At 33.7% G+C, this 57671-nt stretch carries 60 protein-coding genes (1 of these 60 running past the window's edge); 9 read left to right on the forward strand and 51 right to left on the reverse strand.

What is annotated here, in order from left to right; translation table 11 throughout:
* Positions 1-50 precede the first annotated feature (50 nt).
* The 5 genes from N3C_RS06900 to N3C_RS06920 form a co-directional block, all read right to left on the reverse strand.
* A complete protein-coding gene (locus N3C_RS06900; RefSeq protein WP_074365325.1) occupies positions 51-1310 on the reverse strand; it encodes a hypothetical protein in 1260 nt (419 codons plus the stop codon).
* Positions 1311-1397: 87 nt separating this feature from the next.
* The gene (locus N3C_RS06905) at positions 1398-3284 is read right to left on the reverse strand and encodes a TnsD family Tn7-like transposition protein (RefSeq protein ID WP_074365326.1); all 1887 of its coding nucleotides are present in this window, start codon (positions 3282-3284) and stop codon (positions 1398-1400) included.
* Positions 3285-3289: 5 nt separating this feature from the next.
* Entirely contained in the window at positions 3290-4945 is a 1656-nt protein-coding gene (locus tag N3C_RS06910; protein WP_074365327.1) for an ATP-binding protein, read from the reverse strand.
* On the reverse strand, positions 4938-7103 hold the full coding sequence (locus tag N3C_RS06915) for a Mu transposase C-terminal domain-containing protein (protein WP_074365328.1): 2166 nt from the start codon (positions 7101-7103) through the stop codon (positions 4938-4940). Before N3C_RS06915 ends, N3C_RS06910 begins: the two co-directional genes overlap by 8 nt.
* On the reverse strand, positions 7100-7945 hold the full coding sequence (locus N3C_RS06920; RefSeq protein ID WP_074365329.1) for a heteromeric transposase endonuclease subunit TnsA: 846 nt from the start codon (positions 7943-7945) through the stop codon (positions 7100-7102). The genes N3C_RS06915 and N3C_RS06920 overlap by 4 nt, the downstream gene beginning before the upstream one ends.
* 358 nt (positions 7946-8303) lie before the next feature.
* On the opposite strand from N3C_RS06920, the gene N3C_RS06925 reads away from it, so the two are divergent.
* The gene (locus N3C_RS06925; protein WP_074365330.1) at positions 8304-8495 is read left to right on the forward strand and encodes a ribonuclease BN; all 192 of its coding nucleotides are present in this window, start codon (positions 8304-8306) and stop codon (positions 8493-8495) included.
* 67 nt (positions 8496-8562) lie between these two features.
* On the opposite strand, the gene N3C_RS06930 is transcribed toward N3C_RS06925, so the two are convergent.
* From N3C_RS06930 to istA, 8 genes are all read right to left on the reverse strand, one after another.
* Complete coding sequence (locus N3C_RS06930) at positions 8563-9432, reverse strand: hypothetical protein (RefSeq protein ID WP_074365331.1); 870 nt, start codon at positions 9430-9432, stop codon at positions 8563-8565.
* The gene (locus N3C_RS06935; RefSeq protein WP_074365332.1) at positions 9429-10223 is read right to left on the reverse strand and encodes an ImmA/IrrE family metallo-endopeptidase; all 795 of its coding nucleotides are present in this window, start codon (positions 10221-10223) and stop codon (positions 9429-9431) included. The genes N3C_RS06930 and N3C_RS06935 overlap by 4 nt, the downstream gene beginning before the upstream one ends.
* A gap of 13 nt (positions 10224-10236) precedes the next feature.
* Positions 10237-10611 (reverse strand): helix-turn-helix domain-containing protein, encoded by a 375-nt coding sequence (locus N3C_RS06940; protein WP_011837977.1) that lies wholly within the window; start codon positions 10609-10611, stop codon positions 10237-10239.
* Positions 10612-10775: 164 nt separating this feature from the next.
* The gene (locus tag N3C_RS15020) at positions 10776-11237 is read right to left on the reverse strand and encodes a hypothetical protein (protein ID WP_178377788.1); all 462 of its coding nucleotides are present in this window, start codon (positions 11235-11237) and stop codon (positions 10776-10778) included.
* A 139-nt stretch (positions 11238-11376) separates the two neighbouring features.
* A complete protein-coding gene (locus N3C_RS15025) occupies positions 11377-11547 on the reverse strand; it encodes a hypothetical protein (RefSeq protein WP_178377789.1) in 171 nt (56 codons plus the stop codon).
* A 30-nt stretch (positions 11548-11577) separates the two neighbouring features.
* Positions 11578-12833, reverse strand: a protein-coding gene (locus N3C_RS14695) for an IS3 family transposase (protein WP_143312621.1) whose coding sequence is annotated in 2 segments (ribosomal slippage) — positions 11578-12512 and positions 12512-12833 — 1257 coding nt in all. Because the reading frame shifts where the segments join, the coding sequence is not laid out codon by codon here.
* Positions 12834-12991: 158 nt separating this feature from the next.
* Positions 12992-13711: an IS21-like element helper ATPase IstB gene (gene istB, locus N3C_RS06960; protein WP_074365334.1), complete on the reverse strand. Its 720-nt coding sequence runs from the start codon at positions 13709-13711 to the stop codon at positions 12992-12994.
* Complete coding sequence (istA, locus tag N3C_RS06965) at positions 13711-15204, reverse strand: IS21 family transposase (RefSeq protein WP_083604459.1); 1494 nt, start codon at positions 15202-15204, stop codon at positions 13711-13713. Before istA ends, istB begins: the two co-directional genes overlap by 1 nt.
* Before the next feature lie 499 nt (positions 15205-15703).
* Between istA and N3C_RS06975 the strand changes: the two genes are divergently transcribed.
* Together N3C_RS06975 and N3C_RS06980 are read left to right on the forward strand one after the other, a co-directional pair.
* Complete coding sequence (locus tag N3C_RS06975; protein ID WP_074365337.1) at positions 15704-16249, forward strand: hypothetical protein; 546 nt, start codon at positions 15704-15706, stop codon at positions 16247-16249.
* An 85-nt stretch (positions 16250-16334) separates the two neighbouring features.
* Entirely contained in the window at positions 16335-17156 is an 822-nt protein-coding gene (locus N3C_RS06980; RefSeq protein WP_074365338.1) for a hypothetical protein, read from the forward strand.
* Positions 17157-17268: 112 nt separating this feature from the next.
* On the opposite strand, the gene N3C_RS06985 is transcribed toward N3C_RS06980, so the two are convergent.
* The 25 genes from N3C_RS06985 to N3C_RS07105 form a co-directional block, all read right to left on the reverse strand.
* A complete protein-coding gene (locus N3C_RS06985; protein WP_074365339.1) occupies positions 17269-18147 on the reverse strand; it encodes an ADP-ribosylglycohydrolase family protein in 879 nt (292 codons plus the stop codon).
* A 20-nt stretch (positions 18148-18167) separates the two neighbouring features.
* Entirely contained in the window at positions 18168-18623 is a 456-nt protein-coding gene (locus tag N3C_RS06990; RefSeq protein WP_074365340.1) for a DUF3908 family protein, read from the reverse strand.
* Between the two features lie 25 nt (positions 18624-18648).
* On the reverse strand, positions 18649-19623 hold the full coding sequence (locus N3C_RS06995) for a toll/interleukin-1 receptor domain-containing protein (RefSeq protein WP_074365341.1): 975 nt from the start codon (positions 19621-19623) through the stop codon (positions 18649-18651).
* Between the two features lie 152 nt (positions 19624-19775).
* Positions 19776-20378, reverse strand: coding sequence for a hypothetical protein (locus N3C_RS07000; protein ID WP_074365342.1), 603 nt, complete (start codon positions 20376-20378; stop codon positions 19776-19778).
* A 115-nt stretch (positions 20379-20493) separates the two neighbouring features.
* A complete protein-coding gene (locus tag N3C_RS07005; RefSeq protein ID WP_074365343.1) occupies positions 20494-21159 on the reverse strand; it encodes a hypothetical protein in 666 nt (221 codons plus the stop codon).
* Positions 21160-21268: 109 nt separating this feature from the next.
* Complete coding sequence (locus tag N3C_RS07010) at positions 21269-22729, reverse strand: serine/threonine-protein kinase (RefSeq protein WP_074365344.1); 1461 nt, start codon at positions 22727-22729, stop codon at positions 21269-21271.
* A gap of 2 nt (positions 22730-22731) precedes the next feature.
* Positions 22732-23373, reverse strand: a complete 642-nt coding sequence (locus N3C_RS07015) for a hypothetical protein (protein ID WP_069195192.1) — start codon at positions 23371-23373, stop codon at positions 22732-22734.
* Positions 23366-25051 carry a helicase HerA domain-containing protein gene (locus tag N3C_RS07020; protein ID WP_074365345.1) on the reverse strand — a complete coding sequence of 562 codons (1686 nt, stop codon included), beginning with the start codon at positions 25049-25051 and terminating at the stop codon, positions 23366-23368. The genes N3C_RS07015 and N3C_RS07020 overlap by 8 nt, the downstream gene beginning before the upstream one ends.
* 10 nt (positions 25052-25061) lie before the next feature.
* Positions 25062-25790: a macro domain-containing protein gene (locus N3C_RS07025; RefSeq protein ID WP_074365346.1), complete on the reverse strand. Its 729-nt coding sequence runs from the start codon at positions 25788-25790 to the stop codon at positions 25062-25064.
* A gap of 168 nt (positions 25791-25958) precedes the next feature.
* A complete protein-coding gene (locus N3C_RS07030; RefSeq protein ID WP_074365347.1) occupies positions 25959-27128 on the reverse strand; it encodes a DarT ssDNA thymidine ADP-ribosyltransferase family protein in 1170 nt (389 codons plus the stop codon).
* 18 nt (positions 27129-27146) lie between these two features.
* A complete protein-coding gene (locus tag N3C_RS07035; RefSeq protein ID WP_074365348.1) occupies positions 27147-28307 on the reverse strand; it encodes a hypothetical protein in 1161 nt (386 codons plus the stop codon).
* A complete protein-coding gene (locus N3C_RS07040; protein ID WP_074365349.1) occupies positions 28294-29094 on the reverse strand; it encodes a hypothetical protein in 801 nt (266 codons plus the stop codon). Before N3C_RS07040 ends, N3C_RS07035 begins: the two co-directional genes overlap by 14 nt.
* On the reverse strand, positions 29094-33155 hold the full coding sequence (locus N3C_RS07045; RefSeq protein ID WP_074365350.1) for a hypothetical protein: 4062 nt from the start codon (positions 33153-33155) through the stop codon (positions 29094-29096). Before N3C_RS07045 ends, N3C_RS07040 begins: the two co-directional genes overlap by 1 nt.
* A gap of 11 nt (positions 33156-33166) precedes the next feature.
* On the reverse strand, positions 33167-34222 hold the full coding sequence (locus N3C_RS07050) for a hypothetical protein (protein ID WP_074365351.1): 1056 nt from the start codon (positions 34220-34222) through the stop codon (positions 33167-33169).
* Positions 34219-35274, reverse strand: coding sequence for a hypothetical protein (locus N3C_RS07055; RefSeq protein ID WP_074365352.1), 1056 nt, complete (start codon positions 35272-35274; stop codon positions 34219-34221). Before N3C_RS07055 ends, N3C_RS07050 begins: the two co-directional genes overlap by 4 nt.
* Positions 35275-35302: 28 nt before the next feature.
* Entirely contained in the window at positions 35303-36727 is a 1425-nt protein-coding gene (locus tag N3C_RS07060; RefSeq protein WP_074365353.1) for a restriction endonuclease subunit S, read from the reverse strand.
* 13 nt (positions 36728-36740) lie between these two features.
* Positions 36741-38627: an N-6 DNA methylase gene (locus N3C_RS07065; RefSeq protein WP_074365354.1), complete on the reverse strand. Its 1887-nt coding sequence runs from the start codon at positions 38625-38627 to the stop codon at positions 36741-36743.
* Between the two features lie 13 nt (positions 38628-38640).
* Positions 38641-39003 (reverse strand): hypothetical protein, encoded by a 363-nt coding sequence (locus N3C_RS07070; RefSeq protein WP_074365355.1) that lies wholly within the window; start codon positions 39001-39003, stop codon positions 38641-38643.
* A gap of 15 nt (positions 39004-39018) precedes the next feature.
* Positions 39019-39249, reverse strand: coding sequence for a DUF2188 domain-containing protein (locus N3C_RS07075; RefSeq protein WP_034835528.1), 231 nt, complete (start codon positions 39247-39249; stop codon positions 39019-39021).
* Between the two features lie 14 nt (positions 39250-39263).
* Entirely contained in the window at positions 39264-40547 is a 1284-nt protein-coding gene (locus N3C_RS07080) for a restriction endonuclease subunit S domain-containing protein (RefSeq protein ID WP_074365356.1), read from the reverse strand.
* Positions 40548-40721: 174 nt separating this feature from the next.
* The gene (locus N3C_RS07085; protein WP_074365357.1) at positions 40722-41573 is read right to left on the reverse strand and encodes an HNH endonuclease; all 852 of its coding nucleotides are present in this window, start codon (positions 41571-41573) and stop codon (positions 40722-40724) included.
* 460 nt (positions 41574-42033) lie between these two features.
* Positions 42034-42288: a hypothetical protein gene (locus N3C_RS07090; protein ID WP_074365358.1), complete on the reverse strand. Its 255-nt coding sequence runs from the start codon at positions 42286-42288 to the stop codon at positions 42034-42036.
* Positions 42289-42650: 362 nt separating this feature from the next.
* A complete protein-coding gene (locus N3C_RS07095) occupies positions 42651-42863 on the reverse strand; it encodes an aspartyl-phosphate phosphatase Spo0E family protein (protein WP_034835510.1) in 213 nt (70 codons plus the stop codon).
* A 166-nt stretch (positions 42864-43029) separates the two neighbouring features.
* Positions 43030-43314 (reverse strand): stage V sporulation protein S, encoded by a 285-nt coding sequence (locus tag N3C_RS07100; RefSeq protein ID WP_034835505.1) that lies wholly within the window; start codon positions 43312-43314, stop codon positions 43030-43032.
* Between the two features lie 191 nt (positions 43315-43505).
* Complete coding sequence (locus N3C_RS07105; RefSeq protein WP_074365359.1) at positions 43506-44390, reverse strand: GGDEF domain-containing protein; 885 nt, start codon at positions 44388-44390, stop codon at positions 43506-43508.
* Between the two features lie 104 nt (positions 44391-44494).
* Here N3C_RS07105 and N3C_RS07110 point away from each other — a divergent pair, with 104 nt between their 5' ends.
* Positions 44495-44740, forward strand: coding sequence for a helix-turn-helix domain-containing protein (locus tag N3C_RS07110; protein WP_034835500.1), 246 nt, complete (start codon positions 44495-44497; stop codon positions 44738-44740).
* A 234-nt stretch (positions 44741-44974) separates the two neighbouring features.
* Here the strand turns inward: N3C_RS07110 and N3C_RS07115 are convergent, their stop codons facing one another.
* Positions 44975-45262, reverse strand: coding sequence for a stage V sporulation protein S (locus N3C_RS07115; protein ID WP_074365360.1), 288 nt, complete (start codon positions 45260-45262; stop codon positions 44975-44977).
* A 372-nt stretch (positions 45263-45634) separates the two neighbouring features.
* Between N3C_RS07115 and N3C_RS07120 the strand changes: the two genes are divergently transcribed.
* Positions 45635-47701, forward strand: a complete 2067-nt coding sequence (locus N3C_RS07120; protein WP_074365361.1) for a CHC2 zinc finger domain-containing protein — start codon at positions 45635-45637, stop codon at positions 47699-47701.
* A gap of 97 nt (positions 47702-47798) precedes the next feature.
* Entirely contained in the window at positions 47799-48086 is a 288-nt protein-coding gene (locus N3C_RS07125) for a hypothetical protein (RefSeq protein WP_052221639.1), read from the forward strand.
* Between the two features lie 120 nt (positions 48087-48206).
* On the opposite strand, the gene N3C_RS07130 is transcribed toward N3C_RS07125, so the two are convergent.
* From N3C_RS07130 to N3C_RS07145, 5 genes are all read right to left on the reverse strand, one after another.
* Entirely contained in the window at positions 48207-48500 is a 294-nt protein-coding gene (locus tag N3C_RS07130; protein ID WP_074365362.1) for a sodium ion-translocating decarboxylase subunit beta, read from the reverse strand.
* A gap of 53 nt (positions 48501-48553) precedes the next feature.
* Positions 48554-49060: a hypothetical protein gene (locus N3C_RS07135; protein WP_074365363.1), complete on the reverse strand. Its 507-nt coding sequence runs from the start codon at positions 49058-49060 to the stop codon at positions 48554-48556.
* Between the two features lie 727 nt (positions 49061-49787).
* Positions 49788-50072, reverse strand: a complete 285-nt coding sequence (locus N3C_RS07140; protein WP_034837666.1) for a hypothetical protein — start codon at positions 50070-50072, stop codon at positions 49788-49790.
* 5 nt (positions 50073-50077) lie between these two features.
* Positions 50078-50206, reverse strand: a complete 129-nt coding sequence (locus N3C_RS15420) for a hypothetical protein (RefSeq protein WP_278281047.1) — start codon at positions 50204-50206, stop codon at positions 50078-50080.
* A 60-nt stretch (positions 50207-50266) separates the two neighbouring features.
* Complete coding sequence (locus N3C_RS07145; RefSeq protein ID WP_074365364.1) at positions 50267-51004, reverse strand: ParM/StbA family protein; 738 nt, start codon at positions 51002-51004, stop codon at positions 50267-50269.
* 533 nt (positions 51005-51537) lie between these two features.
* On the opposite strand from N3C_RS07145, the gene N3C_RS07150 reads away from it, so the two are divergent.
* Positions 51538-51945 carry a four helix bundle protein gene (locus N3C_RS07150; protein WP_074365365.1) on the forward strand — a complete coding sequence of 136 codons (408 nt, stop codon included), beginning with the start codon at positions 51538-51540 and terminating at the stop codon, positions 51943-51945.
* A gap of 108 nt (positions 51946-52053) precedes the next feature.
* A complete protein-coding gene (locus tag N3C_RS07155) occupies positions 52054-52605 on the forward strand; it encodes a Uma2 family endonuclease (RefSeq protein WP_074365366.1) in 552 nt (183 codons plus the stop codon).
* A gap of 187 nt (positions 52606-52792) precedes the next feature.
* Here N3C_RS07155 and N3C_RS07160 read toward each other — a convergent pair whose 3' ends face one another.
* From N3C_RS07160 to N3C_RS07190, 7 genes are all read right to left on the reverse strand, one after another.
* Complete coding sequence (locus N3C_RS07160; RefSeq protein WP_074365367.1) at positions 52793-53398, reverse strand: DUF6438 domain-containing protein; 606 nt, start codon at positions 53396-53398, stop codon at positions 52793-52795.
* A gap of 59 nt (positions 53399-53457) precedes the next feature.
* A complete protein-coding gene (locus tag N3C_RS07165) occupies positions 53458-53949 on the reverse strand; it encodes a Csac_0668 family 2Fe-2S cluster-binding (seleno)protein (protein ID WP_068557332.1) in 492 nt (163 codons plus the stop codon).
* Positions 53950-54005: 56 nt separating this feature from the next.
* Positions 54006-54557, reverse strand: coding sequence for a flavodoxin domain-containing protein (locus tag N3C_RS07170; protein ID WP_074365368.1), 552 nt, complete (start codon positions 54555-54557; stop codon positions 54006-54008).
* Between the two features lie 66 nt (positions 54558-54623).
* Entirely contained in the window at positions 54624-55178 is a 555-nt protein-coding gene (locus N3C_RS07175) for a plasmid pRiA4b ORF-3 family protein (protein ID WP_023062414.1), read from the reverse strand.
* A 325-nt stretch (positions 55179-55503) separates the two neighbouring features.
* Positions 55504-56223, reverse strand: coding sequence for a permease (locus N3C_RS07180; protein WP_074365369.1), 720 nt, complete (start codon positions 56221-56223; stop codon positions 55504-55506).
* Between the two features lies 1 nt (position 56224).
* Positions 56225-56707: a permease gene (locus tag N3C_RS07185; protein WP_074365370.1), complete on the reverse strand. Its 483-nt coding sequence runs from the start codon at positions 56705-56707 to the stop codon at positions 56225-56227.
* 6 nt (positions 56708-56713) lie between these two features.
* On the reverse strand, positions 56714-57043 hold the full coding sequence (locus N3C_RS07190; RefSeq protein WP_074365371.1) for a cupin domain-containing protein: 330 nt from the start codon (positions 57041-57043) through the stop codon (positions 56714-56716).
* A 390-nt stretch (positions 57044-57433) separates the two neighbouring features.
* Between N3C_RS07190 and N3C_RS07195 the strand changes: the two genes are divergently transcribed.
* Positions 57434-57671 carry the 5' end (the start) of a Crp/Fnr family transcriptional regulator gene (locus tag N3C_RS07195; RefSeq protein ID WP_074365372.1) on the forward strand. 440 nt of this gene lie beyond the right edge of the window, so 238 of the gene's 678 nt are visible here — the first part of the coding sequence; the start codon lies at positions 57434-57436; its stop codon lies beyond the right edge, outside the window.

Consider the following 57671-nt stretch of genomic DNA (forward strand, 5'->3'; position numbering starts at 1 on the left):
TAGTTAGGTTCACGTTTCAAGGATTAAGTATCAAGGCTATATACTAAAACTCAACAATTTAGTTTCTCAATATCTTTAAAAACTTTTTTATACTTTCTTCCATCATAATAATATACATTCATACTATCATGAACATATGTAACATCTTCTTTATTAAATAGAACTAAATTTTTTCCTTTTAACCCTATCTTATTCATCCGTGTACTTCTATATAATATTCCTGAATAACCTTTACTGATTAAATAATTTGCTAGATAATGAAATGGTACATATGCTTTAAGTTCTGGGTCTTCTTTTATATCAACAGGTAAGAAAACCGCTTCATCAATACTTTTCATAATTAAATTTGCCAAATAAATCTCCGTTTCTTTCCTAATTATAGACCTTACCTGTTTCTCTTTAAACTCTTTCTCTATAATTTTCTTGATTACTTCTTCTTTTTTCATGCTATTTATTATTTCTTCGTGATATTTTTTGTTAGTAAGAAGTTCATTTATTTCAACTTTAGTTATCATATTCATGAATTCCTCTGATTTCCTTTCTATCTCCTCATAACTTATATCTTCATAACACAAATTAATAATTTTACCCTCGCTTTTTACAGGTTTGAATTCACAAATACTTACATATTCACCCTTTTTTAATCTTAACTCTTCAAAACAAGTTTTTTCTATAAAATTAATAACTTCATCGTACTGCTTAATTTCTTCATCAAATCCTAGATACATAAAAGCAACACCTTCAGGATTCCACCTATTTTTATTTTTCACATATTCTTCTTTTGGAATCATTCTTTCGTAATTATCAAAGTGTTTCCCTCTTTGTGCTCTATATAAATTTTTTAAATCCCCTAACCTTTTTACAAAGATACTTTCATATTTAGAAATACAACTTTCATGTATATCATCAAACACTTCGAGAAAATTTTTCTCCAAAACAGTATCACTTTTCTTTTCAACCATGCTGCTCCAATGATTAAATATTTGACATTGAAGATTCTTTCTATAAGTATCTTTAAATATAGAATCAACATCACCAATAAAATAACTATAACGTTGCAAATATTTTAAATATAGTTCAAAAAAATTATCTATCATTAGTGCTTTCTGGCTTTCACTAAAATCATTGCAAATATCAAGTATTGCTTTACATATATCATTTAAAGCATGTACTAATATATATATTAATTGTTTCTTATTTTCATCATTAATGCTTTCTAAAGCATTTCTTAAAATAGTGAATTTATATTCATTTTCATAAATATCGACCATTCTGTTTAACTCAAATGTTAATTGCCATTTATAAAACATTAACCATACCCCTCCAATATGAAAATTTTAGAAAATTTATGTGCATAATCAAATACAATTATTAGATAGTTTTAATCTATATTCAACCTATTCTACCAGTAAATTTGTAACTACTTCCATTAATTTTGCTTGATATTCTTCCCTAATACCAGCCTTCCTCATTATCTTCCACATTTGCAGTTCTTCTCCTTCTTTTTTTAATTTCTTAACTGCCCAGCGAATCCTCCTTAACCTGAAGTCGTGATTAGTCTCTTTAACAGAATCCAGGTATGCTTTTGTCTTTGGAAGTTTATCTAAATGCTTTTCAAGCAAGCCTCTTATGCCCAATTTACTACCAATTGAACTTATGCTAATTCTTTCAGGCTTTCCATCCGAATTCAGCATCTTGGCAACAACTTCTTTTACCTGTATCAATATCTCATTATCCCTTTGGTCCCAATCAACTCTGCTGTTGATAATATTAGTCGTCTTTTTAAGAGGCGAGTTCTGGTTCAACCATTCCCTGTCATTTCTATAAAGCCAGGAAAATAAAGCCTTATCAATCTGCCGTAATTGCGTTTTCCCCATATCTGGATATTGTTTTCTTAATTCATTCCACTTTTCTCTGTAGTAATCCTTGTCCAAATTCATTGAAGAATAACTGTTCCCTTCATTATCATATACACCATCGGCCTCACTCCGTTTTTTCCAGTAAGTAGTTAATCCAAGTTTCTTAGCATACTTCTTAACTGTATTAGGGTCTACACCTAATAACCTTGCTGTTTCTCTTAAACTCAACTTTCGGTCTACTAATTCTTTGAGCCTCTCCTCCCATAATTGCCCAAACCTTTTTATCCTTCCAAATCTATATCTTGCATCCTCAGACTCATCTGGTCCACTTCTGGTATAAACAAAACCGCAAGTACAAGAAAAAGTCCCAACAGGATATTTTGAATCTGTACTGTATGAAACTTTTAAATCATAGACAACAGGTTTTAGGTAGTGGTCTGACGCTGCATTCAGACAAGGCCACGGTCCATCTCCAAAAGGCTTATATTCCATCTTTTTATAAAATAAATCATGAAGTGAAATTCCAAGAAAACGGGAAAGAAGCAAATGTCTGATAGGATGAGCAGTCTTGTTTTTCTTTCTTACCATATCCATTAGCCAGTTTGAATCGTTATCTGCATCAACACCCGACTGCACAATATCTAAAAATACTTCACCATAATAATCAATAAACTCTTTTATAAACTCCTTTTGATGCACTTTTCCGTTTGAAGTTGCAAATCCCATTTCTATCATCTTTGCAAGATACTGCTCTTTATACCATTCTATATTTCTCTTTTCAAAATCACTGTTAAGTAAAACCTGAACATCCTCTGCAAGCCTAATCAGTTTTTCAAAAACATCATCAGCGTATATCACATTAATACCTGGTTTTACACAGTTCTCTTCGCTAGCAGCCCTATATTGGCATTTATTATATCCCCTGACCGATACCTGGCTATTATATAATGGAACATAATGTTTTGGGCATACCAGTACCCCAGGAATTTGATGAACTCTATGCCAGTATAACTCTCCGTACTGCAACTTATCTTCTTTAGCACAGACAGGGCAGAACTTAAAATATTGGTTTAATGTAACGGAACTGGCCATGATTCCAGTCCGGCTATATACGCTTCCTCCATTTTCCCCTTTCATTGATTCTAGAACTTTTTCTGCACGCTCAGGAGGTAAAAAGGCAGAATAGAACGGGAAAAGTGTATGGTTTTTAATAAGATATTCTTCAGTATACCTGGAATTAAGGGGCATATTATTAACAAGGTTCTGTATATTGGAAGGCAAGTCCATCACTGCTGTTACGGAAGTTGCACCGAAAAGGTCTCTCATTGTCGCCTTATAACTTATATTTCCACTCCTCACATGGTATCTTGCAAGGACGCTGTATAATACTTCATCCTCATATGGCACAGGAAAAAACGTCATCATATGCGCTACACCGCCTTGAAAAAGTCTTTTTCTACCTGCTTAATAAGCCCTTTTTCTTTTAATGATTCATAGGCTGATTTTTTATTTCTCCTGCCCTCTTCCACAATAAACCTTATATCATTTTCATCCATCTTATTTGGTTTACTCTTTTCTTTTCGCTTTGGTTTATCATTGGTTGATAACATCTGTACTGCTTTTATTACAATCTCCGAAACTTCAAGACTCTCTTCACTATCTAAAACCTGCTCTACTGCTTTTTGAGCCTTTTTTGCATCAATATTTAAGTCTAATAATTTTATAATCGCCTGTTCCTTCCTGGAAAGGTTGGCTTCCTTTTCTTTTTCCTTCTGCTGCCTTTGGAGCATCTTCATTCTCATATCCCAGTCTAATGATTGCTTGCTTTTGTCCATAAATCCCAGAAAATCAATGTCTACAGTACATATATCCTCATACTTGGCGATTTCTTTAATGTTTCCTGATTTTAATGCTTCCAGCATGGGGCGGACCAATTTCAAATTATCTTTTGCAACCTGCCTAATCAGATTTGCAGTGATATCCTCTCTCCCTGAAAGAATAGCCCGTATTTGTGACATCGCATAAAGTTTTACTGCAATGTCTATGATGCCTTGTGACTCCTCATAGAGAACATCATTTAATTCCGGTGTTAATGGTACTTCCTTTTTGGTCCACTGATAGTCCCAAAGTGCATTGATTAGCAAATCCCAACTTTTATCTTTGCTCAACCTCTCCCAAACCATATCTCCCTGACCGCTGCCGCGCCTTGCCTGACGAAATTCCGATTGTAAAACCGATAATGCTTTTGTGGTACCGATAAGTAAGACAGGTACACCAATGGTATTGACAAGGGTGACAAAAAAGTTAAGCATCTTCTCATCCCCACCGCTTTTTGCCCCATTTAAATGCTGAATCTCATCTATGACCAATACGCCTAAGGCTGTATTCCTGGCTATCTGGGATATAATAGAGAGCATATTGTCTACGGTTTTCCTCCCTACCCCGAACTTCTTATAATAATCCGTACCCAACAGGTCGTCTACCTTATGGAAAAACTCTATGCAGAGACCCTTCAAGGAACCGTCAAATGGGCAGTCTAACTTAAGCCAAACCAGTTGGTACATACTAAAATTGGTATTATTATATTCTGAATGTACAATTATCTGGGGATAAAGAGATAATACACGGTTGATAGCAGTTGTTTTACCCATTCCACTTACACCTATAATAGTAAATCCCGATGCAGTAGTCCTGAAGGATGCGTTACTGCTTATCTCCCATTTCATGCTTTGTATCGCCTTATATCCGTTTTGTAGACTTTCAGCATAGGAAGGTTTAAATGGGTTACGTGCCAGGTATCCCTGCCTTATGACTCTGCTTATCCTGCTTTCAAGGTCAATATGAATACTCAACGGCTGAAAACACTGAAACAACCGCTGCACCATATGAATACGGTAGTGGCCTTCCAATCGTCTTTCCTCTGGATTATAGTGGGGATATAGAGACAGTTTCTCCACTACCTCTTCCTTAGAATAAACCGGTGGCAGTGCTTCAATAAATGGATTCCCGCTATATTCAGGTATCAACTGTTCCTTGTATTCTGCAACTACAGCATTAGCACCGTTAGGTATTATTACTTTATTCATGGATTTTCTTTAAAGCCTCCTTTTGTTTTCTTATCAAAAGGCTTATCGTATCATTCTCGTCCACCTCTTCCTCCTGCTCTGCCCTGCTAAACGGTATAACTTCTGCATTACTTCCTGTTTCTTTTTTATCCAGTTCGAAGGCTTCCTTCTCCCTGTTTAACATCTTTTCTAATCTCCTGTTGTTTCTAATCCCTTTTTTGCGCTTCGAATCGCTTTCATTTGATTTTTCTTCTTTAAAAGATTTTTCTGCCTCTTTTGCAATACTTTCGATTTCAGTAATTAAATCAACCTTTGCCTGCAGTTCCTTATCTTCTGCAATTTTTATTTGAAGTTTCTCCTCTTCAAGAAGGTATTGAATTTCCTCAAGATTTTTATCTTTATACCTATCCTGGTGTTCCAGGAGAAAACATTTCTCGAAGTCCATGCCATTTTGCTCCTTGATATAAATAAAGTTCATATTGCGGGGGTCATAGGAAACATCAATCTTCCATGTTCCTTTATTTCTCGCCTTTTCAAACCATCTCTCCTTAAGAGTTTTTGGTGAAGCATAATACAAGCCTTTGAATTTTATCCCCTTTGCCGTTACAGTTGCTGCATCTGAGGGCATAAGATTTAGTTTAACGATATCCTCTGGTACACTCCGCAATTTTCCCGCACAGTTTGCAATCCCCCAGTTCCATATTTCCCGTGGAATACATTCTACTTCATCAGCAACCATCATCTCTTCCCTGTCATAGTTTTTAAGATGGTACTGGTTATTATGGTACAGGGCACATTTTATGATTATCTGTGTAAACTGGTATATATCCAATTTGGCATCCAACCTGTAATCCCTGTCGCCACGCTCTCTCACATCAGGGTCAACAGTACCAGGCAAAAGCGGTTTTACCCTTATATTAGTAATTCTGAAATGCTGTTCAATAACTGCTTTCCAGTCTGCCCGATATGGGGGAGTATTCTGTATCTTTACATGTAGAGAATTAATAAGGTTTTCAACATTCTTGCCTTCAAGTTCCCCTCTGTCCGCCAGAATAGCCTCTGGCAAGTGATGGACAAGCCAGTCCTTTTCTTCAATATCTATTCCATACTCCTTGCAAAAGGCAACTTTGTCGGACGCTGCATTTGCAAGAGCCATCATAGCCCCTATCCAACTTGGCCCCTCTAAGCCAACATAAATACCAACAACCATCCTGCTGAAAACATCTAAAACTGCGTAAATTACCGGTCTTCCAATTATCCAGTTCCTGTTATAACGGCTCACAAGATAAATGTCACCTACAGTTGCATCAATCTGATAGATACTTCCTGGCGCAATTGCTTCCGAAGTTGTATTGCCTAAAAGTGGTCTATACTGCTGCTCATATTTTTTACTGCTTTGTCTGGATGAAATTTGCTTTTTTAAATTGATATTCTTATAATACCAGTAACGGAATTGGGCATATGTAGGCACCTCTCCTATGGGTTTTATTACAGGAACTCTTATGCCGTTTTCTATCCTGAATTCATCGCTGAAGAATTCTTTTCTCATCAGTTCATATGCAAGTTTAAGGGAATTTTTGGCGCCTGTATGATAGTATTTATTGATAGCGATATTAAATATCTTTTTTACTTCTTCATCTACATTGATTCCCTCACCCACCAGTTCCGCATTTTTTCGTCTGCGCCCACGCTTTTTGTCTCCTGCCCGTCTTTCTTTACCCGGACCTCCACATAAATAGTAGTCCGGAAGCAAAGCGTTCTTTATTTTCCCTCTCTTCCAGAATCGTTTAAGGTAGTTTGAAACAGTTTTTTCATGTAAGTTATAAATAGACGATGCTTTTAAAACAAGTTCTCTCCGTTCTTTCTTATAAAAAATCACAGGCTCAAGCGTAACCAGTTCCTTAATTACTTCCCATGCTCTATCCCGTATTTCTTTTGATTTCTCTGATAATTCTCCTTCATCAACAACCTTAACAAATGGGTCGCTATCCAATAAACCTGCAATCCCCTGCTTAATGCATTCCTCAATATCAGATATACATCTTGGGAAAGGACTTTCATTTGAATATATGTTTATAACATATGCAAGGTTTTGCTGCCTATCAAGCCACAAAATCCTTTCTACACTTTCTTTATCATTATCCTGTCCCCATTTGATTAGTGTATTTACTGCTATCATAGTATTCTCACCCTTTCTGGTAAACTCTGCTTTATAATTTCTATACTTTGGGTCGAATCATTAAGGTCGATTTTTTTATTCATGTCCACCATTATCCTTTTAAGGGCAATTAAACGCTTGAATATGTACACCCCTGACCCTGTATCTAAATTAAACAACCTGTCAAATTGGGTAGTGAAATTTCTAATCGAAGTACTGTTCCCTGCCAATTTTTCAACAAAAGCATTGCAGTAATAGTCAACCTCTTCATCTGTAAATCCTCTTTCATCAGCAGGATATAAGGATGAGTGAACCCATTCTATATTCTTTGCTTTAACCACTGGAATCTCTTTTTGCGTTACTATTCCCCAATCAATATTTTGGCTCTGCCAGTATCTCCTCTCTATTTCCAGCCTTTCTAATGCTATTTTGCGCTCAAGTTCATAATCTGCTTTAAGACTTCTGGCAACATATGCTATTTTGCCATTTGGTTTTTTCAAAGTGATTAAAAATGATGTGGATAAAATATAAGGCGTTCCTGTATCTTTGTCTTTAAATAAATCAAAATTTAAACCAGCCTTATTTTGTATTACTTCTTCACAGTTAAATAAAGGGTAGTGCTCCCTGATATCCAATACATCATCTTCCCATTCAAGCAAATAAAAATATCTTGTCTCTGTATCCGTGAAAAAGTGATGTGTTCTTTTTGTTTTCCATCCAAATACACGTGTAACCCTGCCTTTGCTGGGGAAGTCCTGTACAGTAAGCCAGGGCTTGTAATCCTTGCCTTCCCCCTGTCCTCTGCCTTCCTGTATCCATTTTTTTAATTTATTTTCATCCCAATCTATTTTCCGTTTAGCCATGCAGATACCTCCTGAGTTAGGAATTAAGTATAAAGGATTACGGAACAAAGGAGAATGATATTGCAATGTAATTCATCCACCACTTCCTTAAGTCCCTTACCCCTTGCCTCTAAAACCTTTTTTATAATAAAACTCTTATCCCTTTTCCCTTATTCGTCTATTCCCTGAAAAACAAAAATGCCACTGACTACAGTTGGACACCTTTATTAGGTGACTGTGTCAATGGCACTTAGTTCATTTCCCTTGAACCTATTTCCATTATATCATGGACCGACTTTATTTTAAACGTAAAATCTGACTTGAAATAATATGCAGTAGTCGGATAAAATTCTGTGTAACCAACATAAGGAGGTATTTTATGAGGCATAGTGTTTTTTTGACTATAAAACTGGTAATTCTCATGAGCATGTTTTTGTTACCATTTACCATTATTACAGAAAATATATTTATCCGCTTTATTGCAGGCTCCCTGCAAGGTATATTCCTTATTATGTTTCTTTCTTTTACCGTAAAGGTTCAATCATACTTTAAAAAAGATAAGAAAAATTAAAGCAATAAGAAAAAGGTTTTGGTAGGCTTAAAATCTACTAAAACCTTTTTACTATAGTCCAGTATATTCAAAAGATTAAATGTATCGTGCTGTCCTTTAACATTTCTAAAAATGCTGCATTATCTATCAATTTGTCTTGCTCCTCAATAGAATTATCCCGCTTTTTTCTCGTGAATTTTATTCTTCTCGTCTGCCTGTAACTGTCCACAAAGGCATCAATATTATTTTCGTTTATATATCCAAGCCTTGTCCATTCATAAATCAGAAAATCATTTGACTTAAATGTTATGGAAGTATTACTTCTATTTTTAAATCGCTCATCCCCATAAAGCATTTCCTTGGCCTTAGAAACAAATTCATAGGTATCCCTGTCACTGCTGAAGATAGTTATAATATCAATGCTTCCACTGTAATAATAGGAAAGGATATAACTTAAAACGGCAATAGATAACTCTCCTGCATTCTTCTTCTGAATTCTTCCGTTTGAAAGTTTTCTTTGGTCTAGTCCCTCTTCATAAAATATATTTAGCCATTCTTCATAGGGGTCCAGGTCTTCTACAGGTCTGTTCTTTAAGATGTTTTTCTTGATAAAACTAACAAGCCTGCTCACATTGTAGCAGCAATACAAAAACAGATAGTATAATTCTGCTTCTTTGTAATCCACCAATGTTAAATAATCAACTTCATCTATAATTTGGACCTTCGAATAATGTTTTAAATCATTTATGTAACTTTTTCTATTATCACTATCACAGACCTCAACCCATACCCATTTGGGGATAAGAATCATATCATACTGGCTAAATATCTTTTCAGGGCTGACGCTCTTACGTATCCATGTCAAAAATTCAACAGAGTTATTATCCAGGATGCAAACTTTGAGAGACATGCCCGTGGAAAGGTATTTTTTTAATTCTTTTATGCCTTCTCCTTTCATTTGGCAAGTCCCTCCACTCCTTTTTTAATTTTATTCTTTAGCGTGAGCAGAAACTGATAATTATCTTTATGATGGGAGACATCTGGGTTTTCTTTCATAACAATTTGTATTTTCTTCTCCAACCCACCTAAACTTACAACATATGAGGGTTTCACTAACTCTGCATCCAATTCCAAATCTATAAATTTTTGCACTAAGTTCTCAGGTTTATTATCAAAATGCTCAAGAATTTTTTCTTTTAAATCCAAATCATTATATTTTGTAACGGCTTCTTCAAACAGTTCTATCAGTACTGCCTTATATGGTGCCTTATATACATCCATGCATTTTATGACTCTGTCGATAAAATCTTCATCATCTAATGAATAGTAGTAATCGTACACATTGCCAAAAATCATTTTTGCAGCAAAATAATCTGCTTTTCTTTCATTTAAATCCATATCAACGGCAATGTTATGGGTCTCATCCCTTAAACTGAGGTCATAGAACAAATGATATATTTCATGCCATGCCACAAAATATTGATAGAAACGGGGCTGGGCTGTATTGATAACTGGTATTTTAATATTTCCCTTTGTAATAATAGCCCCGCCCCAATACTCATCATCAATGGGAATCTGGATTAAATGCTTCTCTTTTAATACCGAAAAAGACAGTTTATCCTGCCCCGTTACCCTCGACTTATTAAATCTGACTGTAAAATCATTTGTTAATCTTAATATATCATCTTTAATCAGGTTATTTTTTTCAATAACCTGCTCAAGATTATTACTCGTTATTAATTCCGACATAATCTGCACCTTCTTAATTGTAATACAGTTCGCACATATGAACTATATCCTCTAAAATACCAAACATCTCTTGAGCATTAGGGTTCAGGGCATGATTCTCTGGAGCATTGTCAGACAGCGCAAAAACAGGTTCCTTTTTCGCATTGTACTTTGGAACATAATTTAGTAGTTGTTCTTCATCCATGTCCTGGCTGTCCAAAATCTTTTGAATATGGGTTTTAAATGTCGCAAGGCTGTCGACTTCTCCTTTGATTAGTTTATCTAAAGTAGGCCGTGAAATATTAGTAAGCCTTGAAAAGGAAGACTTTGTATATCCATTGTCTTTAATGATATTTAATATATTTTTACCGATTAGTTTTCGATTTTCGAATAATAATTCCATGCTCATTTTTTACACCTCCTACTTTATTATACACCAAAAGTGTAAAAAAAGATACGGTTTGTAAAAAATATTTTTACAAACTTTTGAGGTTATCTTTTCAGTTGTAAAATTTTCTATAAGAAAAAAGCATCGGCAGAATTTAATTCCTGCTAATGCCTTTTCCCTATTGCCTAATGAAGAATGCAACCTTTTATTCTGTAATTCTTAATATAATCCCAATATGCTTTTATTTCATCCTGCTCTAACATTTCAAAGATGTCTTCAATCTCATCATAAAAATCCTTGTATGCTTTGCGGATAGAAGGCCTCATTTTCCCTCTTAGATGTGGTAATGAATAATTGCAAAATACCAAATCCCTTAAGACCAGAAACTCTGCAATGTTTATATCCAAAATAATTTCCTTTTTACCATATGGTTCGGCCATTAAGATAAGTAATTTGACCATTAACATCTCGGCATTACTTATATATTCATATATTGCAAAGTTATTTACTACCTCTTCTTCATTACCTAATACTTCACGAAGTCTGTCTACCTGCTGCAATAAAGTGAATAGTAATTTTTTAGGAATTATAACTTGAATATTTTCATCATTGAATTTCGAATAAATTTCTTCCGGTTTTAAAAGCATAAAATAAGCCCTCCTTAGTATTATAAAATTCCTATTTGTGAACTGTATATAATATAAAGAGGGCTATATACTGGTAACAAGTTTTTATAATTCGATAACACAAAAACAATTAAATCACATAAGGACATCTTATGTTTAATCAATATTTATTTATGAAATCATCAATTAATCCTAAAATATTATCGTTACCTAATTCTTTCAATAACTTATCTATATCGCATTTCATACTTTCATATTTTGCTATTACTTCAGAATCTGAACAATAAACATTATGTACAAATAATCGGATTAACCCCTTCGTTTTGGACAAAACCTAATAAATTCTTGAATTTTCTTAGATTTAGACCCTTATTTGAATATTAGTTTGATTCTCTCCAAAATGAAGGTTATAAAACTCATTTGGTGCCACAAACCTTAAGCTTGAATGAAGTCTCCTATTATTGTAAAACTCCATGAAGTCGTTTACTATTTCATATGCTTCTGCATATGTTTGAAATTCATTTATTTTTAAGCAATCATCCTCAAGTATTCGGTGGAATGATTCTATATGCGCGTTCTTATTTGGTGTTTTTACAGGTATCCTCTCGTGTTCTACTTTAATTTTTTCACAGCATTCGCTAAACTTATTACTTACAAATTGGGGGCCATTATCAGTTCTTATTACCGGTTTTTTAGCTCCCTCCTCAAAGAGATTTCTTTTTATAAGGCATTTTCTTAGCAATGCTGCCGCATCTTTAGCCTCACAGTGTAATCCCATGTGGTAACCAATAATACTTCTATCAAAAACATCAATTAGGTTTAGCAGGTAAAAAAACTTATCCTCACCTTGGACATATCCATACTTAATATCCATTTCCCAAAGTTGATTTGAGCCAGTAATGGTTCTGTTTATTGCAATAGTTCTCTTTACTTTGGGTTTAATTACTCTTTGCCCCTTAAGTATGCCAAGCTCCTTACAGAGCCTATAAACCTTCTTCTGGTTAATCTTTAGACTGTAATGTCTTCTCAAATGATAGGTAATTTTTCTATACCCATAATTAAGGGCATCCCCATGGATTGCTTCTATAATAAACTCTTTAATCTGCTCATCGCAGATCTTTTTATCTTCGTTGTCTAGGCTATAACCCTTAGGTTTTCCACCTTTAGGTTTAGCTTTCTCCTTACCTTCTACACTTAAGCTGTAATAGTATGTTGACCTACTGAGCTTAACTATCCTTAGCACAAAAACTGCGTTATATCCTTGCGCTATATATTTTTTAGCTATTTCTACTTTATCTTTAGTTGAGGGTTGGATTTTTTTATTAAGTCTTTAAGGATTGCTATTTCTAAATCTTTTTCACCTAGAAGCTTCTTCAGTTGATCATTCTCTTTTGTTACTTCTGTTAATTCGTATTCAAGCTCTTTTTCTCCCTCAACTAAAGCCTTTCTTCCTGGCTTAACCTTAATTTCATTCCTGTTCTTAGATTTTCTTATCCAAGTAAATATTGTTGATTTTGATATTCCATGCCTTCTTGATACTAATGAAACATTTCCTACCTCTCGTACTTCTCTTAAGATCTCTTCTTTTAATTCTTTGGTATACGTTTTTCCTCTCATAGTTTACCTCCAATCACTTTCTACATTATAATAAATGTATAGGCATTTGTCCAAATCCATTAAGGGGCTTATGAGTAATCCATATACGCCTGTATTTTGCAAGTGAAATTTTTAGCGTTTTGCAAAGAATTTTTCAAGCACCCATGTTTACATATATGTTAATTTATGGTTGAATGTTGTATCCTATAACTTTCTCCCTTAAAAAGAAGGAGATAACTATGGTGTATTATCCTATCAATGATTGCACTAGTTAATCTTTCGTCGTAGAAAATACTGTTCCATCTGCCAAACTCAAGATTAGTAGTTATGATTATACTTCTACGTTCATAGCAATCTGAAATAACTTGGAATAGAAGCTGTGCTCCCTCAGTGCTAAGGGGAAGGTACCCCCACTCATCACAAATAAGCAGATCACATTTTTCTATTGATTTAAGAAATCTTTTTAACTCTCCAGACGCCTTTGCTTCTACAAGCTCATTTACAAGTGCTGCTGTCCTAAAAAATCTTACTCGTTTCCCCTTATTTATTGCCTCTACTCCAATTGCGGTAGCAAGGTGTGTCTTGCCTGTACCCACACCACCGTAGAGAATAAGGTTTTCCCTTCTATCAATAAAATCTGCGTTTCTTATGCTCTCCAGAGGAAGTTTTTCCGGAATATCTATGTCCTTAAAGCTGTAGTTCTCAAATGTTTTAATTACGTCAAACTTAGCCTGTTTTAGTCCTCTGTTAATTCTAGTTGCTTCCCTGTTTTTTAGCTCAATCTCTAGAAGTTTTGCAAGGAACTCCTGATGGGTTTCTGCCTTTATGATATCACAGTTTTCAGCCAGGCTAACGCCTAAGCGAAGCGCTTTACAATATGCTGCAATAATCTCATTCATTAGGAATTCCTCCCTTTTAGGAACTTGTTGTACACATCTAAATTTGGAGTAAATATCTGGTTTACAGGTATGTCACCATAAATCTGCATTTTTGCAATTTCCGGAAGTTTGTTAACTAATCTATGGTATGTTGCTATAATGCTGTCTACATCGCTGTTACCGGTTGCTATAGTTTGCAGAAGTGCAGTAGTTGCAGTTTTCATTTCTGATTCCTGTATCATCTTAATAAGTGCATGAAGCGCAAGCTTCTTTTTATCCTTATCACACTTGTCCAAGTAGTCTCTCCAAGGCTCTGGCATTTCATTGTAAAAATCAGTATATTTTAATGCGTTTGGTCTTCGTGCAAGTGTGGATAAGTACGGTATCCAGTTCATACTTTCTGCATTCTTGCAGTACAGCCTTTTATGTGTAACTATGTGACCATATTTTTCATCAAGTATGATAACCTGAAATGCTGTAGCCTTGATGAATACTTTCTTACCAGCTACCGCTGGAGAAGTAGAGTATGTATTGGTTTCGAATTTAACCTTGCCATAATTATCTGCAATTGCACTAAACATTCTATGTATTTCAAATCCTACCGCCGGTAGAAGAAACATCTTCTTTAAGTCATCGTTAAAGAGTTCTTTTATAGTTACATCATTCTTATAGTGTTTTCTATCCATGTCATTATCACAAATCTGCAAAAGTAACTTATTGTAGTCGTCAATGTTCTTGAAAGCGGGTATAGGCACAAATAAATTCCTTCTATGGTAACCTACCTTATTCTCAACGTTACCTTTCTCATTACCACTTGCAGGGTTGCAAAAATTCACCTGAAATTTGTAGTGAGATGCGAATCTTTCGAATTGTTGAGTAAGAGTTCGGCTACCATCTTTATCTATACTTATTACTGCTGCAGATAGATTATCAAACCAGATTTTATAAGGGACTCTCCCCATATGCTCAAAAATATTCTTCATTCCTTGAAGGAAACATTCCTGATTCTGACCTCTAAAGACTTGTACATATCCCCCGTTACTATAAGGAAATGACATGTTTAAATAATATCCAGTAAATTCTTCACCGTTTTCAATGAAAGTTGCCTCTCCCAAATCCACTTGAGCCTCACCGGCAGGATGGTTAAGCGGCAGTGATCCTTCCTTTTTGCTAAATAGCTCTTTCTTTTTTGCAGAAACATAGTACTGAACTGTTCTTAATGATACATCAAGCTTATCGTCAAACAACTCTTCTAGCCTGTCATACACACGCTTCGCTGTGTGACGTTGCTTTCTTGGGGCTGTCAAATCAGCCTCAAGCCATAAATCTATTAGTTCCTTATATTTATCTATTTTCAACTCATTTTTACTTCTCCGCTGTGGAATATCGTTGAAATCTTCCTTATCTACATACTTTTGCACAGTTGCAAATGCATGTCCTGTTATTCTGCTAATTTCCCTTAAACTTTTTCCTTCAAATTGACTTAGTTCTTTGATACAATGAACTCTAGACATTGTTAACATCCTTTCATAACCTCCCCTATAGTCTCGGCAACTTAGAGGATATATTATTTGAGGGTGCTTGACAATGTTTTTTATTTTTCCAGCAAACTGCTAGAGTTTTATTTTGCATTTTGCTCTATTTTTATTTTACACTAAACACACAACATTCCTACTTTGTCTCTGCAATATAAAAGATGGCAAAAAAATTAATGGATTTTTTTATGTTACAAATTCAGATATCGAACTATCTATTAAAGGAAAGATTATTGAAGGAATAATAAATTACGGAGTACAAATAGGGGAAAACGAAGAAGATTTGTTGGAAATAATTATAAATATTTTTAAATCAAAGAATATTACTCCATTCAATTTATTAAAAGCCATTGAGAGAGACCTAAGTTACCTAAAAACTTTATAAACTTAAAAATTAGTTTGCTTAGATTAACTTGCTACCTGGGGAAACCCCAGGTAGCATTTTTATACCAATTTTAATTTTGAAAGGAGAATATATATGCTTAATGAATTTGTTGTAGGTTATGAGTTTCCATTATTCAAAAACCGTCCTAAGAGAGATGGTGCCGTTTTAGAAGTTTCTAAAGAAGGGTCTTATTTATTACCAATATTTTTATCTGGAATGCTTCCAAAAGAAATCGAGTCAATAAAAAGAGGTAAGATTGAATTCAGGATATTTGAAGATAATGATACAGGTTTCTTGCTTACACTTATACGATTAGGCATGAATGCCTTAACCTTTGAAATTGTTTTTGACCCAACCTTATACAAAGATAGGAAAAACGATATTTCATTATACACAAAAAGTAACATTCTACACATTTTCGGAGTTGAATCTAACAACAATATCTTACAATGCCAAAGACTTATTTCCATCCCGCCTGAATTACAGGCAAAATGGTTAAATTCATGGAAAAAAATGCTTTCGACAGGCGATTGTAGTAAAAAATATTCAGACTGGATACTTAGTCTTTATAGATTTGACGTTAAAACACTTTGGTCGTATTCCACATGTGTAGCAAAAATACCTAAGAAAAGTAGTTGATAAATGTTTGTTTGGAGTTGCTTAAACACATACAAAGCAACTCCTTTATTATATTCAAAATAAAAATTTGAAAGGAGAATGAAATATGTATAACATTAATAAAAAAATGTATAACAGTAATAATTATGAAGAACGTATTGAGAAAAGGTCAGAGGAACTATGGAAGAATTTTATAACATCAAAAGGATTAAACGGTAAGTTGCCTCCAGAATTATTCTGGCTAGAAATTCAATTCAGAAGAAATGAAATAATTAGTGCACTTAATAGCGGAGTTCTCTCTAAACCTATGGTCAATTTGATGGGTACAGCCAACTACTTTATCGTCAATAGTTTACTCCATGAAGAAATATGTAAAAAATGTCATAATAGAGGAATTGTTGTTTTTCTATCAGATAGCGACTATTTATCCAAAATGGAAGAAAAAATATTTCTCCCTTGTTTTGAAACATACTATGTTCTTAATATCCAGCCTGAAGATGATGTGTTTGCAGAGAACTTTCCTGTTCCAATAAATTATAAAACTGACTACTGGTACTGCCCTTATTGCAATGAACTGCATAAATTTGGATATGATGAGGAAACAGGATTAGAATATGACCAAGAAGTTGTTGATATAAGGAAACTATGTGAAAATTCTAGTCTTAAAAAATATCAAAAAGAAGCAATTATTAAAATTATTGAATCACAGTTATTAAGGGAAAATACTCTGAAACAAGAACAGATGAAAAGCAGAATTAAACCTACTTTTGAGCAAATTTCACAGGCTAAAAAAACTAACAAACCTGTCCTTGTCAGTAAGTGGATGGAAAAATGCAATGACCCTGATGAGGAATGTTCTTGGGATATTGTATATAAGTACGTTCTTCCAAATGGTAAAATAAAATTTGAAAGAACCCATACTTATTAATAGCGAACAAGTCAGTTCTATCAAGATATATAAATTGATAGAACTGACTTGTTTCTTTATTTTTATCTCTTCGTAAGCCGAATATCCAATACCCTTACTACCACTTTCAAAATTAACCTTTAAAAATCCGCTGTGCGATTGAAATCAACTGCTCTTTTACCAATATCTTTTCCTTCCACCTGTCAGGGATAGCGTTATAGCCATAGTACACGCCAGCCATTCCGCCGGTAATTGCGGCTATAGTGTCCGCATCTCCTCCAAGGTTGGCTGCTTCACATACAGCATCCTCAAAGGTAGAAGTGTTAATAAAACACCATAATGCACATATCAAAGTATCAAACACATATCCCGTTGGCTTCAATTCTTCTTTTGATACCTGAAATACCTGCTTATACTCTGGATACTTTTCAATATGTTCTCTTATAGCAGGTACTTTAGGCTTATCATTTAGATAATCATAAACTAACAGATTATAAAACTGGCAGGCATCCGTTGCTTTTTGGTCATAATGGGTAAGAACACTTTGTGAAGCAGTTATCTCCAGCATTTTTTCAACATCATTATAATATAATGCAACCGGTAAGCACCTCATAAGTGAACCATTTCCAGCACTCATTCCACCTGTTGTCTGATGAGCATAGTAGGCAGTTTTCATCCAGTCATTGCTTCGTTTATACTCACCAAGTGCAATTCGGATAATGTTGCCGATATCCTTTGGTTTACTATCATACCATTTAATAAAGTGTTTTCCGATATCTTCGACAGGATTCTCTGGGTTGTCCAGGATGCCTTCTGCCACAGCAATAGTCATCATTGTATCATCCGTTACTTCCCCAGGTTCTAAATCCCAACAGCCTCCACCGATAATATCTTTTAAATATCCATATTTCCTTTCAATCTCATCCTTTGACATGAATTCCAGCGTTCCGCCAAGGGCATCTCCACAGGCAACACCAAAAAGCCCTCCGAGTATCCGTTCATATCTATCCATGAAATACACTTCCTTTAAACTCAGTATCTATGATTATTTATTTGTGCAAAATATTTTGCAATACTGCGTATTGCTTTATCAAATTTATATTTCCAACCCTCATTTGTATCCTCTTTACTGATAAATGTAATTTCTTCTACATTTTCTTCAAAAAGCAAAGTTAACCTATAGTCGCCATAATCATCTAAAGGACATTCATAAGTAACACTCTTAATTCTGTTAATATTAAAATATTCTATAACTATATGCTTATCACCATTAATCCAAACTTTAATAAATTTGTTGTTTTTTAAGATAAAATATAATTGTAAAGTCTGTTCATCAACAAATAAGTATTTTGGATAAAAATATAATATATCATCCTCATCAATTACTTGTGAAACTTTTTCAAACATGCCTGCATATTTACGGGCAATATTATTGCTGTAACGGTTGTTATAAAAGTAATCCTTAATTTCTTTAAAATCTACATTCATCTTAAATCACCTCATTTTTTATGAGTTAATGGTTTAAATATTGAACAATTTGTTTCCATATTTCAACGGCAATTCCATATGCATCGCTAGCATTATTTCCCGTCATAAAATTCATTGTCATTTTTAATTTTAAATCTTTAGTTTTAGTTACTTCACATTCAATTACATCATTAAACGAATTATCGCTATCAATACTAAATCTCCCGTATGACAAATAAATGCTTTGACTTGCACCACCGAGCAAATTCCCCAGCCATATTTTAACCGCATATTTTTCCATACCGTTAATATAAAATCTCATTATAGTCTTTTGATTATGTACAATATCTTTATCGTAATCAAAATTATTATTCTTATGTTTGGTCTGCTCCGCAAAGTCTGATAAAAGCGATAATATTTTAGAATAACTTTGTTTCATAAATTTGTTTTTATCCAAATCCGTTATTTCTTTAAAATTGGGAATTATATTAGTAATTTCGTTTACTGTCCTATCATAAATAATTTTCTTTGATTTCAATTTGGGTTTGGCTCCTACCTTTGGTACATCAATTACATCTACTTGATAAATTCTGTGCAGTAATTCATCAAACTTAATATCAAATTGGTCATCATGTGAAAAGTCAATAAAATGAAACCCTTCCAAATAAAATGGAACAGCCTTTCTATAGTCTCCCTTATGCCTCATTATTAGAATTATCTTATCTGGATTATCTTTTATATATCGTATTAATAAATTTGTCTCATAGCCAACTCCGCCCTGGAAGGTGTCTGCTTTCTTAGCATAGTTTTCAGTAAGAATAAGTAAGATATTATCACTATTTTTTATTTTTTCTACCATCATCCTATTCAAGTTAACAGTCTTGCTTTGTGTTTCAAATTTATCAATCGTTGCATCAACACCGTTTTCCCTTAATTTAGCCGCTAAAACTGTTACCCAGTTTTCGTGTTCCTCACTATCCCAACTATAACTGATAAATACCGAAGGGTGCTCTTTTGACATTTTTATCCCCTTTCATTATATTGTTGTTTTTCAAAACTTTACTCTAAGCATAGTTCTTGAATTATGATTTTACAATCATTATCAATAATCAGTTAAAACTAATACTCCATTCCTAACATTCCCCTAGTTCTCCTCTTTGCTCAGTTATGCAGTTAATTAACATTACTTCTTTTTAACAAGTTCCCTTCAATTATCTTTCTATCACTTCCATAAACCCAATAATCAATGCTACTAGTCTCCCACGGGTAATATTCATTTCTTCTTTTTAAACGGTCCAAAACAGTATCCCCCAAATCTGCCTTTCTCTTTTCAATGAAAATAAATGCAATCGGGATATCTTTACTTATGGCATATTCTTTTGCATCATGCCAATTATGCTTATACTTGTCTGCACCATTTGTATAATTGAGCATAACCAATAGGCCAAAAGCAACCCCAGCATAATCTTTTGTATTATCCATATATGCAGCAATTGAATCTATCTTCTCCAAATATTTAGACACTATCGTTTCAACCTCAACTACTATAAAAGGTTTATCACCTTTGCATAATAGAATATCTGCTTTTTTTTGCCCTTTTCTTCCTTTGCCGACAAAAGGAGATGGGGCACCATCTAACACAGAATGGTTAGAGGACTTTTTAATCCATTCACTTGACAAAAGCCCAATAATGGAACTATGAGAGTTGCCGTACATTCTGGTGATAATATCCCAATAAAACATCCTGATAAAATTTTCTATAGAAGCAGAAATCATACTGTTATCTCACCGTAATTCATTTTATAATAATATAATAGTCATACTACCCTGCACACATATTTAATCATATCCCAGGCACCTTAATATAACTCTTATAATCTTGCCCATACTATTAAATATTCTTTAACCACTTCAATATGTATTCAGGACTTTTCTTTAAAACATATACTCGCTTATAATTCTCTTTATTTTCTAATATATCTTCTTTTATAAGAATTTTAATAACACTATAAACCAAGGTTTTAGGAGACTTTTTATAATTTGTTTCCTGCATAATTTTATCATTCAATAGTGAAGATATTGTAGATGTCTTTATATAGTCCTTATTATATCGAACAAATTGGTCGATGATGGTTCTGACAATTTCTTCAAAGATATGTACTGGAATAATATTAGGGTAACTGCTGCTTTTGTCAGGTCTTACCGTTTCAATCCTTATATTCTCATTTTCTCTCTTCCATGTTGTTCTATCTGCCACATCTTTTATGTCTTTTTCGTTTTCCTCTTCAATTTCTTCGGTATCCTCTTCATTATTGCTACAAATATAACTTCCAAATACTTGATTATAAGAATTTCGCAACTTAGCAAGTTCATTCATATGGCTTTCAACCTGCTTTAGCACTTGTAATGTGTTTTGTATTTCTTCAACTTGACCATTCTTACTGCAATCAGGTATATACTCTTGCAGAATTTTATTTTTGAGATTTTCTAAACTGTCCTCCAGCAAATCGTATGAAGCACTTATATCCTCAATTTCCTTTTTAAAAACTGTATTCATGCTCATCACCCCAATATTATTTTTTTAATACTACTAACCTAATTCACACTTTAAAGATTTTCTTATATATTTATGAAACTTGGTTTCTATCAAATCAAAATAACTCACCCTAATACCCAAGATAACTTAAATACTTACTATATTCCTCCAATCTGTTCCTAATCAGCGTATCATTCGGGTCCAAACGTATGGCATAATTAAAATAAGCCCTTGCCTTTTTAAAGTCTTTTCTCTGGTCGTATGCGTGACCAAGTTTCTTTACTATATAGAGCATTCCAGGAGTCTTTTTATTAATATCCTCCAGAATCTCTATGGATTTTTCCTGTTCATTATTTAAGCCATAGGCACATGCCAATTTATATCTATAGTTCAAGTCGTCTGGATTTCTTGATACAAGTTTTTCATAGACTTTGACTGCTTCCTCATATCTTTTTAGTTCAAAAAATAATTTTCCTTTTAAGTATAGAAGATTATCTTCTAAAGCCTCTCTTCTGACATCCTCTATCTCTTTAATATCTATACCGTTTAATACATCCATGCTTTCAAAATATCTTCCCTGCTGAAAATATGTATAAGCAATGTGATACAATATGTCAGCAGATTTATTTCCATTCTCATACTCCGTTTTTAGCAGTAATTCTGCCTTATCAAATTCCTTATTCTTATAGTATCGGATTACTCTTTCTATCCAATCAGTATCCTCATATCTTACTTCAACTCTCTCATTGTAAGAAATAATATTGTTATTTCCTTTTCTTAATACCTCTTCGAAATCCCTTTTTACTTCCCCAACATTCTGATACCTTTCTTCAGGGTTTCTTTTAAGTAATTTCATGATAATTCTCTCAACCGATTCAGGTATATTATCATTTATCTCTCTTGGCCTTGGATAAGGCATATTATTTATAAGTTGATTAGCAGTTTCATGAGGAGTCCTGCCAGTTAAAAACTTGTATAAAAGCACTCCTAATGCATATATATCCGAGTTAAGATACCTGCGGTTTGACCCAGCCACTTCTGGGGCCATATAAGCCCAGGTGCCTTCACCATCAATTGTTTTTATAAATAAATCTTCAATCAGTTTACTTGTACCGAAATCGGTTATTTTGGCTATTTTCCCATCCGTTAGAATATTCTGAGGCTTTATATCCCCGTGGCAAATATGCTTTGAATGTATATATTCTATACCATCCAATATTTGAAAAAATAAGTTGTATATTTCATCAAATGTTCTGGGACTCTTAAATCCCGTTTCACATAACTCGTCTGATAGTTTATGCCCGTTAAAGTACTCCATTTCAATTAGAAAAACTCCATCTACACGTCCCATCCAGTATATAGAAATTACATTTGGGTGATGATTTCCTATGAATTCTTTTCCTTCCGATAAGGTGTTGTCTCCCCGTTCCTGGTCCTTGGGTATTTTAAGTGCCACTGTTTGTCTGCTTTCAAGGTTTACTGCTTTCCATACATAACCAAAGGAACCTTCATCAATAAACTCTTTCAATAAATAATTAGCACCTATATTCAAATCTACTTGCGGATGAAAATTAACTGCTTTTTTCTTCATAATTAACCTACCTCTACCCATTGATTTAGTGTTAAATTATCAATATTTCCTGAAGCAACACAACGATAAACCAGATAGGTGGTTTTTAAAGCATTTATTCCTTGTACATAGGTACCATCATTTTTCTTAAAGCCATTATCCAGTATTGATATATATTCTCCAATATCCCCTGGATTTTCCCCAGCATAACTCCAATATACAAACAATATAATAGGTACATTCCCGCCCAATTGATGATAAGCAATAAGCAAGTTCTCTATTTTCTCTTTGACTTTTAAGTCTTTTCTTCTATTCTTTTCATATCTTTCAAATTCACAAATCAATATGGGGCTATTATCTTCTTTTGAGTACCAAATAGAATCTGGCCTTACCTCATTAACCTTAACTTCGTAATTGGCTTGGCTTTCTGCAACCATTTGCCCATAATGACCTGTTTTCGGATACGGATATACAGGACATTCGGAAAGGGAAGTGACTCCTTCTATATATCTCCCTATAGCAGTTACATAATTAAGGCCAACAGTATGAACAGTTTCTGAATAGTCCCTTATACCAAATTGTGTCATCATGGGAAACAATTTGTTCCTAATATTTCCTGTTTTAAACTCTTCCTTTATAAAATCAATTATCTTTTCCCTATCCATTAAATGTACCCCACTCCTTAATAACCTCAGGGGATTCTCCACCATGTATAAGCGCTTTTGTCCCAACTTTTACTAACAGTGGCGCAGGTATTGACCTACCATTTATCAACGCTTCTCCCGTTGATAAAGATGGCAATTCTTCAATATCAGATGATGAAAACATATCTGACGTTCTTGCTATAAACCTCTGGTCATCTGGATTCTTTAATCTCATTGTAATTATTGTATTACATTGCGATGTGACATCAGGGTCCAATTTTGACGGTCTTTGAGAAATAATCGCAAAGCCAGTACCAAACTTTCTTCCTTCTGCTGCAATCTTCTTAATAATTTTTTTAGATATACTTGGGATGCCTGCTGGTGCAAAATTATGCCCTTCTTCATAAACAAGGAAACAGGGCCTTATCTGTCTTTTCTTATCCGATGCTGCCCTCATAATCTCACTGGATATTAGTGCTGTTATAATTTGTTTAGCATCATCAGATAAGCCTTGCAAGTCTATAATTACAAGTCTTCCCACATTATTTCCCTTTTCTCCAATCATCTCATAAATATCTGTCGGCTCACCGATAGCCCTTGTGTAAAAACTCTTCGCCTCATTTATCACTCGGGTTAATTTCATGGAAGCCACTGCTGCACTTCTATTGTTGAGTGCTTTGGCTTCACCTTCAGTCAAATTGTCCCAATTCTTTAGTTCCTCAAGCCCCTGTTCGTCAGAAAGGAGATATGTTAAATCCTGAATATCCCGAGGCGGATTATTATATTTTGCTTTCCAATACCTGATTGCAACATCTAATACTCTTTCCTGGGCTTCTGTTAAACCTGGAAGAATGGAGGACAAATCATCCATATCAAATCTATCAAATTGCAGGGCCAAATGATGATTTTTTGCACTATATTTATAATCAAAAGAATCCATCTGAGGAGTATATACTTTTATTCCTCCACCAGCATTCAGCATCTTTGATAAATTCTCCTGAATTTTTAGTATGCTCTCCCTCTCTTTCTCGTCCTCAATAAAATCAAGATTGTTATTAAAATGTATCTCTCCCTTTTCAAATGCTTTTCCATATTCTCCATGAACGTCAAAAACTACTACTGTTCCATTCATTTCTGCTACAAGTCTTTCAATAATTCTGCCTACAGTATATGATTTACCAGAGCCTGTCATAGCCAGTACAGCCAAATGTTCTGTAACCAGTTTGTTTACATCGAGATAAACAGGGACTATATTACTTCCCTTGTCGTATCCAATCAAATTACCTATGTTAATGCTTGTATTCTCATCAAACTTATAAAACTTTGACAAAAACTCATAATCAACACCATATACCTTTTCTCCCGGATTAAGAGGCCTTCTGGGTATTTTTATTTGTCCGTAGTTATCCCTGTAGCCTACCAGTTGTATTGTTCCAAATAAGGTTTCTCCCGTAACCTGTGCCCCCGGCAGTATTTCAAGCGATGACAGCCCTTCGCCCATATTGGAATTATATAAAATGTTCGTTCTGGATATAGAAACTATCCTTCCTAGAACATAAGTATCCCCATCCTCTTCCGATTCTCTATGTTTTATCTTTACAAATTCTCCTCTTTTAGCAGAAAAGCTATTTTCAAGAGCAACCTTTAAGTCATTGGGATTGCCTGTGTTACCGATAAGTTTACCTATGTATTTATCCATTTACATCGCCTCACACAAAAATATTAGAAAAAGATAACTGTTCTTCTTTTTCTTCATTTACTATATTTTTTTGATTACTTATCATATTGGACTTTGTGTAAAAATAACTAAATAACTTTTCGTATGTTTTTTTCCCTATTCCATCTTGTTTAAAAATGTAATAGAATCTAGCAATTGGTAAATGCTTAATTACATTTTCTGCTTGTTTTCTTGATAGTTTTACTTTTTTAGTCAATTCTTCAATAGTTGAACTATTTAAACCATCTACCATAATTTTTTCAATCCCTTCAGCCTCATTTAATTCGTCTAAGCAAATATATACAGGTAAATTTACATCTTTTAAATACCGTTCCATTAATATCTTTACTTCTTCCCAATCCAAGCCACCGTTGTTTGTGCCTAATTTGGGAAAAGCAATAGACTCAATATTCCTTTTTTCATAGTTTTCTGTAAAATACTTTAACCCCTGTTCAATCCACTCAAGTTTTGAAGGATATCGCCAATGCTTTTTTGTTGGAAAATTCATTATCCAGAGTTTTTCTGAATACTCATATATACGCGGAACCCCAATTTTTATCTGCTTAGTTTTACACTTTTCTACATAATCTTCAAACATTTCTGGAAATCTTAATTTAAATTCTAAAGCAATTCCTGCACCCATTACTCCTGCACAATTTACAGTATTAACTAATGTTTTTGCAGGAGCATTAAAAACCGTTCCTTTTAAATATTTTAACATTTCAATTCTCCTTTTTTCTTAAAATATCATATTATTAAAATTCTTTATCTCTAATAATGTCACTAATACACAAAACATCATTCATATAATAATTTATTTTATACCAATTTTCATTATAATCATTAAGTATTATTTTTCTCATTAGCTTATTATTTTTATGATGTTTTATTATATTTTCATAAACAACATTGTTTTTTTGTCAAAAATTTCATATCTATGCTTATAATTCAAAAAATTATAATTTGAAAATTCAAGATATAATATTACCTTTTTTCTAGTTAGATTAATTATAAACTTTTTTCTGAATAGATTAATTTTGTAATTAATAATATCGTATTTTATCAAAAATTCTTCAATCGATAAAACTCCATTAACTTCTACTTCAACTTTATGCCATTTTTTTATATCGCCTTTTAATTTGAAAATTATAATGTCGGTAAAACTCCTACTTTTATTTGATATAATTCCAAAACGATTTTTATATACTATTTCTCGTTTAAAATTTTTAATAATATTATTATATTCATCTTTTATTTTAACTTCTGTATCATAATTAGCCCAGGGTTTTTGATATTCTATTTCCAGTAATAACGCAGTTTTTTGACCATTTTTATCATATTCAAAATTCATATTATAATTTTTTATAAAATTATTTTTTTGCCAATCCATTCTTGCTTCCCTAAAGTTCTTGTTAGAAAACAAATTTATATCTACCATATATCTATCATCATACCCAAATATGTTTATAGCCCTTTTTTTATCTGTTTCACTTCTAAATATAATTTTTTTTAAATAATCTAATGAAACTGGTTCTCTACTTAATAATTCAGCTTGTCTCTTATTAATTATATAATCCCTTTCTGAAAATTCAAACCAAGTATCATGGAAAATGGCATCCCAATCCATATTTTTAAAAAATTCTGCTGTATTTCCCCTTGATGAATTCGTTGCGTTTCCATCGGTAAATTCCGTACTATCTAAATATAAAAGCTCTTCATCAAAACACAAATACACAGGAATAGGTATATGTATTTCATCACAATACTCTCTCAATTTTATACCTTCATTGTCATATAGAGTTGGAGTTTTTCCTCTGTAATAAAATCTGACGCAACTCTGTATAAAATCTTCTGCGTTATTTAAGACACTATGATTTGCACCATCAGTAAAAATAACATTTCTCCTTTGGCAATCCTTCCTGCTATACAAATATCCTTCTGTTAAAATATTAATTAGGTTTTTAAAATCAGTAAAATGCAGTGGCCCATTAAAACCATATCTACGTTTCAAATATTTAACATGTTCTTTTATATCCTTATAATCTTCTTTATACCCCATACCCCTCATTCCTTCTATCTATATTTCAAACACATCCAAATCTTCTTTCCAAATGCTCTCCAATGCCTCACTTTGGAGCATCTCCCTGGCTTTTGTTTTATAGTATTCTAAAATTACATTTTTCCCATTATTTGTTGCCTCGACTGGCTTTAAAGCATATTTGGCATACCATAATGGCAGTGGCAGTGCTTTTTTCTGGTCAAATGCAATCAGGGATATAATTTGAGAAGCCAGTTTATCCAGCATTTCAGATGACCAATCTTTTACGCTGCCTAATACTTCTACCAAAAGTGGCGGTGTAGTGTTCCCTGCCTTAATATGCATGCCTATTAATCCCACATCTCGTAAAGTTTCAGGCTCCAGCCTATTATCCTTATTTAAGCCATCATATTGAAATGCTGCTGTCCTTGTTCTTTTTACAAGAATACCTGTTAGCAGCCTTTTAATACCTACATCTTGAATTTTGGGCATTAGTTCTTCCATCTTTTTAACTATACTATTGTCCACATCATCTGGAATATAGCCTAAATTATCCTCAGTCAGAGCATATATAATTGCACCAAACCTTTTTGTTCCCACTGATGCGATTTTAATTCCATTTTCATTAAATGGGTATACCATGTCCTTATATTTATCCCAGAAAAACTTAATAGTCTCCCTGCATTTATCATAAACTTTTATAGTATCCTTTCTGTCTTCAAGGGGAGCATCCGAACGCTCAAGTACTAAAGGTACATCAACCAAAACAAGTTCAGGTTTTTCATCATCTTCCATTAAGTCAGACAGGAGTTTATAGACATTGATAATATCTATAAACTTCAACTTTTTCTGATTATCCAAGTCATCTATTTCATCTACATCAACGATACTTTCCTGTCTTGTTTTATAAATAGAACCTTCATCTATAAGGATGTCCTGTCTTACTGCCCCAGCAACATATAACATCCCGCCAAATGCACTGGAAGTCCTATTGGTTGCTGCAATACCTGATGCCTTGATAGTGAGAGGGGCTATTAATTCTATATTTCTAACCACCCCACTTTCCTTTAGGGCAGGGGCTATTTTATCAATAAACCGCATTTTCGACGATAACCTGGAAACTGTGGCTGGAAGACCTAATTGAATATTAGCCACTATGCTTTGGGATATTGGAGTACTATTTTCCTTAAATCCATCCATCTTCTTTTTCTCCCCTTTGTTTTACAGCATTGATAAAGGATTTCAATTTCCTTTCTTTAACTACAGTCATACCCTTGCTCAACAATCCATTCTCGTTAATATATTGATTTGCTATCAGGTCTTGATATCCTTGCTTAGCAGTTTCTTCATCAATCAAAACTCCGAAATATTTATGAATTATACTTGACAGATGCTGACTTAAGTCAATACAAGCCCCTGTCAGGATAATCAAATAAACATGAATATCATCTAATATAAAATCTTTTGTTTCTACCAAGGGTCCTTGTTTAGCATCCTCAGCAAGGAGCAGGGAATTAAAAAGAGCCTTTAATTTATCTTCTAACTGAATCATTTTATAGTCCAATAACGGTAGGGTGACTACCGTTATCAGACCTGTTCCCGTATTCTTCCTGTAATGAATCCCAAATTTCTTCCCATTTTGTTGAAATACAACATCTTTTACAGTGGTATCAATCAAAAAGCCTATCGGAATTCCCTCATAATTATCATCTGTTCTACTTATTCTTATATCTACCGATGAGTGAAGGATTTCCTTTAAATTCATTTCGGTCCAGGAAGGTGTAAGTATTAACTGGTTTTTATTATCCTCCAGCCATGTGCTAAGTAAGTCTAACTGTTGTTTGTTTAGTTTACTTAATAGAATCCCAGGCAGAACTAAGACCCCAGTTTGCAGTGAATTCATCTGGGCTACCTGGCAGTCATAAAAATCCTTAAGAAGCCTGTATTCTGTTCTATTCTTATATTCATATAATATTTGAATAACCATCACAGTACCTCAACCTTTGTCCGAATCAATTTTACTAATTCTAACTCACGCTTTTCCTCAAGGTAGTCATCCCAGTTAATATCCCCATCCTTTTCTACTACCTGCTTAAAGAAACTAAAGGTAGTTTTCTTAACCAATGGTGAGTTCTTAAAGAATGATTCACCTTCATTAGCAAGCAAATTCATTTTATTCTGTATTGCTTCTTTTGTGGCAGCATAAGTTTCCTCTTTTGGGTACTCTTCCGTATTTATTTGTGCGGATACGGGAGGTTTCCCCTGTACTCTGCATATCTTATCTATGGTACTTATCAGCAAATTATCATAAAACTCATTCTTCTTTGTCCTTGCTAAATTCATTACATTTGTTTTATAGCCCTCAATGAGCCCTACGTACTGCTGCATATCTTCTACCCTCTTTTTAAGAAGCGCCAAAAATTCATCAGGCTTACTCAGCATAACTGGCTCGTTATCTTCAATCTCCTGTTCAAGACCGCCGTTTACAAATAACTCTATTTCCTTAATACAGTTGCTTAAATTCTTCACCTCGGTATGATTCCTTAATTTTTCTGGAGCATCAGAAAAATAATCAACCCACCTTTTGCTTTCAGGTAATTTCTTATAACAGTCAATGATAGAAGTAAAATTCTTATAAATAGCCTTATACTCACCTATTATTCCTCTATCATTAGCCCACTTTAATTCATTGTTTTCAATAGGCTCTAATCCGCAGGCATCAAGAATATCTTCAATTCGCTTATATGCTCCACTAAAATCCCCATCTTTTAACTTGTATGCTAATGTATTTATATAGGAAACCATAGTCCCTGTACCTGATATAGTCATCTTTTCGTAATCAGTTGAGTTCTCCAGTTCATTACAATACTTTTGCAGTATATTCGTTATCGGAGAAATAGGAAGCATGAATCCGCCATACTCACAATTTTTCTTGATTTCTGCAATTTTATCCGTAATGCTCTTTACTGCTGGGTCCTTTAAGGTATTAATATAGTCTATAAACAATCTTATATGCCTTACCCTAAACCACAAAGGCTTCTCCTTATCGTCAATTTTAATATCCTTTATGATGTTTGGATTATAGGTTTTGATGTTATTCCATCCATCACTGTCATATACTTGGTAGCAAACTCCTAAGAATTCCTCAATCTTCGAAATAACATCTCTGAAGTTTTCCATATTCTTATCATCTTTTTCTGATAACTTATGAACATTAATGCTATCCTTAATTTTTTCAGCCTCTTGAAGTTGAACTTTATAATAAGGTACTTGATTCTTCTCAAGGACATCCAAATAAGGACCGTTTATAACCTTCTTCATGCTGTCAATTTCTTTCTTGCAGTCATCTTCCAGCCATTTTTTAACTACAGAATACCTGCCGTCCAACTCATAATTGGATATTCTCTCAATAAAACCGTCCTTGGTTTTTAGCAAAAGATTTAGCCCCATCATAAACTCTATCCACTGCTCTAGAATGCGTTTCGGCTTTACCTCGTGTATAAGGCTGAAGAAAAATTTACTGCTGTAATCAGCCATGGATTTGTTGCTGTTTCCATTAAACTTCAGTATTCTGTTCATACAGGCTGGTATATTTATGCTGTATCTATTTTCATCCTCATGAATGAATAAACCTGTTTCCTTATATCCTTTTCCCTCATTCATTCTGCCTATGGCAGTTGATTTCAAAACGTTCTTTAACTCCGTATATTCTGCATCAGACAATCTCACATCTTTTTTGCTTCCAAGTTCCTCAAAATCAAGGTTTTGGATGAGCATTCGCTTATAAGCCTTTGACAGCAGCGCTATTTGTTTCTCATCATGTTTCTTATAGATGATAGGTCTTAATATCCAGCCTTCCTCATCTAATTTTTCAAACCATTCTCTTACCTTTAAGTTAAAATGGTCTCTAATTTTTCTGATTCTATCCCTAAAGGTAGAAGTAATAACATTCCTGTTCTCCCTTATATCCAATATGTCCTTATCTATGGACATGACCTCTAAAATATCCTTTTGAAGTCTGGTTATATTAACAAATATCAAGCACTTTCCTATGCCTTCATACTTTTCTTTTACAAATTTATCGGTGTACTCTGCACTAATAACAGAATCAGAGATTACAATAACAGGATGAACCCCTTCTTTTAAAAGTCTGCTATCTAACAGTGCATCTTTTAATCTATCTTCATCCTTACCCCAGATAATATCTACTATTCTGTCCTCGTGAACATCAAGATATGGTCCTCCTTCTACCTTGGTCCTGACACATTCAACGCCATTGATAGTATAGAAACTTTCTTCTGGGTAGTTTATTTCCAATGCCCTGCAGGCACCTGAAAGAACCCTTTTTACTTCCTCTTTTCTATTCTTGCTTCTTTCTTTTATTAGTTCTTCAATCTCCCTATTTTTTTCAGTATCCGGAACATAGCCAAAATCATCTTTTTCTACTCTATACCTTTTATCAAGGCGGCTTAAATAGGCAAAGTTTGGTCCGATATATTCTGCTTCCTTTATATCTTCTTTTTCTATTTTTTCAAGGATATATCCATAGATATATCTTGCTGATTCTTCAATATCATCCTTCGGATACAACATCCTGACCTGGTCTAAAAATGTTTCTTCTTCCTTCCCCACAATATACTCATTTTCTTTTACATTGAGAGAAAAAGTTTTTAGGCTTCTCAAAAGTATGCCTAAATCAAAACTGCTTCCAAAATTATTAACAAATATATCTCCCGTTTCTCTTTTGTAGCCTTGAGAATTGAGGTAAACCGCCAAATCATCCTTTTCTAATTTCACACAGTAAAACTCTTTGAATAACTTTTCGCCATCTTCTGCCTTTGCATCCATCATAGCATTTATTTCTTCCGAAGAATAGTTTGCTTTCTTCTTAGGGATTTGCTCTAAAAGAGCATGCTTAATAGTCTGCCTGAATCTATCATCACACTGAATATAGTCAAAAGCAGGTTTATCAATCAAACTTTCTTTAAAGCGGTTGCTGGAGTTTAATATGGTTTCAAAGATATGTCCCGTATCCTTTTTGACAGAACTGTCTTCCATCTTCTGGTCTACGTTATACATAATAACGTTAAACCAGCCAAAATTACCTCCTGCTATGGTATAGGCTGCTTCTATCAGTCCTTTTGGATACTCTGGTATCATACCCTTCTTGTTAAGATAAGCGATATAATCCGATATATCTGCAAAGGAATTCTGAAGCATTTCATACATTTCCGTTCTTCTGTCTAAAGCACCTATCCCCTGGATACTACCTCCTATAACTGTAGAACACAAAAGAAGATAGGAAACCTCTGGATATTTCTTTCTCGGGTCTTCATGTTTTATAGCACTTGTAATTACCTGAATTGCTTCTCCATCTATTTTGTTTACCAGTTCCTTCTCTTTTTCAATTCCATACTTTGCAATTTCCCCCGCTGTTTCTAATTCATCGCAGACAATAAGAAAATGTTCAATACCGAATTGCTTAACATACTCCATTCCTTTTCGGGTTAATTCATCCAATTTTTCTTTGTTTATAACCAGTTCATTTAAATTTACCCTGTCTACTTGCAGTAAATCTCCAAGGATGCTTCTATCAAACCCTACAGGAGATAAGGCATCTTGAATGGCTTCCATAATCTTTCCTTGAATGCTTCCATCGGATTCTCTGCTTAAATAGGACAGCGCTGTATAAATGCCATAAGCCACCCAGTTATCTCCAATTAAATCAGGATGGCACATTTGGGAATACCTTATGTATAATGGAAGAACTTTATCTTCGAAATTCGGCTTGAAAATTCTCACTTCCTTTTGTACGCCATCTTCATTAATAATCCAGCCTTTGTCCATGCCAAGAGGTTCTGAAATAAGTTCGAAACCGATACGGGATTTACCTACACCCCACTTTGAAATGAGTGGGAATATTGTTGCCATCCCTGCACTTTTCATAGTCTTCGTAAAGCCTTTAAAAATTTCGTAAAACTCTTTCTGCCCTACCATTGGCTGATTTAAAGGAAAATCACTGGTACCGAAAGGAGCCCATATAGACATATCCATCCCTCCTAATCTCTAATCTCCAACTTAATTAATTGATAATCTTTTTTCCCCAGCAAGCCCCTGCCGTGCCTGGGCTGTCCCTGCTCATGGTCTTTAATTATAAACTTTCCTTTGTTTATACCCGTAACAAAGTAATGGTCAATCCATTGTTCTTCTGCCATAGTATTTTCACTGTCAACCTTCTTTTTCAATATGGAGCCTACTATTCCTATTGGGAAAAATCCCCTTGCATCCGAGTATTCTTTAATTAATTTATGTAATATTTCTATATCATCCACATCGGCTTCATTTACTAAACTTTCATATACATCAATGCCAGCATCCTCTTTTATCTTATGTTTATCTAAGATGTACCTTCCATCTTCGCTTTCAACAATCCAACCTAAATAGTCAAACAACAGCATTGGTATTTTTAAATAAGTACTCATGGAGCCTAAAGAAGGATAATCTTTATTAACGCCCCTAAATTCTATTTCTTCCCCATCTCCAATATCAAGTTCCTTTCTCCAGAAATCACCTAATATCTTTGATTGATTCTCCTTCATTAAACTATTAATGTTCATTTCATCGGGCTTACTGCTGAAAACATAAAACTTCTTGTCATTTAGGGTTATATAAGCCTTTGCGAAGTTTTCCATATATCCTTTTTCAAAATAGAGATATCCTCCATTTAGCATTGCATAAGCAATGGTCCTAATTCTTATGGAATACTTTAATAATTGACTTCCCAATACCTTTTCCCATTCTTCATTATGTTTAAATCTTTCTACCAGTTCATTGGCACCCTCTGTAAGTTCATATCCTCCTTCAATTTCTTTTATAAAGTTACATCCAACGATAGTTAAAGAGTCTTTATCTTTTTCTGCACCGAAAAGGCCATATACCTCATCAGCATTGACAATTCTTCCTTTCTCGTCAACCTTATAGCCAAGATAATCCCTGGCTATATCTTTTTTACTGCTGCAGGGTATTTTCTTTGGTAAGGATTTTAAAATTTCTGCCCATCTTTCTATATTGGATGCTTTTACCCAAAATCTGTCCGTACCTATTTTTATAATCATAATGTATTCCTCAACTTTTCTACATAATCTTTAAGGGTGCTTTTAAACTTTCTGGAACGGTTTTTTATAATAATATCCTTTGAGTATATCAGGTCTTTAAACTTTTCATTAAGGACATATTCCCCATCTTTAAAATCAATTTTTTGCTCATCCATCATATCAAAAACCACCTTGTCTACTTCAGGAGCCTTATCTGGGAAAAGGTACATATCATTTTCCATGCAAAACTCATATACAAAATCATTAAGCCTTCCTACCCTTATCTCCCTGCCCTTTGTATTAAAAATGTAAAAGTCTAAAGGCTGGGTTGTATAGTAGTTGGTGTGGTCCGTAGGTCTTATGGATAAACCTTCAAAACCAGCAGTCTGGTATTCAAGGGCTACCATTGATAATATTGTTAAAAATGTTTTCCATGGGTAAGAAAGGACCTCCGCTACTTTCTCTTCCACCGAAAAATCCCTGTATTCATAGGGAGTAAAGGTGTATTTATTTTTATCCTTTAACTTCGAGAGGTTCACAGATGAAGTTATCCTCCTGCCCTGCACCCATATCTCATTAGGATTATTACCCATCGGTGATAACTCCACATCCTCTGTATCCTCCGCCAACTGCATGGTTTTTAGTTTTGTAAGGATTGAAGGATATTGAGGATACCCATTAAACACAGCCTGATAAAAGGACTTTATTTCTTCCGTTTCTTCTATATCTTTATCCTTAATATTTAATATGGTTTCAGCAAAATCAGGGATGCTGTCTATAAACTCATATAGGGCTTTACCGTCTCCCCTCTGACCTATAACACAAGCCTCTTCGTATACTTTTTTTAGCAACTTATGTAACAGAGGCGGATAGAAACAGAGAAGGGATGTTATAAAGTCTTCTCTGCTTACTTTTCCGCTGAACTTAATCCACTTTTTTGTGATAACCAGCCTGCCCTCTATGAGCCTAATAAAGTTTTGGTCAATAAGGTATTGTAATTCTAGATTGTTTTTTGTTTCCCCGTAATCATACAGGCTGTTTAAATTTTTAACTAACTCATTTATATTTATCAAAGGTCTCACCTGCCTTTGTCTTAAAACTTTAACTATTCGCCTTCACTTTTGACATATCAAAGTTACCCTCAATTAGGTCTTCTACATCTTGCTTGGCTTCTTCAATTAGTTTTTTTGATGTATAAATATTATCAATTATTCTTCTATAATTCTCTGTAATTTTATTAATTTGATTTTCAGAATACATTGGAATAAATACTTTTACAACATCATCTTCATTAATAGTAGGGTAAGTTGAACCTGCACAATAACGTTCAAATTGAATTCCTACAAAATTTGTTCTTAATACAGCAGTTAAAAATTCTACTGGAACTTTACCCTTTGATTGTAAAACTGCAAACCCACCTGTACATATAGCATTATCATATTCTTTTGTAACAATTGATATTGCCTTCCTCGTAGGTCTAACAAGAGATACCAAAATATCTCCTTCTTTCACTTGGTATTTTGCGCTTGTTGGAATCTCTTCAGGACGCAACTCTTCTACTTCATCAATTGTACCAAAACTATTATTAATACTACTTATCTCGATATATTTATTTATATTTCCTGTTTGATATCTTATTTTAGTTATTCTTACATATTTTTCTAACCTTACCTTGTTGTTACCTAATTTTTCAATTGTCGATATATACTTCTTCTGGTAAAAATTTGGGTCAATTCTATCTTCTATATTAATTTCGTTAGTCCAATTTATTTTTGAATCATAAATATTATATACTTTATCAGTTTCTTCTTTTAGTAACATGTCCACTTCTAGCAATATATCAATTTCCTTCTGTAAGGTTTTCGCTTCTTCTCTCAACTCTTCTGCTTTTCTAACCTTATCTCCTATGTATTTTTGGATTTCAGGAGATGGGATGGGAACCAGCAATTGCTTAATGTTTCTATTAGTTAATGAAGCCTGAACCCCTCCATAAGCGTACCTTTCCATTTGAATTTGGCAGAATTTTGATGACATATAGGCAAGCATAAATCCACTTTCTACTAATGTTTCTTTTAATTTAATTCTTGTTAAATTCTGTCCCATTGCTATTCTATTAATCTTTTCTGGTATTCTACATACTCTACCAATGGTACCAACTCGTGTGATAATTATATCATTTGCCTGTGCTTGAATTGCTGGCTGTTCATCATATATACTTTCTTCAACACCTATAAGCGATTCCTCATCAAGTATTAAATCACTAACATTTTGAACTCTAATTAAAGGTACTCCTAAGCCATGAGGCAAATATGATGTTGAAGGTATCCCTTGCCAGCCTATTGGGGAGTTCATTCTCTCTATGACATCATTTAATACTTTTATTTTTACTCCTGATTTTTTTAACTTTATTTCATTTTCTAAATACTTATAATTATAGAACTCGCCATCAATTCTATCTTCGTCAATATTTTCAGTGCCTATATATACCACGCTAGGATTCCTTGATATTACTGATAAGTTCTCCATTCAAACACCCCCATTACTCCATATCCTCTGGCATACCCTTTTTATAAGCCTCCACAATCTTTAATAAGTCATTGTGGTCATCGCCCAACTGTACCTCTACATTCTGTTTTACAGTAAATCCCACTTCATCTGCTACTGCCATGAATACTGGACCCTGTTTTTCTCCTGGATGTTCTTTTTTCTTTAGGTATAATAGTGAAGTTTTTGCACCTGCTCCTGAAAGAGCAAAAGTTTCCTGCGGAAGGCTTATAACCGCTTTCAGTATCGCTTTTCCACCTTCAAATTCACCAGTTACAGGATTTTTCTTACCCATGATGTATTCACGGACATATTTATCACCGGAGTTTGAAAGGATTCCATCTGGTACAACTATCATCAGAAGTCCGCCTGGTTTTAGCAATTGAAGGTTTCTGTCAATAAATAACACTGCTGGGTCCACCGAATTTACTTCTTTCCACTTACCTCTGCTATCTGGCTTTGACCCGAGGGATAAGCCATAAGGACTCATTCTGTTTTGTCCATCCTCATCTATGTCAGAAGAATAATATTTGATAATTTCAGCACCTTCTGGGTTTTCTACGGTTGTTTTACCTTTCTTAATTTTTTTTGAAACTCCGGTTTTGGAAAACGGAGGATTTGTCAGAATGGCATCAAAGGTTCCCGGCTCAAGCCTTGTATTCATGAGTGAATTTCTTGTTTGGAAAATAGGACATTTTGGGGCTCCATGGAGAGCCATATTGATTCTCGCCTTAAGAACCATTCCTGGAGCATTATCCGCGCCAATAAAACAGTGTTCCTTCATTTGTTCAAAAAGTTCCTCATACTGTTTCTTGTCTCCTGTCAATTTGTTCAGAAGATAGTGTTCTATTTTCTGAAGCATTTTTATCAAAAAACCTGCCGAGCCGCAGCACAAATCACCTATGCGGAGGGTAGGTATTCCTGTTTTGAGGTCTTTAGCAATTAGTTTTGCTGCCCCATCTTTTGTAAGGTCGTGCAAAACCATCTCTGCTGCTGCTTCCGTTGCCTGTCTTGGGGTAAGATAGATACCCATACCGCCTTTATTCTCAAACTTTCCACGAAGCAGTACATCAAAAACCCTACCCAATACATCCCCTGTCAAATCCCTTAAAGTGGCAGGTCTCTCTACACCGTCAATTATTATCGGTCCTAAATCCTGGAGTGCCTCTAAAACAGCAATATAGATATTGGGATTCTCCAGTTTTATATATTCATCTGCACTAAATATGTTTGCCTTTTCCCCATTATCCAAAATAGCAACATAATCTGCATGGTCTTTTATTTCTTTAAAGGCTTCCCTTATCTCCTGGACTGCCTTATCCTTATGTTTTTCTACATATTCGTATCTATATATTTCGTTAAATAGTTTTCCTGTTACATTACCCTTAGTTAATCTATATTCAGGGTGATAAAGCCTGAAGGTCTCCAAAAAAATAAGTTTACTGAATTCATCGATTACATCATTGGAGTTATTTACATGGTCCTTAATTCCATAAATCTTTTCATGAAGCGCATCAAATTTCTCTTGTAACTCCTGATATTTTCTTATTGACCATTTGTCCCTATCAGTAAGTTGCCTTTTGCCTGAGTACAATTTATTCTCATCTTCAAAGACTGATGGAATTTCTGAAATAGCCTTTTCCTCTTCCACAAGGACATAGGCATTGCTTGTACCGTTTGTAATCCAAGCATATGTAGAAATAGGGTCTGTTGCCATCGCTTCAAATGTTATGGCAGTAACTAGTTCTGGTTTCAACTGTTCTTCATCTACTTTTTTTACATATACATATACATCTTTGTGACTGGCTACAAAGGTAGTATCATCAATATCCTTTATTTCCTCATAACCAAGTTTTTTGACTTTATCCTTTAGTTCCTGCATAAAAAATTCCTCCTTAATTTTTTGCTCTCATTAAAACAGCCCCATTGGGATGAAGTTTGTATTTCCCACTTTGCTCTGCAATTTTTGATATCTCTTCTGCACTGACAGTAATATCATTTGGTATATGCTCCATAACCCTCTTTATGGGTGCCATAGGTTTACCATCCATTACTTTATCCACTATGTCCAATATAATAGTATTTATATTATTTCCTCCAACACTGTATAAATCCCCAGTCTTTTTAATATTGCCATTCATAAGAAGAAATAGTTGTAATTGTGCTTTATTCCATTTCACTCCAGACTCTTTTAACCTTTGGTGTAATTCTTCAACAGACTTAGGGGTTTTCAGTTGTTCATATATTATTTCTACCAACAGCGTCCACCTCCATTAATGTTCCTTATCTTTTGGTGGACACGGGTCATTTCCATAACTATCTTTACTCCTGATTTTGCCGTCTCTTCCTTGGATAATCAATTCCGATTTCTGGTTTTGGGCAATTCCTTTTGCTACATTTATTGCTTGTTTTTGAGTATCAGTAACTTTAGTTGCTCTTTCGTTGCCTTCACCTTTAACTGCCCATTTGTCGCCATGTCTTACAACCCATTGATTTTTACCCATATATAGCACCTCTTTTAAAATTTGTTTCGTAACACACTTAAATAATTCATCATTTTATCTACTATTTGTTCTTCCAAACTACTTTCCAGTCTTGGAATTTTGATTTTTTCAAAGTCCTTTCTTTGAATGAGTTTATATAGTGTCCCTTTAGTAAACATGTTTACCTGGTTTAGAATTATTGGCTGTTTAAACAAAAACAGAAGATAGTAAGGATTTATTCTTTTGGGGACCAAGTTATATAGAGCATCTGTTGTAACCAAACCGTCAAATTTTTCTGTAATAAGTGCAGTTGCATGTCCCTTAGTCCCTGTGGCACTGCCTCCTTTGGCAGTTACTATTTCTCCACTCCTCACAATATATCTCATCCGATTGCTTAAATTGCCATAAAAATCCTCATGGGTCTCTTTTATGATTGAAAAGTTCGGGTCTATATCCGCTAACAAAAAATACTTTACTATTTGATTCTCACTTATTTCGGGCTTATCTGCTTTTTTTATTTCTACAAGTTCTCCAAGTTCCTCCCATTTTACATCATCTAGATTCTTGTGAATTACCCTATACAGTTCGGTGTAAAAGTTCGAGTAATACTCAGGGTCTAATCTGTGACTGTCAAGGTATTCTGCCACATAAAAGTGTTTAAGATTCTTTTCTTCACCTTTATAATCAAATACCCTGTAAAATATGTTTTCTGCAGACCTGTATAGTTTTTCAGCCTCTGCATATCCTGTAGAATCATAAGAACAATCTTCCTGATATGTATCAAAGTCTTCAGGAATTAATAAATTCTCAACATCCTCCACAAAAATTTTATTTAAAATCCCTATTTTTATGGAGTTTAACAGCATTTGTCCGATACTGCTTTTTAAAAACTTATATAATCTTATACCCTTATCCCTATCCCTTAATGTAATTTTAATAATATCCGATGTTATTACACATCCTTCTAATGCTTCATTTACATATATTATCTGCCCTGATTTACCTGAGGCTGTAATCAATATATCTCCATTATTTATAAAATCTTTTTCTCTTACTGCTTCAGGCTGTACTACTTTAAGTTCATTAATATATATAACTTCATTTCTTATATCTCCAGGAGCAATTATCTTGTGTCCGTTCTTATCCGTATAATACTCTTTCTTAACACGAATCCCACTTGTTATCTCCTTGCAAATATCACCTAATGCTATAAGGGAATGGTTCTGTAATAATCGCTGTATTTCATATTGCTGTACTACATAATCATAAGAAATCCGTTTTCCATCCATTTTATCTGGTGTAATAAACACGCAATTCACTTAACTCACCATCGTTCTATAACATAATTTCCCCTTAATCAACTTTCTTTACGGATATAATATTACTATTTTCAGGAAAAGTCAATAGTTTTGTTTCCAATTAATTATTAATCACGCAATATCAAATCACTGTACTATGCACAAAAATAAAAACAGGCAAATGCAACCTGTTTTCTATAAATGTTGATTCAATATAATCCTTTCTTCTACTCCATTATGATAAGCAAAAATTAATTTTCTCCTATCAAAAACAGGTCTTGCCCTATGAATAATTCGATGATGATTGGGGCAAATGATAACCTGATTTTCAGCATTATTATTCATTGATTCAACAAATGGGTCTATATGATGTGATTCAACGATACTGACTCCATATCTTGCTCCAATATTCTCTCCACATATCTGGCAACGATAGTTATAAAGAAGTTTCAGGCTTTCTCCTATTGCCCTGTTAAGTTTCCGAATCTTTACCATTTGATTCACTGAAGCAATAGTAGCATCAGGGTCAATAGTGTTATAGTTAATACTTGCTTCATACTCCTGCTCATCTTCATGAACCATTGTTTCCTTTATTATCCTTGTATCCTCCTGTGTAATACATTCAAATAGATACGTATCTGGATAGTCTGTTGTATATATAGCCAGATATTCCCTTTTTTCTACAGGAACTTTAGTGAACTTGCGTTGGTTTTCAGGCAGGCTATTTCTCTGCTCTAATATATACTTGTAACTTGCAGTAAAAATACTTCTAAGTTTTTCTGCAATCTCACTCTGAGGATGATACCTTATTTGAAGTATATCTTTTCTATTAGGATATTTTCTCTCATCGAATTTCTGGTTTACAAGCCTTGCCTTATAAGTCAGTCCTTCCAACACCAGATAAATATCTTTAGACTGGCCTCTTTGCAAAAACTTATTTATAGTAGTTTGGAAAACTACCTGTATGGTTACTGGAATGCTTACACCCTGCTGCAGCACCGACCAGTCCACTTCTTTTTTATATACATAACAGTTATTATCAAGCATCCTATCATTCCTTATACCTTAAACCATATCCCCTATTATATTTATTCTACAATTAAAATTAAAACCCTTTATATGTCTTTAATCTCAATTAAAAAACTGCCTACTTTGAAAGTAGACAGTTTAGTGAAAGATGCATCAATGATGAAACCAGTTTTTACTGAAGCATTTTATATATAATTAATTATTCATGTCAAGTATATTTTTTCTCTAAAATTTATCTTAATCTCCTGCCTCTTACCCCTAATCCCAATACCTTAGCCCTATAAATATATGTATATTAGTGAGTCAAGGTAAAGGCTTATGTATTAAGGAGTTTGGTAAATTTTTATGCGACAAAAATATAATCATGCATTAAATATCAATCTTATAACTAATTCCTTAAACCTTCCCCCCTCTGACCAAAAAGGCTGACAGATTAGCCTACTATCAGCATCCTGTCAGCCATATTTATTGCATTTAATTATGCAGTTTTTTCATTTAGTAACTTTTTAAACATCTTTTCAATCTTATTAGCAAATGTTTTTCTGCTTTCATTGTTATTTACTATAGTATACCCCTTTCCCTTTCCTCTTTTAACCTTTGTTCCTCTCTGTATCTCTGGATTGTAGGTTATTATCCCGCCTCGCCACATCTGCGCTAATTCCTGGCCATTGATAACAGTCTGATATTCCCGTTCCCCTATTTGATTTACGTTTTTGAAGACATATTCGGACATATGTACTTTCCCTCCCTCGTTTATATGCTTATAATAATACAGCAATCTTTTACAATACTAAAATTATGGACAATATTTTCTGGTTGTATTCTATCAGATATAGGTTAAAGGCACAAGGGAAAAGTTAATAATCAGTTTTATAGATTTCGTTAATACATAATTGATATGCCATTCAACTTTGATTTAATCCATATAATTTACCTAAAGCATATTTGGGTTGAATTATCAACAAATCATGTGGATATTTTGTGGATATCTTGTGAATAAAAACAGGCTGATACTGCGATAGGTATCAGCCATAATTTTTAATAAATACTGCATTCTTTAATTCTTATTTTGCTTTTCCTTTTCTGGATATAATCTTAATCATTTTTATTAATCTTAATGCTTTTTAAATAATAATCCCGTATAAGTATGTCCAATTGCTGGCTTATTTCAATAGTTCTCTTATCTGATTTTAAGCCTTCACCAACCAATTTATTAAGTTTTTCCCTCATGACTTCTATTGAATTATTAATTTCCTGTAATTCCTGCCTGATATTATTAGATTTTATAGGTATACTTTTGCAAAACATCTTATACTCCCCCCTTCTGAACAACAAAAGCATCAAAAAAGGACACACCAACCCTATACTCTTACATTCCAGGCACTAAGCCTGGCAGTATAGGGAGGCATGTCCTCCCGTCCGTATATTCTTATATTACCATAATTGCTATTTTTCTACAATAACAACTTCTATTTTATTTTTTCTTTGCAACTATAGTCCAGCGTATGGCAGTTTTTTGTACCATTTTGTCATTATCCTGTACATCCACTTCCGTATAATAAGGGCGCAAATTAAATTTGTAGCCTTCCTTTACCAGATACTCTGTTGCCAATATTATCGCTCTTACGGCTGTATAAGTTGCTTTTACCCCTATGCAGTCTACATGCACTATTCCATCGTTCACAGCATGTTGGATTATTTTATCAGAAACAGAATTAACACTGCTGTTTCCAGCGACTTTTAAAACCTGTATATTCATACCTTATTATGCCTCCTTAGTTTACATATATCAGCATAATAAGGATTGATTGTTAATAGTTTCAAGTATCTTTTGCTTTCCTTTCAATGCTTCATTTCAAAACAAATCCTCCATCAATTAACAGGTCAATATCACCTGTAAATCAATTTGTATCTTAACAGGTTAATAATATACCTGCTTCTTTTATGGGATTATTGTGCATCTTTTAAATGCTTTTTAATCAGATTTTCCAGTTTTATATTTACCTCCATCAGTTCTTTGTCAACCGACCTGTTTGGTTTCCAGATAACTTTATTTTTTAATTCATCCCTCACTGTCTCTATTTTCTGTTTTAATTCCAATAGTTCATCTGTTATTTGCCTTGCTTTAACCTTTTTCCCAGCCTTCTCTTTATACATTTTGCTGTCCGCTATGGCTATTATCTTTCCTATCTCGCAGGTACAGTCTGAACAGGCCGCCCCTGCACTTATTTCAATGTGAATATTTTCTTCCTTCCCTCTTTTTCTTATATTTTCCTTAACCCTGTTTATCACCTTTTCTACTATAGCCTTTTTCGTATTTGCAAGAAGAATAAAGAACTCATCTCCCCCATACCGTACAGCAATATCCTGTTTACGGATACTTTCTCTAATAGACTTCCCGACAATCCGTATAGCCTTGTCCCCCGCCAAATGGCCTTTATTATCATTAAGGTTTTTCAGATTATCCACATCAATAACAATTAAAGTAAACCTCTTGGGTATGGGACGGTGCAGCACACCTGATATCAACTGCTCCCAGTAGTTTCTGTTGTATAAGCCTGTAAATAAGTCCCTGTAAGCATATTTATATAAATTGCCCTGCGGTTGAATAAGAATCAAATAGTATCTTCCTTCGTCTAAAACAACCTTATCAGCAGTGATACTATAATTCCCAACTTTGTAACTAACAGTACCGTCAACAGGCAAATGGTCAAAGATATGGATATCTTCCAGGTACTTTCCAGCAGCATCCTTATCGATATTGCTGTAATAAATCCTGCCTTGCTTATTTATCAGTATGCATACTGTTTTGCCGGTTTTTACAAACTCCTCCATAGCACATTCTCCTATAAAACCATGTTATGTGCTTTATTAGAACATAAAAGTTTAGATGTTCGGTTAAACTTAAAATGTTCTAATAAAACACAAAGGTGGTAAATATGAAATTGGTACTCGACAATGATAATCGAAATATCATCGGGCCTCGGTTAAAAGTTGCAAGGTTAAAAAGCAATCTAACCCAACAGCAGTTATCAGCCAGGTTGGAGACAATGGCTGTATATATAGACAGGGCAAGTATCAGCAAAATCGAGCAGCAGAGGCGTATTGTGACTGATTTCGAATTATTAGCCCTGTGTCAAATCCTAAAAGTCAGCCCTGGCTGGCTGTTAGGGTTAGAAAAATAGTTTATAATGTTCTTTATTAGAACATTATAAACTATATCCTCATCTTTGTAAATCCTACAGCCCTTTTCCTTCCCTTATACCTTATACCCCATTTGTTATTTATTTAACCATCTTCCTAAGAGTATAAACAAAAAACACACCTCTACTATACTTATGCAGTATAAGAAAGGTGTGTACCTTTCGACTGTGTGTATTCATTTTACCATATTTCGGTTATAAATACAAAAACTTGTATTATTTCCCCTTAGCAATCAAAGTCCACCGAATGGCAGTCTTACTAATTGGCTGTATATCATTTCCTGCTGTATTTACTTTAACGTAATATGGCCTCAAATTAAACCTATACCCTTTACTCACCAGATATTCAACCGCTTGTATAAGGGCTTTTACTGTCGTATATGTTGCCTTTATTCCTATTGCATCAATATGGACAATGCCATCCTCAACTACGTATTTATTAATTGTATCAGCAACAGCATTAATATTACTATTCCCTGAAACTTTTAATACCTGTATGCTCATGTCTCATATGCCTCCTTAACCTGTTTTATGAGGTATATTATTGATTGATTATAAAGCATTTCAAGTATTAATTTTCATTCTTCATTACTTCAGTTCAAAACAAGAATTGAACCAAAACTAAAATTGATTAGAATATTTCATTAATACTTCATACTTCATTAACTTCAAGGCGTCTCTCAATGTTTCGCAAAGTTTTCTTGAACTGAAGTACCTTGAAGTATTAATAACATATTAACCATATTTTTAAGTTTGTCAAATTTTTAGGCTTAATTTTTTTGTTACATTTTTGTTACAAAATAAAGTTCCTCTTGAAATACACTGATTTATGGCTATAATACGTTCATTAAAAATTACGGAACGGAGGAATAGCCTATGAACAGCAGTTTAGATAACATCATTGCCAAAAAGACATCTCACGATGTTGGTGTATTAATATTTCAATACCTTAATGATATTGAACCTCTAATCCAGCAGTCTCTCACTGCTGCAAAGTTAAAGGATTTTTACAGGCTTAAAGGGAAATATAACAAAGGGCGTTTTGTCTGCCCATTCCATTCTGGAGCAGATAACCCTACCTCTCTTTCTCTTAATGACAACAAACGGAACTTTCACTGCAACGCCTGCGGTAAAAGCGGTACATACCTTGAATTTATCATGTATATGCAAAATTTCTCAGGTAGGAACAGCCTCAACGAAGCAAAAATTTTTGCTGCAAACAACTTTGCTGGGCTGAATCTAGGATTCAACTCAATCGCTGATTTTGAGCAGAAGTTAAAAGATAAAATACTGGAACGCTATCATAAAACAAATAGCCTTAGATATACAGATTACTGTAATATCTGGCTGCTTCCTGAAAGATATTTTTCTTATACAGCAGAATCGCAAGGCCGCCAATGCCAAGGAGAAGAACAACAAATAAAGCCTTCCTTCAAGGTTTCTCCTTCCAACTCTACAAACAAGCCCGGTTTTATACTGGAAGCACTGGACCTTGAAATGACCATCAGGCATCATAAAGCCCAGAATATAATTGACAATGGGATTACTGATTATGATAAAGCAATTCAGGATGCTAAAAACAGTAAACTGATTAATGACTTTACTCAAAATGCAGATAAATTAAATTCTGTCGATAAACTCTCTGATTTCATGAGTAAGAAATATAATATAGACATAGATACTGCTTTGAGATATCGACTTATCTATTTTGATAAGGCTAGCCAGAAGCAACTCTACTACAGTGATTTCTTTATGCTGAATGACAGAGTCCTGTTTCCCGTTCGAGACCATGAAACCGGCATAGTAGTCGGGTACCAGTGCCGACAAACAGATTTAAATGCTCCAAAACAATACAAATACCTTAACGTGACCGATTATCAGGATAACTTGACAGCAAATAAAAACGGAACGGCTTTTAGAAATTTTGTTCCGTTTAAACCTGGAAACTTCCTTTTTAACCTTTACGAACTGAAGAATAAATGCATTAATGCATTATGGATTACAGAAGGCATTGCAGATGCAATAAAACTTTCCTGCATGGGATATGACGCCGTTTCTCCAGGGCAGGCAAATTTAACCGACTTCCATATATACTTAATTGATAAATATTGCGGCAAAGATGTGGTTATTAACTTATTCTTTGATAATGATGACCATAAGGTTGGACAAAGCAAAAGCATTGCAGCCGCCTACCGCCTTTGGCAGTTTGGTTTCAGGAATATTAGAATTATAAGTACCTTTAAAGAATTAGGAAAAGATATTACCGATTGTTCCGTTAAACTGCGTGATGATAACATGCTAAGGCTTTTAATTAGTCTATGGGAAAAACAAGCCTATTCTTTTACCCCTGCAAGTAATGAAGATTTAAACACTCTATTAAAAACAGGCCTGTACACTGAAAATGAAATTATGTGTATTGACCCAAGAGATATAAACCAGATGACTAATTTTGCTGAAGCAATTGTTAAGCATATAGATTTAAAGGATATGACATATCAGCAACTTGCAGTATTAAAAAAATTATGTTGCTTTAGAGAAGAAGAAATAAAAATTCTCTTTAACCTTTCTACAAAAGATTATCATGACATGCAGGATACTGATGAAACAGAAACTGCCATAAAAGAAAATGGCAATATTAACGCAGGCAATGCTCAAGAAGAAAGAAATGCAGGAGAAAACCTAATCAACATTTCTAAAGCACAACTGTTTCATCTGAAAAAGAGATTTAATTTAGATTTAATTAAGAAAATAGACAACGAATGTTCCAAAAAACAGATTGCTGCTATTGTAGGCAATATAATAAGAAATGAAGATTTTGATGTTTGGGATTACATCCCCAAAAATGAAAGTCACCAGTCTTCAACTGGTATAGCCCCTATCACCGCTGTACTGGATGATGGCAACTTCACCCCTGCATATGACGATGTCAGTATTCCTTTTTAATGAGCCGTAATCTTAAAAATTTTTTAATCAAAAAAACTTGACTTTCAAAACCATAATTCTGTATCCTGTTTAAAATCAAATGAAAGGACGTGGTTATATGAAAGCCAAGAATTTAAAACAAGAAATTAAGAATATCCTTTCTGCAATAGACAAGAACTTTGGTAAAGACTCAAGGGAATATCAGGATGCCGAATATTACCTTGACATACTTGAAACTGTTTACCATTATAACTACAACGACGGGATAGATTTACTGAATGAATTAAAGGAATTGCTGAATAAATTGTCAGATAGAGTGCCCGAATTGGCACCTGAAAGGTTCTCACAGCATTATCCAGATGTAAGTGAGATGATAAAATATCTGGATAAATGGTTATCTGATTAATAATCTTATGGCTTTTCAGTTTTGACTGGAAAGCCTTTTTATATAATATGTTATATTATCTTTTCTGTACAAACAAACCTGTTGTTACATCTTTGCTCCTGATAAATAACTGATTCTGGATTAATTATGATTTTTCTTATATTTGATAACAACTAGATATATGAATCCCAATATTGTTAGCAATGCAAAGATTGCAGTAAACAAGTGCGAAGAAGACTGACCTGACAAATAAACTGCTGTTGGTCCATCTGCACCGCCTATAATTCCTATTGAACCAGCATCTCTTGTATCTATATTGAATTTATAAGATAAATATAATGGCAATAAGGAATTAAAAAATAAACTGATAAATGCCACTAAAGCACATATAACAGTAAATATAGTAATCATCTTTGTTGATTTTTCTTTTTTCATACCTTATTCACTCCAAACACGCTCATATTTTTACTAAAGTACCGTACCCTCCACTATTTACTTGCTTTTATAAAATTTCCTCCGCTTGTTTTGTCAATGATAAATAAAGCGCTATCATTTATAACAGGACTACTAATTTGTGTAAAATCAGCATCACCCCTATTGAGAGTAACATCCAAAACTACTTTATTATCTTTTACAAAAACTAATTTATGAAATATATCATCATCCAGTGGATGCTCTCCGAGCCAGGTTTTATCAAATATCAGATAACCAATATATGTATCGGCAGTAGTCCATTTTGTTCCTACTATTTTCTGCATTTCTGTTCTGCTGGTATAAGACAGTATAACATACATTCTGTCCCATTCAAAAGGAGTTATATTTTTCATATCAAAATATGATTCTTGCTGGATAGTTGTCATAAGTTTATTTTTGAAACTTTCTAAGTGCTCATTATTGATTTTTTGACTACGAAAATTTATATAACTTAATGAAAACAGTATTAAAGGTATTATTAAAAATACTGATATAATAATTGTTTTGCTTTTGATTTTCATATACCTCCACCTCAAAAAGGATACATGCAATATTGTGCTATATTTCCCCAAGAATGTCTGTTTACTATTATATAGTACAACCTAAGTTATTAATAGAGTCTTTTATATAGATTTTGATAAGATTTAATGGGTAAGAAAAAACAATACCTTTAATAGTTACTATTATATTATGTAATTTCTTATTCTAAGCCCCCTATTCCCTTTAACCTATAATCCACATACTCCTGCTCTGTTTCAATTTTAGAATCACTTTTTTTACCCCTTAACCCTTAAAACCGTTTCTAACTCCTTTTCCCTATTAAAACCCATCCATTTGCTCCGTTTCTCATGCAAAAAGAATGAATTCTAAATAATTATCTTATCAGTTTTCTATATAAGGAAACCAATTCTAAAATCGGGTTTTACGCTTCTATTATGCTCCTGAGGAAAAAAAATTACTTTATACAAAAATATATAAAGCAAAATAGGGAAAGAAACCGCAACAAAGCAATCTCTTCCCCTATTTTGCCCGTTTGCCAACTACATTCCCTAGAATGCACTTTAAATATAGCATATCCTAGAATTATTTGTAAAGAAGTTTGTCTTTAATTTTTCAAATTATAGTTCCTTTTAGTTCCTAACTAATTCTTCCAGTTCCTTTGTGTACTAAAATTTAACATCAGGAATTAAGTAAACGGCATATAAAAAGAGCAGAATAAGGCAAAATGCCTTATCCCTACCCCTTTTCTCATATCTGGCTTATAATATCAAAAACATCATCAGGGATGCCTCCTGCTGATTCTTCATTATTTGCTTCATTAACTGTTATACCTCCCATTTCCTGAATCGCTTCTTTTACAGCATCCTTTATACATTGCTTATTTATTTGTGTATTGTTCTCTATATAAGCAAGGACAGCATCTGCAACAAATGCTGTTTTTGCAGAACGCTTGGATATTATTATTTCATAGGCTTCCCTCAATTTCTCATTTCTCAAATCAAAACTGAGGTTTATTCTCTTTACTTGGCTCATCATCTTCACCTTCTTCTTAAGGCTTCTCTTATTAATCTCTCATATCCAACAGCATTTGCAATTTGACTTTCGGGCAGTATTTCAGTATATCCGATTCGGTTTTGGTGTTTCCCCTTGTCAAGAGTGTTTTGCACGATGCACGCTCCACCGCCCATTATCAGATTCATTGTTGCCTGAAGTTCATATCCGTTTTCTCACAGTTCATCAAGCATGTCATTGACAAAAGTAATAGTCGTTGTTTCTATAATTTTATCTATTCTATCATTGAAAAATAATGACTTCTTTCCTTGAATCGTCATCTCAATTTGCTCTTCTGTAATTTCAATGCCTGTTTCCTTTCTTATCTGCTCTTGTATTGTTTTAACTAATTTTAACATTCCCCAGTTCAAACTGATTGCAGAATCAATCAAGGGCTTTCCCTGATGTATTTTTACCGCATCCACGGTAACTTGGCCAAAATCAAGCAAATTCAAAAAGTCAATTCCTCTATACTTTTCAAAGTGAAGCATATAGCCTGAAATAGCCTGTGGAAAGCACATAACCTCTTTAATATTTACCTGGTATTTCTTCTGGTTATAGGTAAAATGAATATTATCTCTTTTAAAATAGTTTATGAACTTTTGTTTTAATTGAAAGTGGGATAATGGTACTCCAACTCCTAAAATCACGTCTGCACTTGTTATTCCCTCTTTGCTTAGCCTCATAGCCAATGCTGGAAGTGTGAGGATAAAGAAAGTTTCATCTATTGTTTTATCGTAGTGATATTTAACCCTTTTCCCTCCGATTGAGTAATATTTTCCGTTATAGTACAGTAAATTTTCTGTAATAACTGGAGCAGTTGAACTTTCAACATATCCTGATGAATAAATACCTTCTGAAGATTTTATAAATCTGTTACCGTGGTCAACTCCAATAATTATTTTGTTATCCATATGCAGCACTCCTTTTCTAATTTTGTTTCTAAAAGACCCTTATTAAAGTGCAAGGTTCCTTTATGTTCTTTAGCATCCTAACGAAACACTTTTTATAATTTCAAGTTTTTTCTCAAAAAAATGCTTACCTATCAAATTAGGTAAGCAAACAAATTTATTGTAACGGAGGTATTTGATTCTGATTTAGTAAAATACCTTTTTATTAATGGGCGATTATTTTATATTAAATCATCAAATACATTTTCAAGTGTTTTTTATCATCTTTTCCTTAAATCCTTTTCCCCTTTCCACTTTACCCTTCCATATATAATTATGTATTTAGTAAATCTGCCCAAATCCTTGATATTACTGTACCTATATTAGGTAAAAGGTTCATTGGATTAAGGAACAAGTATGTGTATATAGCCCTTTAACACAGCCCCTTAACCCTTTCTCCTTTCAAGGATTTCTTTACAAAAATTCATCTATCAAAATTTGACTTCTTCCTATCCTTCTCTATAATGTAGAAAATCAAATTTGAAAGGATGAACTTTATGGGCGAAAGTTTAGTAATAAAGGATTTTAGGACGCTTAAGGTTTGGCAGAAGGCGAATGCATTGGAGCAGGAGATAGGAGAATTGGTTAAAGGATTTCCAAGTCATGAACAATATAGGCTTACAGACCAATTAATTAGAGCCAGTCGCAGTATTGGTGCAAATATTGCTGAGGGAAATACCCAATTATTCGTAAAAAGGGAACTCTTCCACGCCAACAGCGCTCTTGGCAGTGCAGGAGAATGTAGAAATCATCTTCTTACTGCCTATCAAAATGGCTATATACATAGGGAACAATATGATGCTTTTGATAAAAAGTTGATTGAAATTATCAAAATGTTATTTGGTTACATAAAAGTGCTAAAATCTAACTCAGATAATGAATCTGAGGCTGCTACTAATTGGTAGAATTAAAATGTCTTTACTTATTCCAAATCCCTTTAACCTTTAATCCTTTAACCCCTTGTATCATCTCTATAGAATATCGTAAAATATCCTTGGAAAGGAAGTGAAAATATGTCTCCTAAAACGAAAATGGTAAGCCTTGAAGAGTTTTTAGAGATAGACAAAACAGAAAATAGAATTGAATATTTCGATGGCGAAGTCATCTATCTTCCATTCCCATCAATAGAACACCAACGGGTTTTATTAAATATTGCAGCAGAATTCAGGAATTATTTTAGGAGCAAACCCTGTGAAGCATTTATCTCCCCTTTAGACTTATGGCTAATAGACGAAGAAAAATCTGTAAATGTTAAAGTTCAGCCTGACTTGATGGTAATCTGTGATAAGGCAGGATTAAAAGAAAACGCATATTATGGCGTACCCGCTTTAATTATTGAAATAATTTCCCCATCAAATGAAAACCATGACAGGATTAAAAAATACATTATTTATATGGATTTTGGAGTAAAAGAATATTGGATAGTAAATCCAAAACTTAAAACTATTGAAGTGTATATATTAGAAGAAGATGAGTATAAACAGGCTGCTATTTACAAAGGTAGTGATTGTGCAACATCTCAAATTTTTGATGGACTCAAGATTCACTTAGAAGAAATTTTTTAATGAATAAGACTTAACTTACTGTTAAGAAAAAATGCCTTGGAAATACCGCTAAATCTCCAAAGCATTTTAAACAATCCTAATAGCCCTATTTAGTTAAAAACATTACTAAAGTCAAAGTGTTGGCTCACCTTGGCTTTTATATATCATTATATATTATATCATATTTTTTCCCGATTTTCATATCTTCCTATAAATTCTCATTACTGTACTTAAACTCTCTCATAAGTATTAGCGGTTCATAATAATCATCTGTAGCAACACCAATCTTCCTGGTTTTCCATTTTAATGCTTCTTGATTAGTGCAGTCTTTTTCTACTAGAGATATTGCTTCTTTTTCCGTAGCAGAAATAACCATGTATCTTATTGATGGCTTTAAAATCTTTTCTTCAACAAAGTATATGTACAACGTTGGATTTACATATTTTTTTGTGCCTATAATTCTTTCTATCTTATTTTCAAATGCTGTCAGGCTATCATCTATCAAAACATGTCCGTAATAGTGATTAATTTCTTTACTTTCTCCATCTAAATATTTTATTGTGGTAATACAAGAAGACTGGTCGGTAATGAACTCATTCCCTGGTTCATATATAAAAGACTTAAACCCAAAATCCTCAATCAAGCCATTTAATTGTTCTACTTTTTTCATTGGTATCTGCCAATGATGCTCTCCGCTCTTATATACAAACATTTCTCCACTATAATTTACATTACCCTCATTATCTACCATAACACTATAGACAGGACAAGTCCCAAAACACATTGTTCTTTGCAATTTTATGTATTCAAACATGATAATCCCCCGATTTACGGTATATAGTATTAAAATATAGTACAAAACGGAATTGCATCTTATTTCATGGATAACCCCTTATCTATAGCCTCCTGAATTATTTTGTGACAGCATTTCCCTAAGGGGTTATTTTTTTGACATTGGCTGTTTTTCATCGCTCCTGTAATTTCTATAATATCCTTAATTGTTTTTGCACCATGTTTTATTACAGCATCTATTACCTGTTCCTCTGTAACCTTGCTGCAGTAACAGGCGTATTTAGGATTGGCATCTTTTTTAAACCATATAGGCACTTTCACTTGCTGCTTTTCAAACTTAACGCCTGATTCTGGATTATAATAAACAATATTACATTCTTCATTCATGCATATATAATAATCCATATCTCCGACAAATTCTGCAAGGGTATCAACTACCAAATGCCTGACTGTAATATTTTTTACTTTTACTCCTGATGCTTTACACACAGGACATGTATTGTCATTTTCTATTTTATTAAGTGACTCTTTTCCCTTACAGCAACAGCAGTTATTTATTTTTTCATTTATCATTACCTCTCTATTATACCAATTTTTATTATAATTCTCATTTCTGTTGTATATAACTGTTATTTAATTCTGCTTTTTATTGATTCAATAATCGGATTTATTGATTTTTTATTTGTCCAGTCAGCAGGATGTTTATAGCATGCAAGCATTCCTTTTTCATCGTCAGTAAGTTCATCAGGTTTTTTATGCTCAATTTTCTTCTTTAAAAGATACATTAAAATCTTATCAATTGGATTTAACTTCTTATAATTGAAGCCACCCCGCAAGTGGAAGAAATGCACTTTCCCCTTCATTTCTTCGGTAAAATTATTGTTTATAACATCGTTTATTGCTTCAGGATGTGCAGGAGACGCACCTACAGAAAACACTATCACTTTTTTATCTTTTAATTTGTCAAAGTTCTTTTTTATGAGCGAGATACCCAAAATACCAGCAGCATACAGTGAACCGCCATAAACAATTGTATCATATTTGAGTATGTCATTTAGTGTAATTTTAGACCTTTCAAATAAATCCGCCTTGACTTCATCTGCAATCCACTGTGCATAGCGTTGTGCGCTGCCATATTTTGATTTATAAATAACAACTACTTTATTAATGTTGTCTGACATATTATTTTTCCCCCTCTTTTATCACCTTATCTCCTCCATACAAAGTCCGATAAAATATATATGCTTTTACTTTATCATCTTCAACATATCATTGACTTCATCTATGCTGAATTCTTCAGGGTCGAAAGAACCCCCCACCCATTCAAGCATGGATTCATGCTCTGGATGCTGCGGGTCTTGGATTGCTTCAAGGAAATCTTCATATCCCCACGGTCCCCCTACATCTTCAGGAGGACAGTTTCTTTTACCACCGATACATACTGGATATTTAACGCCTTCTTCCGGGTCAAGCACCTTCTCAACAACAATGTCATGTCTCCAATTATCACCAAAATCGTAAACATATCTGAATTTATCCTTTGGTGCAAAGTTCATGCTGCTTAACTTTATTCTTTTTGCACTTTTAACTTCATATCTGTCGTAAAAGTCCCAGTCATCATCTTTTTCCCCAATAATCATTTCTCCCAGCCTAAACTCATAAAGGTGGGATTCAAACCATCCCATCGCATGCTGGATTATCCTGTGGAGTTTATAAAACGTAATATCGTCTCTAACCAATACCCTTCTCCAGACAGGAGGCTTTACGTCTTTTAATGTTATTTTCAACTGAAGAATTTTCATACTCTCACGGCTCCTTTTACATGTATTTATGCACTTCTATTTTATCATTTCTCTATATTCTGCAATAGTAAAACAATATTCTATTATCATTAAGCATTAATTTTTATTTATCTAAATATCTTAATATAAATATAACATATATGCTCTGATGTAACCAAAAAAACATGTCAAAACTCCCCCTCATACCCTTATCCCATCTCTCCTTAAAACTACTCATGCTAAACAAAAATCATGGCTCCCATAAGGTTTCTACCCTATTTTCACCATGATTCTTAACAATACTTTTTATTCATGACACAAGTTTTTTGGGTATACAGTAAGAATATCATTTTAAGTCTATGGCCTTAACAGGACATTTATCTATTATCGCTTTCAATTCATTTATCTGTGTCTCATTAAGTTTAGACTCTTTCCATTTTGCTTTCTTATCCACCACCTTAAAATAATGAGGCATTAATTTTTCACACAGTCCACATCCAATACAATATTTTTCTTTAATATTAATACCAGTTACTTTGCCAAGGTCACGCTCTTCCTGAACAGGAATATCTTCTTTTTTTACAAATACAGTCATTAGATATGACATTATCAGTATGGATATTACTGTCAATATCCATCTTAGCCCCATAAAATTCGGTCCTAAGAATTTTGCTTCATTGGCAAGCATGGGTACTTTTATTACCGCCCATGCACTTAATATGATGACTACATTTGCGATGCTGGCACCTTTCTTTAAAAGCATTTTGCAAATTGGGAATGCCGCATAAATAGGTCCTGCTGAAAAACTGCCCAATAAGAACGAGAATATACCCCCCTTTATTCCTGCTTTCTCCCCAAATCCATTCATGATTACTTCTTTAGGAACCCATGCTTCAATAATTGATGTAAGTATAAAAATCACAGGCATAATTTCAAGCATTTCTATAATATAATACATGCTGTTTTTGACAGATAAATAAGCCTTATCGGGCATTGCCATAAATAGAAAAACATATGCCAGAGATACTGCTGTCAGTAGTTTGTTCTTTTTAATTATTTCAATCATTTTACATAATCACTCCCATCGTAAGTGCTATTATAAGTGCAAACACAAAACTAAGAGCATTACGGATAGCAGCAAATTTCAAACCAAATTCTTGTTTTTCCAATGGAAATGTCACCAGTCCGACCATTGTAAGAGTAGTTAGGAAAGCAACTGCCGGAATAATACTCGCACCTGCATCTACAAGAGAGCCTACCAGAGGAAACGCTACAAAGGCCGGAATTAATGTAATACTGCCGGCCAAAGCAGAAACAATGGTTGAAATAAATGTATTAGATTCTCCTAGAGTACTCTTTATAACTTCAGGCGGTATGAAGGTCAAAATCAATCCTATAAGCAGTAAAATGCCTATTATCTGTCCGACCATATTTTTCATCATACCTTTTGCCATTTTCATTGAATTGAATGTCTTCTGCTTATCTTTAACAAGGGATGCGATAAACGCAGCCCCTGTTATTCCCCATAACGATACTGTAAAAATATCCACCCCTCATCACTCCTTCTCCTTGTAGTTTTTAGGATTGGGTGACTTTACTACAAAGAATTCCAATATTTCTTCGTCTTGATTTTTGACATTCATTTTTGTTTTATATGGGATATTAATAATATCTCCCTTGGTATAAAGATGTGGTTCCTGTTCATTTAACTGCAAAGTCATTTCCCCACGTACAATTATCATATAAACATTGGAATTGGAATAGTGCTCAGGAAGACTTGTTCCTTTTACAAGAACCATATGATTTAGGTTAATATTCTCATCATCTACAATCTTTTCGATTATTTTGTCATCAGTAAGACTGTATACATATTTTTTCTCCACCATAAAAACTCTCCTTTCACTATGTTTAACTCCATATTATAATAAATTACAGTGACATACAGTTACCACGGTAACTAATTTTAGATAGTGTAAAGTAAAATATGAAAAAATGCTTCGCAAGATTTAAATACTTTCATCCTCTGACAAAATTTTAATCTGCTCAATTGAATTTTTGTCAAGGCTGAAATTAACGGGCTTTCAGCCCGACCTTGACAAAAATTTATGAGCAGATTTTAAAGCATTTTTAAGAGGATGCAAGCATGGATTTGATGAAAATTAGGGGGTACACGAATTCTGAGGTTTAATAACTCTCTAATGCTTGAAAATAAATCATTTGACGCATTTTACACAAATACTACTTAACACAACCTAATTTTAAAAAAGGTGGTATTTATGAATATAAAAAATTATCTAAGTATTTTAAGACTAACAGAGTTATTTGATGGATTTTCTACTGAAGAACTGCTTAATCTTTTTAAAACTCATAATTATATTATCTCTAAATACAATAAAGGCAGCATTATCCATTTTGAAAGCGAGAAATGCAATTACTGGGATATTATTTTAAAAGGCCAGGTATTTGTTCAAAAGATTGATGAAAAGGGAAATGTATTAACTATTACCGAATTTA

The sequence above is a fragment of the Clostridium sp. N3C genome (assembly GCF_900095445.1).
Lineage (GTDB): Bacteria > Bacillota > Clostridia > Clostridiales > Clostridiaceae > Clostridium_AU.

Bases quoted from the DNA above. Each gene is read 5' to 3' on its own strand.
- N3C_RS06900 (WP_074365325.1), bottom strand. From the start codon at position 1,310: ATGTTTTATAAATGGCAATTAACATTTGAGTTAAACAGAATGGTCGAT.
- N3C_RS06905 (WP_074365326.1), bottom strand. From the start codon at position 3,284: ATGATGACGTTTTTTCCTGTGCCATATGAGGATGAAGTATTATACAGC.
- N3C_RS06910 (WP_074365327.1), bottom strand. From the start codon at position 4,945: ATGAATAAAGTAATAATACCTAACGGTGCTAATGCTGTAGTTGCAGAA.
- N3C_RS06915 (WP_074365328.1), bottom strand. From the start codon at position 7,103: ATGATAGCAGTAAATACACTAATCAAATGGGGACAGGATAATGATAAA.
- N3C_RS06920 (WP_074365329.1), bottom strand. From the start codon at position 7,945: ATGGCTAAACGGAAAATAGATTGGGATGAAAATAAATTAAAAAAATGG.
- N3C_RS06925 (WP_074365330.1), top strand. From the start codon at position 8,304: ATGAGGCATAGTGTTTTTTTGACTATAAAACTGGTAATTCTCATGAGC.
- N3C_RS06930 (WP_074365331.1), bottom strand. From the start codon at position 9,432: ATGAAAGGAGAAGGCATAAAAGAATTAAAAAAATACCTTTCCACGGGC.
- N3C_RS06935 (WP_074365332.1), bottom strand. From the start codon at position 10,223: ATGTCGGAATTAATAACGAGTAATAATCTTGAGCAGGTTATTGAAAAA.
- N3C_RS06940 (WP_011837977.1), bottom strand. From the start codon at position 10,611: ATGAGCATGGAATTATTATTCGAAAATCGAAAACTAATCGGTAAAAAT.
- N3C_RS15020 (WP_178377788.1), bottom strand. From the start codon at position 11,237: ATGCTTTTAAAACCGGAAGAAATTTATTCGAAATTCAATGATGAAAAT.
- istB (WP_074365334.1), bottom strand. From the start codon at position 13,711: ATGAATGAGATTATTGCAGCATATTGTAAAGCGCTTCGCTTAGGCGTT.
- istA (WP_083604459.1), bottom strand. From the start codon at position 15,204: ATGTCTAGAGTTCATTGTATCAAAGAACTAAGTCAATTTGAAGGAAAA.
- N3C_RS06975 (WP_074365337.1), top strand. From the start codon at position 15,704: ATGCTTAATGAATTTGTTGTAGGTTATGAGTTTCCATTATTCAAAAAC.
- N3C_RS06980 (WP_074365338.1), top strand. From the start codon at position 16,335: ATGTATAACATTAATAAAAAAATGTATAACAGTAATAATTATGAAGAA.
- N3C_RS06985 (WP_074365339.1), bottom strand. From the start codon at position 18,147: ATGGATAGATATGAACGGATACTCGGAGGGCTTTTTGGTGTTGCCTGT.
- N3C_RS06990 (WP_074365340.1), bottom strand. From the start codon at position 18,623: ATGAATGTAGATTTTAAAGAAATTAAGGATTACTTTTATAACAACCGT.
- N3C_RS06995 (WP_074365341.1), bottom strand. From the start codon at position 19,623: ATGTCAAAAGAGCACCCTTCGGTATTTATCAGTTATAGTTGGGATAGT.
- N3C_RS07000 (WP_074365342.1), bottom strand. From the start codon at position 20,378: ATGATTTCTGCTTCTATAGAAAATTTTATCAGGATGTTTTATTGGGAT.
- N3C_RS07005 (WP_074365343.1), bottom strand. From the start codon at position 21,159: ATGAATACAGTTTTTAAAAAGGAAATTGAGGATATAAGTGCTTCATAC.
- N3C_RS07010 (WP_074365344.1), bottom strand. From the start codon at position 22,729: ATGAAGAAAAAAGCAGTTAATTTTCATCCGCAAGTAGATTTGAATATA.
- N3C_RS07015 (WP_069195192.1), bottom strand. From the start codon at position 23,373: ATGGATAGGGAAAAGATAATTGATTTTATAAAGGAAGAGTTTAAAACA.
- N3C_RS07020 (WP_074365345.1), bottom strand. From the start codon at position 25,051: ATGGATAAATACATAGGTAAACTTATCGGTAACACAGGCAATCCCAAT.
- N3C_RS07025 (WP_074365346.1), bottom strand. From the start codon at position 25,790: ATGTTAAAATATTTAAAAGGAACGGTTTTTAATGCTCCTGCAAAAACA.
- N3C_RS07030 (WP_074365347.1), bottom strand. From the start codon at position 27,128: ATGGGGTATAAAGAAGATTATAAGGATATAAAAGAACATGTTAAATAT.
- N3C_RS07035 (WP_074365348.1), bottom strand. From the start codon at position 28,307: ATGGATGGATTTAAGGAAAATAGTACTCCAATATCCCAAAGCATAGTG.
- N3C_RS07040 (WP_074365349.1), bottom strand. From the start codon at position 29,094: ATGGTTATTCAAATATTATATGAATATAAGAATAGAACAGAATACAGG.
- N3C_RS07045 (WP_074365350.1), bottom strand. From the start codon at position 33,155: ATGTCTATATGGGCTCCTTTCGGTACCAGTGATTTTCCTTTAAATCAG.
- N3C_RS07050 (WP_074365351.1), bottom strand. From the start codon at position 34,222: ATGATTATAAAAATAGGTACGGACAGATTTTGGGTAAAAGCATCCAAT.
- N3C_RS07060 (WP_074365353.1), bottom strand. From the start codon at position 36,727: ATGGAGAACTTATCAGTAATATCAAGGAATCCTAGCGTGGTATATATA.
- N3C_RS07065 (WP_074365354.1), bottom strand. From the start codon at position 38,627: ATGCAGGAACTAAAGGATAAAGTCAAAAAACTTGGTTATGAGGAAATA.
- N3C_RS07075 (WP_034835528.1), bottom strand. From the start codon at position 39,249: ATGGGTAAAAATCAATGGGTTGTAAGACATGGCGACAAATGGGCAGTT.
- N3C_RS07085 (WP_074365357.1), bottom strand. From the start codon at position 41,573: ATGCTTGATAATAACTGTTATGTATATAAAAAAGAAGTGGACTGGTCG.
- N3C_RS07090 (WP_074365358.1), bottom strand. From the start codon at position 42,288: ATGTCCGAATATGTCTTCAAAAACGTAAATCAAATAGGGGAACGGGAA.
- N3C_RS07095 (WP_034835510.1), bottom strand. From the start codon at position 42,863: ATGTTTTGCAAAAGTATACCTATAAAATCTAATAATATCAGGCAGGAA.
- N3C_RS07100 (WP_034835505.1), bottom strand. From the start codon at position 43,314: ATGAATATACAGGTTTTAAAAGTCGCTGGAAACAGCAGTGTTAATTCT.
- N3C_RS07105 (WP_074365359.1), bottom strand. From the start codon at position 44,390: ATGGAGGAGTTTGTAAAAACCGGCAAAACAGTATGCATACTGATAAAT.
- N3C_RS07110 (WP_034835500.1), top strand. From the start codon at position 44,495: ATGAAATTGGTACTCGACAATGATAATCGAAATATCATCGGGCCTCGG.
- N3C_RS07115 (WP_074365360.1), bottom strand. From the start codon at position 45,262: ATGAGCATACAGGTATTAAAAGTTTCAGGGAATAGTAATATTAATGCT.
- N3C_RS07120 (WP_074365361.1), top strand. From the start codon at position 45,635: ATGAACAGCAGTTTAGATAACATCATTGCCAAAAAGACATCTCACGAT.
- N3C_RS07125 (WP_052221639.1), top strand. From the start codon at position 47,799: ATGAAAGCCAAGAATTTAAAACAAGAAATTAAGAATATCCTTTCTGCA.
- N3C_RS07130 (WP_074365362.1), bottom strand. From the start codon at position 48,500: ATGAAAAAAGAAAAATCAACAAAGATGATTACTATATTTACTGTTATA.
- N3C_RS07135 (WP_074365363.1), bottom strand. From the start codon at position 49,060: ATGAAAATCAAAAGCAAAACAATTATTATATCAGTATTTTTAATAATA.
- N3C_RS07140 (WP_034837666.1), bottom strand. From the start codon at position 50,072: ATGAGCCAAGTAAAGAGAATAAACCTCAGTTTTGATTTGAGAAATGAG.
- N3C_RS07145 (WP_074365364.1), bottom strand. From the start codon at position 51,004: ATGGATAACAAAATAATTATTGGAGTTGACCACGGTAACAGATTTATA.
- N3C_RS07150 (WP_074365365.1), top strand. From the start codon at position 51,538: ATGGGCGAAAGTTTAGTAATAAAGGATTTTAGGACGCTTAAGGTTTGG.
- N3C_RS07155 (WP_074365366.1), top strand. From the start codon at position 52,054: ATGTCTCCTAAAACGAAAATGGTAAGCCTTGAAGAGTTTTTAGAGATA.
- N3C_RS07160 (WP_074365367.1), bottom strand. From the start codon at position 53,398: ATGTTTGAATACATAAAATTGCAAAGAACAATGTGTTTTGGGACTTGT.
- N3C_RS07165 (WP_068557332.1), bottom strand. From the start codon at position 53,949: ATGATAAATGAAAAAATAAATAACTGCTGTTGCTGTAAGGGAAAAGAG.
- N3C_RS07170 (WP_074365368.1), bottom strand. From the start codon at position 54,557: ATGTCAGACAACATTAATAAAGTAGTTGTTATTTATAAATCAAAATAT.
- N3C_RS07175 (WP_023062414.1), bottom strand. From the start codon at position 55,178: ATGAAAATTCTTCAGTTGAAAATAACATTAAAAGACGTAAAGCCTCCT.
- N3C_RS07180 (WP_074365369.1), bottom strand. From the start codon at position 56,223: ATGATTGAAATAATTAAAAAGAACAAACTACTGACAGCAGTATCTCTG.
- N3C_RS07190 (WP_074365371.1), bottom strand. From the start codon at position 57,043: ATGGTGGAGAAAAAATATGTATACAGTCTTACTGATGACAAAATAATC.